Annotated in this window: 59 protein-coding genes and 2 pseudogenes (1 of these 61 cut by a window edge); 25 read left to right on the plus strand and 36 right to left on the minus strand. The window is 69.5% G+C overall.

The genetic code is table 11. The annotated features are described in order from the left end of the window. The 5 genes from D9T14_RS13880 to D9T14_RS06165 form a co-directional block, all read left to right on the plus strand. Positions 1–527: hypothetical protein (locus tag D9T14_RS13880; protein WP_220668339.1), on the plus strand; the 527-nt coding region annotated here is incomplete at its 5' end. Between the two features lie 16 nt (positions 528–543). Then, the gene (locus D9T14_RS13305) at positions 544–1,128 is read left to right on the plus strand and encodes a hypothetical protein (protein WP_126464175.1); all 585 of its coding nucleotides are present in this window, start codon (positions 544–546) and stop codon (positions 1,126–1,128) included. 192 nt (positions 1,129–1,320) lie between these two features. Next, positions 1,321–2,019: an Imm8 family immunity protein gene (locus D9T14_RS06160; RefSeq protein WP_126464174.1), complete on the plus strand. Its 699-nt coding sequence runs from the start codon at positions 1,321–1,323 to the stop codon at positions 2,017–2,019. Between the two features lie 249 nt (positions 2,020–2,268). Continuing rightward, positions 2,269–2,568: a DUF7919 family protein gene (locus tag D9T14_RS14555; protein WP_445648497.1), complete on the plus strand. Its 300-nt coding sequence runs from the start codon at positions 2,269–2,271 to the stop codon at positions 2,566–2,568. A 591-nt stretch (positions 2,569–3,159) separates the two neighbouring features. Continuing rightward, entirely contained in the window at positions 3,160–3,588 is a 429-nt protein-coding gene (locus tag D9T14_RS06165) for a hypothetical protein (RefSeq protein WP_119161548.1), read from the plus strand. Positions 3,589–3,740: 152 nt separating this feature from the next. Here the strand turns inward: D9T14_RS06165 and D9T14_RS06170 are convergent, their stop codons facing one another. Then, the gene (locus D9T14_RS06170) at positions 3,741–4,256 is read right to left on the minus strand and encodes a hypothetical protein (RefSeq protein ID WP_119161549.1); all 516 of its coding nucleotides are present in this window, start codon (positions 4,254–4,256) and stop codon (positions 3,741–3,743) included. 373 nt (positions 4,257–4,629) lie between these two features. Here D9T14_RS06170 and D9T14_RS06175 point away from each other — a divergent pair, with 373 nt between their 5' ends. Next, positions 4,630–5,550, plus strand: a complete 921-nt coding sequence (locus D9T14_RS06175; protein ID WP_119161550.1) for a fructosamine kinase family protein — start codon at positions 4,630–4,632, stop codon at positions 5,548–5,550. A gap of 315 nt (positions 5,551–5,865) precedes the next feature. Here D9T14_RS06175 and D9T14_RS06180 read toward each other — a convergent pair whose 3' ends face one another. From D9T14_RS06180 to D9T14_RS06195, 4 genes are read right to left on the minus strand one after another with little or no spacing between them, the layout of a single operon-like run. Then, positions 5,866–6,516 carry a nucleoside/nucleotide kinase family protein gene (locus D9T14_RS06180; protein ID WP_119161551.1) on the minus strand — a complete coding sequence of 217 codons (651 nt, stop codon included), beginning with the start codon at positions 6,514–6,516 and terminating at the stop codon, positions 5,866–5,868. Next, entirely contained in the window at positions 6,513–7,316 is an 804-nt protein-coding gene (locus tag D9T14_RS06185; RefSeq protein ID WP_119161552.1) for an ATP-binding cassette domain-containing protein, read from the minus strand. Before D9T14_RS06185 ends, D9T14_RS06180 begins: the two co-directional genes overlap by 4 nt. Continuing rightward, a complete protein-coding gene (locus tag D9T14_RS06190; RefSeq protein ID WP_220451974.1) occupies positions 7,313–8,320 on the minus strand; it encodes an ABC transporter permease in 1,008 nt (335 codons plus the stop codon). Before D9T14_RS06190 ends, D9T14_RS06185 begins: the two co-directional genes overlap by 4 nt. Then, positions 8,317–9,339, minus strand: a complete 1,023-nt coding sequence (locus D9T14_RS06195; RefSeq protein WP_119161553.1) for a substrate-binding domain-containing protein — start codon at positions 9,337–9,339, stop codon at positions 8,317–8,319. The genes D9T14_RS06190 and D9T14_RS06195 overlap by 4 nt, the downstream gene beginning before the upstream one ends. A 140-nt stretch (positions 9,340–9,479) precedes the next feature. On the opposite strand from D9T14_RS06195, the gene D9T14_RS06200 reads away from it, so the two are divergent. Beyond that, positions 9,480–10,664 carry an ROK family protein gene (locus tag D9T14_RS06200; protein WP_119161554.1) on the plus strand — a complete coding sequence of 395 codons (1,185 nt, stop codon included), beginning with the start codon at positions 9,480–9,482 and terminating at the stop codon, positions 10,662–10,664. A gap of 30 nt (positions 10,665–10,694) precedes the next feature. Next, the gene (locus D9T14_RS06205) at positions 10,695–11,465 is read left to right on the plus strand and encodes an SDR family NAD(P)-dependent oxidoreductase (RefSeq protein WP_119161555.1); all 771 of its coding nucleotides are present in this window, start codon (positions 10,695–10,697) and stop codon (positions 11,463–11,465) included. Positions 11,466–11,589: 124 nt separating this feature from the next. Here D9T14_RS06205 and D9T14_RS06210 read toward each other — a convergent pair whose 3' ends face one another. The 6 genes from D9T14_RS06210 to D9T14_RS06225 form a co-directional block, all read right to left on the minus strand. Beyond that, a complete protein-coding gene (locus D9T14_RS06210; protein WP_119161556.1) occupies positions 11,590–12,246 on the minus strand; it encodes a histidine phosphatase family protein in 657 nt (218 codons plus the stop codon). 75 nt (positions 12,247–12,321) lie between these two features. Next, a complete protein-coding gene (locus tag D9T14_RS06215) occupies positions 12,322–13,914 on the minus strand; it encodes a uroporphyrinogen-III synthase (RefSeq protein ID WP_119161557.1) in 1,593 nt (530 codons plus the stop codon). A 113-nt stretch (positions 13,915–14,027) separates the two neighbouring features. After that, complete coding sequence (locus tag D9T14_RS06220) at positions 14,028–14,129, minus strand: 30S ribosomal protein bS22 (protein ID WP_002550589.1); 102 nt, start codon at positions 14,127–14,129, stop codon at positions 14,028–14,030. A gap of 274 nt (positions 14,130–14,403) precedes the next feature. Next, positions 14,404–14,538 carry an ABC transporter permease gene (locus D9T14_RS13885; protein WP_197720639.1) on the minus strand — a complete coding sequence of 45 codons (135 nt, stop codon included), beginning with the start codon at positions 14,536–14,538 and terminating at the stop codon, positions 14,404–14,406. 148 nt (positions 14,539–14,686) lie between these two features. Beyond that, positions 14,687–14,932, minus strand: a complete 246-nt coding sequence (locus D9T14_RS13620; protein ID WP_170175653.1) for a helix-turn-helix transcriptional regulator — start codon at positions 14,930–14,932, stop codon at positions 14,687–14,689. Next, positions 14,929–15,645 carry a hypothetical protein gene (locus D9T14_RS06225; protein WP_170175652.1) on the minus strand — a complete coding sequence of 239 codons (717 nt, stop codon included), beginning with the start codon at positions 15,643–15,645 and terminating at the stop codon, positions 14,929–14,931. Before D9T14_RS06225 ends, D9T14_RS13620 begins: the two co-directional genes overlap by 4 nt. Before the next feature lie 162 nt (positions 15,646–15,807). Between D9T14_RS06225 and D9T14_RS06230 the strand changes: the two genes are divergently transcribed. Continuing rightward, on the plus strand, positions 15,808–16,434 hold the full coding sequence (locus tag D9T14_RS06230; protein WP_119161558.1) for an MptD family putative ECF transporter S component: 627 nt from the start codon (positions 15,808–15,810) through the stop codon (positions 16,432–16,434). A gap of 4 nt (positions 16,435–16,438) precedes the next feature. On the opposite strand, the gene D9T14_RS13890 is transcribed toward D9T14_RS06230, so the two are convergent. Then, entirely contained in the window at positions 16,439–16,618 is a 180-nt protein-coding gene (locus D9T14_RS13890) for a hypothetical protein (RefSeq protein WP_197720638.1), read from the minus strand. Between the two features lie 95 nt (positions 16,619–16,713). Between D9T14_RS13890 and D9T14_RS06235 the strand changes: the two genes are divergently transcribed. Together D9T14_RS06235 and D9T14_RS06240 are read left to right on the plus strand one after the other, a co-directional pair. Next, positions 16,714–17,157, plus strand: a complete 444-nt coding sequence (locus tag D9T14_RS06235) for an energy-coupling factor transporter transmembrane component T (protein ID WP_197720637.1) — start codon at positions 16,714–16,716, stop codon at positions 17,155–17,157. Continuing rightward, positions 17,154–18,707 carry an ABC transporter ATP-binding protein gene (locus tag D9T14_RS06240; protein ID WP_119161559.1) on the plus strand — a complete coding sequence of 518 codons (1,554 nt, stop codon included), beginning with the start codon at positions 17,154–17,156 and terminating at the stop codon, positions 18,705–18,707. The genes D9T14_RS06235 and D9T14_RS06240 overlap by 4 nt, the downstream gene beginning before the upstream one ends. A gap of 131 nt (positions 18,708–18,838) precedes the next feature. Here D9T14_RS06240 and proC read toward each other — a convergent pair whose 3' ends face one another. The 4 genes from proC to D9T14_RS06260 all read right to left on the minus strand — a co-directional run bounded on the left by proC (position 18,839) and on the right by D9T14_RS06260 (position 22,528). Then, positions 18,839–19,678, minus strand: coding sequence for a pyrroline-5-carboxylate reductase (proC, locus tag D9T14_RS06245; RefSeq protein WP_119161560.1), 840 nt, complete (start codon positions 19,676–19,678; stop codon positions 18,839–18,841). A gap of 2 nt (positions 19,679–19,680) precedes the next feature. Next, positions 19,681–20,718 carry an aspartate-semialdehyde dehydrogenase gene (locus D9T14_RS06250; RefSeq protein ID WP_119161561.1) on the minus strand — a complete coding sequence of 346 codons (1,038 nt, stop codon included), beginning with the start codon at positions 20,716–20,718 and terminating at the stop codon, positions 19,681–19,683. Positions 20,719–20,786: 68 nt separating this feature from the next. Next, entirely contained in the window at positions 20,787–21,614 is an 828-nt protein-coding gene (locus D9T14_RS06255; protein ID WP_119161562.1) for a CPBP family intramembrane glutamic endopeptidase, read from the minus strand. Continuing rightward, a complete protein-coding gene (locus D9T14_RS06260; RefSeq protein ID WP_119161563.1) occupies positions 21,611–22,528 on the minus strand; it encodes a proline dehydrogenase family protein in 918 nt (305 codons plus the stop codon). Before D9T14_RS06260 ends, D9T14_RS06255 begins: the two co-directional genes overlap by 4 nt. 147 nt (positions 22,529–22,675) lie before the next feature. Here D9T14_RS06260 and D9T14_RS06265 point away from each other — a divergent pair, with 147 nt between their 5' ends. Both D9T14_RS06265 and radA read left to right on the plus strand, forming a co-directional pair. Further along, positions 22,676–23,314, plus strand: a complete 639-nt coding sequence (locus D9T14_RS06265; protein WP_119161662.1) for a VOC family protein — start codon at positions 22,676–22,678, stop codon at positions 23,312–23,314. Positions 23,315–23,377: 63 nt separating this feature from the next. Next, positions 23,378–24,784 carry a DNA repair protein RadA gene (radA, locus tag D9T14_RS06270; protein ID WP_119161564.1) on the plus strand — a complete coding sequence of 469 codons (1,407 nt, stop codon included), beginning with the start codon at positions 23,378–23,380 and terminating at the stop codon, positions 24,782–24,784. Between the two features lie 39 nt (positions 24,785–24,823). On the opposite strand, the gene D9T14_RS06275 is transcribed toward radA, so the two are convergent. Next, the gene (locus tag D9T14_RS06275; RefSeq protein ID WP_119161565.1) at positions 24,824–25,414 is read right to left on the minus strand and encodes a hypothetical protein; all 591 of its coding nucleotides are present in this window, start codon (positions 25,412–25,414) and stop codon (positions 24,824–24,826) included. Between the two features lie 186 nt (positions 25,415–25,600). Between D9T14_RS06275 and D9T14_RS06280 the strand changes: the two genes are divergently transcribed. The 5 genes from D9T14_RS06280 (at position 25,601) to D9T14_RS06300 (ending at position 30,271) form a co-directional block, all read left to right on the plus strand. After that, positions 25,601–26,506, plus strand: a complete 906-nt coding sequence (locus tag D9T14_RS06280; protein ID WP_119161566.1) for an HhH-GPD family protein — start codon at positions 25,601–25,603, stop codon at positions 26,504–26,506. Between the two features lie 265 nt (positions 26,507–26,771). After that, positions 26,772–27,398, plus strand: coding sequence for an ECF transporter S component (locus D9T14_RS06285; RefSeq protein ID WP_119161567.1), 627 nt, complete (start codon positions 26,772–26,774; stop codon positions 27,396–27,398). Position 27,399: 1 nt separating this feature from the next. Further along, a complete protein-coding gene (locus D9T14_RS06290; RefSeq protein WP_119161568.1) occupies positions 27,400–28,914 on the plus strand; it encodes an ABC transporter ATP-binding protein in 1,515 nt (504 codons plus the stop codon). Continuing rightward, the gene (locus D9T14_RS06295) at positions 28,911–29,723 is read left to right on the plus strand and encodes an energy-coupling factor transporter transmembrane component T family protein (protein WP_119161569.1); all 813 of its coding nucleotides are present in this window, start codon (positions 28,911–28,913) and stop codon (positions 29,721–29,723) included. The genes D9T14_RS06290 and D9T14_RS06295 overlap by 4 nt, the downstream gene beginning before the upstream one ends. Further along, entirely contained in the window at positions 29,720–30,271 is a 552-nt protein-coding gene (locus tag D9T14_RS06300; RefSeq protein ID WP_119161570.1) for a nucleoside/nucleotide kinase family protein, read from the plus strand. The genes D9T14_RS06295 and D9T14_RS06300 overlap by 4 nt, the downstream gene beginning before the upstream one ends. A gap of 15 nt (positions 30,272–30,286) precedes the next feature. Here D9T14_RS06300 and D9T14_RS06305 read toward each other — a convergent pair whose 3' ends face one another. The 11 genes and pseudogenes from D9T14_RS06305 to dacB form a co-directional block, all read right to left on the minus strand. After that, positions 30,287–30,712 (minus strand): type I 3-dehydroquinate dehydratase, encoded by a 426-nt coding sequence (locus D9T14_RS06305; RefSeq protein WP_182482058.1) that lies wholly within the window; start codon positions 30,710–30,712, stop codon positions 30,287–30,289. A 23-nt stretch (positions 30,713–30,735) separates the two neighbouring features. After that, a pseudogene (locus D9T14_RS14450) lies at positions 30,736–31,032 on the minus strand (type I 3-dehydroquinate dehydratase); the annotation flags it as partial. A gap of 113 nt (positions 31,033–31,145) precedes the next feature. After that, positions 31,146–33,677: an ATP-dependent Clp protease ATP-binding subunit gene (locus D9T14_RS06310; RefSeq protein ID WP_119161572.1), complete on the minus strand. Its 2,532-nt coding sequence runs from the start codon at positions 33,675–33,677 to the stop codon at positions 31,146–31,148. A 311-nt stretch (positions 33,678–33,988) separates the two neighbouring features. After that, on the minus strand, positions 33,989–34,315 hold the full coding sequence (locus tag D9T14_RS06315; RefSeq protein ID WP_119161573.1) for a histone-like nucleoid-structuring protein Lsr2: 327 nt from the start codon (positions 34,313–34,315) through the stop codon (positions 33,989–33,991). 150 nt (positions 34,316–34,465) lie between these two features. Then, positions 34,466–35,044, minus strand: a complete 579-nt coding sequence (gene folK / locus D9T14_RS06320) for a 2-amino-4-hydroxy-6-hydroxymethyldihydropteridine diphosphokinase (protein WP_119161574.1) — start codon at positions 35,042–35,044, stop codon at positions 34,466–34,468. Continuing rightward, on the minus strand, positions 35,041–35,445 hold the full coding sequence (gene folB / locus D9T14_RS06325; RefSeq protein WP_232012459.1) for a dihydroneopterin aldolase: 405 nt from the start codon (positions 35,443–35,445) through the stop codon (positions 35,041–35,043). The genes folK and folB overlap by 4 nt, the downstream gene beginning before the upstream one ends. 151 nt (positions 35,446–35,596) lie before the next feature. Then, positions 35,597–36,409 (minus strand): dihydropteroate synthase, encoded by an 813-nt coding sequence (gene folP, locus D9T14_RS06330; protein WP_170175651.1) that lies wholly within the window; start codon positions 36,407–36,409, stop codon positions 35,597–35,599. A 121-nt stretch (positions 36,410–36,530) separates the two neighbouring features. Then, on the minus strand, positions 36,531–37,100 hold the full coding sequence (gene folE, locus D9T14_RS06335) for a GTP cyclohydrolase I FolE (RefSeq protein WP_197720684.1): 570 nt from the start codon (positions 37,098–37,100) through the stop codon (positions 36,531–36,533). A 114-nt stretch (positions 37,101–37,214) separates the two neighbouring features. Then, positions 37,215–37,769: a hypoxanthine phosphoribosyltransferase gene (gene hpt / locus D9T14_RS06340; RefSeq protein ID WP_119161576.1), complete on the minus strand. Its 555-nt coding sequence runs from the start codon at positions 37,767–37,769 to the stop codon at positions 37,215–37,217. A 71-nt stretch (positions 37,770–37,840) separates the two neighbouring features. Continuing rightward, a complete protein-coding gene (gene tilS / locus D9T14_RS06345; protein ID WP_119161577.1) occupies positions 37,841–38,827 on the minus strand; it encodes a tRNA lysidine(34) synthetase TilS in 987 nt (328 codons plus the stop codon). A gap of 4 nt (positions 38,828–38,831) precedes the next feature. Continuing rightward, on the minus strand, positions 38,832–40,205 hold the full coding sequence (gene dacB / locus D9T14_RS06350; RefSeq protein WP_119161578.1) for a D-alanyl-D-alanine carboxypeptidase/D-alanyl-D-alanine endopeptidase: 1,374 nt from the start codon (positions 40,203–40,205) through the stop codon (positions 38,832–38,834). Between the two features lie 64 nt (positions 40,206–40,269). Here dacB and D9T14_RS06355 point away from each other — a divergent pair, with 64 nt between their 5' ends. Next, entirely contained in the window at positions 40,270–40,827 is a 558-nt protein-coding gene (locus tag D9T14_RS06355; RefSeq protein ID WP_021798865.1) for an inorganic diphosphatase, read from the plus strand. Positions 40,828–40,872: 45 nt separating this feature from the next. Here D9T14_RS06355 and D9T14_RS14455 read toward each other — a convergent pair. Both D9T14_RS14455 and D9T14_RS06365 read right to left on the minus strand, forming a co-directional pair. Further along, positions 40,873–41,218, minus strand: a pseudogene (locus D9T14_RS14455) (fluoride efflux transporter FluC). Positions 41,219–41,238: 20 nt separating this feature from the next. Further along, on the minus strand, positions 41,239–41,715 hold the full coding sequence (locus tag D9T14_RS06365; protein ID WP_119161579.1) for a fluoride efflux transporter FluC: 477 nt from the start codon (positions 41,713–41,715) through the stop codon (positions 41,239–41,241). 63 nt (positions 41,716–41,778) lie between these two features. On the opposite strand from D9T14_RS06365, the gene D9T14_RS06370 reads away from it, so the two are divergent. The 5 genes from D9T14_RS06370 (at position 41,779) to D9T14_RS06390 (ending at position 46,495) form a co-directional block, all read left to right on the plus strand. Then, on the plus strand, positions 41,779–42,855 hold the full coding sequence (locus tag D9T14_RS06370) for a TRM11 family SAM-dependent methyltransferase (RefSeq protein ID WP_119161580.1): 1,077 nt from the start codon (positions 41,779–41,781) through the stop codon (positions 42,853–42,855). A gap of 75 nt (positions 42,856–42,930) precedes the next feature. Next, positions 42,931–43,467 (plus strand): SixA phosphatase family protein, encoded by a 537-nt coding sequence (locus D9T14_RS06375; RefSeq protein ID WP_119161581.1) that lies wholly within the window; start codon positions 42,931–42,933, stop codon positions 43,465–43,467. Between the two features lie 89 nt (positions 43,468–43,556). After that, the gene (locus D9T14_RS06380) at positions 43,557–44,594 is read left to right on the plus strand and encodes a hypothetical protein (protein WP_119161582.1); all 1,038 of its coding nucleotides are present in this window, start codon (positions 43,557–43,559) and stop codon (positions 44,592–44,594) included. Positions 44,595–44,775: 181 nt separating this feature from the next. Next, positions 44,776–46,140 carry an ammonium transporter gene (locus D9T14_RS06385; protein ID WP_119161583.1) on the plus strand — a complete coding sequence of 455 codons (1,365 nt, stop codon included), beginning with the start codon at positions 44,776–44,778 and terminating at the stop codon, positions 46,138–46,140. A gap of 16 nt (positions 46,141–46,156) precedes the next feature. Beyond that, entirely contained in the window at positions 46,157–46,495 is a 339-nt protein-coding gene (locus D9T14_RS06390) for a P-II family nitrogen regulator (RefSeq protein WP_119161584.1), read from the plus strand. Between the two features lie 325 nt (positions 46,496–46,820). Here D9T14_RS06390 and D9T14_RS06395 read toward each other — a convergent pair whose 3' ends face one another. From D9T14_RS06395 to D9T14_RS06415, 5 genes are all read right to left on the minus strand, one after another. Continuing rightward, positions 46,821–47,861 carry a Gfo/Idh/MocA family protein gene (locus tag D9T14_RS06395; RefSeq protein ID WP_119161585.1) on the minus strand — a complete coding sequence of 347 codons (1,041 nt, stop codon included), beginning with the start codon at positions 47,859–47,861 and terminating at the stop codon, positions 46,821–46,823. 154 nt (positions 47,862–48,015) lie between these two features. Next, complete coding sequence (locus tag D9T14_RS06400; RefSeq protein WP_170175649.1) at positions 48,016–49,377, minus strand: flavin monoamine oxidase family protein; 1,362 nt, start codon at positions 49,375–49,377, stop codon at positions 48,016–48,018. Between the two features lie 196 nt (positions 49,378–49,573). Then, positions 49,574–51,049, minus strand: a complete 1,476-nt coding sequence (locus D9T14_RS06405) for an amino acid permease (RefSeq protein ID WP_119161587.1) — start codon at positions 51,047–51,049, stop codon at positions 49,574–49,576. A 146-nt stretch (positions 51,050–51,195) separates the two neighbouring features. Then, positions 51,196–51,684, minus strand: a complete 489-nt coding sequence (locus D9T14_RS06410; protein WP_119161588.1) for an NUDIX hydrolase — start codon at positions 51,682–51,684, stop codon at positions 51,196–51,198. A gap of 93 nt (positions 51,685–51,777) precedes the next feature. Beyond that, positions 51,778–52,368, minus strand: coding sequence for a DapH/DapD/GlmU-related protein (locus D9T14_RS06415; RefSeq protein WP_119161589.1), 591 nt, complete (start codon positions 52,366–52,368; stop codon positions 51,778–51,780). 209 nt (positions 52,369–52,577) lie between these two features. On the opposite strand from D9T14_RS06415, the gene D9T14_RS06420 reads away from it, so the two are divergent. Further along, positions 52,578–53,483: a LysR family transcriptional regulator gene (locus D9T14_RS06420; RefSeq protein WP_119161590.1), complete on the plus strand. Its 906-nt coding sequence runs from the start codon at positions 52,578–52,580 to the stop codon at positions 53,481–53,483. A gap of 478 nt (positions 53,484–53,961) precedes the next feature. Here the strand turns inward: D9T14_RS06420 and D9T14_RS06430 are convergent, their stop codons facing one another. Next, positions 53,962–54,667, minus strand: partial view of an enoyl-CoA hydratase/isomerase family protein gene (locus D9T14_RS06430; RefSeq protein ID WP_119161591.1) — the 3' portion only. The gene runs 317 nt beyond the window's last position; 706 of the gene's 1,023 nt are visible here — the last part of the coding sequence; its start codon lies beyond the right edge, outside the window — the gene reads right to left on this strand; its stop codon occupies positions 53,962–53,964.

The raw sequence follows: 54,667 nt of genomic DNA on the forward strand, positions 1-54,667 counted from the left end.
GTCAGATCGGGACGGCCGAAACCGGCCGGCGGGGTAATGTCAGGCACGTCGAGGTCTTCCAGATGGGCAGTGTGAGAACTTCCATCCTTGGAAGACCTCGACTCCCACCACTCACCGACGCGCCGACGAACCCACAGCCCGGACTACACCCTCGATTGGGAAGAGCCACCATAGGCTCCTCCACGCCGGTCATCAAGAATGGATGCCTCAGTCTTGATCTCGTCGGCATACACAGCGTCAGCGCATCTGTCGAGTCGAGTTCAGCATCATTCTATGTCCTTGACATGCCAACCGTGGCGGACCCGCTCCCCATATACGACGAGGTGAGTGTCGAAGAAATCGAACGGAGCGTTCCCACCATGGATAAAACCTGCACTGTGATTGCAGCAACCCACTGGACAGGCGTACGCCGAGAGCAGCAGCCACCACCGGACGAGATCTCGGGGCATGGAACCAGACGCGCAGCCTTCAAGCATGCACTCAAACAGAGGTTCTCAGGCGGTCCTCGTCATACGAGTAATGAATGATGGAGGAAGGTGAGCCGTGAATCGCGATGAGCGAAGAATTCAAAACCGCCTCGAACGAAGTCGTCGTAAGCATGGGATAGTCCCTCTGGCCACAGGAGACGTGTTTCTTGTTGAGCTGGATGATCGTCAAGGCTACCTGGGATGGATCATAGCCTTCGATCACCAACTGCCCTACATCATCATTCTTGATCATGTCGTGCCGACTGAAGGGGCATCAGCACACATTGATGTGGCACTGGACTGCAGGCCGCTCCTTTCAGGTATGACAACAGACGCATTGTTCCGCACCGGTGGATGGACTGTGGCTGGTAATCTCCCGATCACACCGGAGACGGAGAGATGTTTTCTCCCTGCTTATCTTGTCAGACGCCCAGGACAATTGCTCGTTGAAGACTTTCACAGACGCCGGAACCGTTCCGCTGAACCAGGCGAGGAACTCCGGATACCACCAAGAAGAACCCGAGCTCCGATTGGATTCGAGCGTGCGTTGAAAGCGATCAACGGACTTGAGGAATGGCATGACAGCTATTCGAGGCTGTATGCCGACAGGATCATCCTTGCTCGGGACGTGTTCGACTCGCAGCAGTACCGGCCGGGATGATATCATGATCGCTCGATCTCGGAATGGAAGGCTGAGGCCTGTATTGCACACCTGGGTTGCAGTCCGTCCGCAAGGCCTGAGGGCGGGGTGAGTGAAGGACGTGCTGCTCGACCACCATGCCACCGAGCCAGACCTGTTGTGGGCGAAGGAGGCCCGGTTGATCATTCTGGTTGAGCCCGAGGGTTGCGCATCATGATGGCTGAACTCCGCGCCGCAGAGGTGATGCCGGGTGGCACCAATGGCTCTCACGATGACGGGTTTTCCTTGGTGCGGTTCACGGTAGGGCCAGCGGAACAACTCGCTGCGGCCTCGTTCGATGTTCTCGCGTGCACCCCGAGCTGGCTGGCGCGCCGTGTTGCTGACAGCGGCCCTGTAGCAGGCCGTCACCATCTCGTCGTCGACGACGTTGCCGTGAGGACCGTGAAAGAGTTCTGGTGCGAGAGGCTGAGGGGGCTGCAGGCCGATGACTGGCCGACACTGGTGTCCATGCTGTCCCGCCTCGGCCGGCCGGTGGGTTTTCGTGAGGTGACCGGAGAGCTGGCAGCAGCGGTGCACTCGGCCTTCCTCCTTGATGGCGAAAGACCCGATAGCGCTGCGGCCTGGCTGCGGTTGATGGTGGGGCCAGTCAGCGAACACGGCGTCGAGTCCTTCGACGTCTGCCTGTGCACCCCTGACTGGTTGAGCAAGCAGGTGTGTGCCCATGGCTCGTGGACCGGGAGGCACCACTTGGTGCTCAACCGGGTGGATGTTGATCTGGCCACCGATTACCTTCGGCACGTGGTCGAGGGGAAACGGGCTCGGACCTGGATGGAACTGGCCACCGAACTCGGTGAAATCGGTGCCTGGGAGTTCGAGGACTACCGGCCCAGGACCGCCCGAACCAGCAGCTGAGCAGGCTGTGTCCCGCAATGCCGAACCCCCACGTAACAGCCCAAGAAGAAGACGGGTCCATGATCATCCCAGACGGCACGGTACTCAACCCTCCCCCAGCACGGCGCGCACCGGGCCGGTTGCTGGAGCGGATGTTCAGAAAGCCAGGCCACAGAACAGCTCACCTGCCTGAGGTTCGCGCGTTCGGTTGGCTGAGCCGAGAAGGGGACGTGCCACGACACGGAGTCAGCGGGGAAGACATCGAAGCGGTTGAGACCTCTCTTTCACACGGCGGTCTCTGGACAATTCGCGGTTACCGCGCCTGCCCATTCTGCCCCCCACAAAGGTGTCGGTCCCACTCGTCATGTTTCTGACCGAGGTGAGTGGCGGCTAGGCGACCGCTCCGTCGCGGTGACTGACGATGAGGGACACCTCTGGGCCGCACCGGATCTGGTGCTGCACTACATGACCGAGCATGACTACGGCCCTGGATTCACCATGCACCCTGCACCGATCGCACTCGTAAGGGCACTGGACCGGCAGTGCCCCGAACTGATCCTTCGAGTATGAGGCTTATTCACAGGAGACTCAGCGGGAGATGAAATCCCCAGCCACAGCCCGATTCATCGAGGCTGCGAATAAGCCTCTATGAAACCAATTCATCGAACGCGATGCCGGCCCCAGTGTGGATCCCGTGCGCACTGGGTCTGACACAGCAATGCTCCTGCGATACTCGTGAGAAGACACGCAGGAACCGCAGGGTCAAGGCGCCGGTGACGGCAACAGCATCATGACCACATACCCGGGGCCAGAGACCGGGATCATGGTGCACAGAATCCTGGAGGAGGACAAATGGATGACCTGAAGGACACCCCTCCGGCCATTATGCCGTCAGTCGCATTGATCTTCCGTCGACGGGAGTCGATTACAAGATCGACCTGTGCAATGGGCACGTTGAGGTTCAGCGGGTTATCTGAAACCCTGGTCATTGAGGCTTATTCATAGCTTTGATGAATCAGGTTATGGCTAGGGATTTCATCTCCCGCTGAACCTCCTGTGAATAAGCCTCATAGTCTGGCGGCATTGCCGTCAATCCTTTCCAGGCGATAAACTGCTCCAAGAGCGGCACTGCCCCACCGGGTCAGGACCATAGGAGACGTCATGGAATTACGCTTCCCGATGCACCGGGGAACAGCACTGATCTCATTGCTGGAGGTGTTGAGTCATATCGACGGCAGAGGACTCTTTTGGAATGTCTCCGGGTTGTGGGCGCAAACAAGGCACGGCTCCTCGTTGCGCATCTTGGAAATGGAGGAACACACCAACCCCGAACCCAGCCCCCTGTGGATGACGTGGTTTCAGCTGTTGCGCTTTGCAGCCGATGCGGAACAGGTCATTGACGGCGATTTTGCGGGCCATACAACACTCGGCGCCACACACCGGGAACCCATTATCTCGATCACGGCATTCGACAGCACTGAATGGACTGTTTCAACAATCGAACCGCCGCGCTGTGACATGACGGGTTTTCCCGTTCCCGGTGAACTTGATGACGCTCCGTGGAGGATCATCCCAGAAGCCGACGAATGATGGGGCAAGCCGTGACAGAAACGCATCAAGTCTGCAGTTCCTGTGTGACCTCCATGGTGCAGTCATTGATCCAATGAGGCCTGAGAAATGAGGCGGTCTCACGGCTGCAGCACATCGGACAGCCTGCGTATCTGGTCATCACCTGTCAGCGCTCAGACGAGCGGGGCGGCGAACCGCCCGCAGTAGCCGGGATCGACGGGGCACGGGACGCCCTGCGCGTTGGCGAGGGTGGTGGCGACCACGGCACCGAGATTCGCGATCGCCTCGCTGGTGAGGCTGGTGGCCCACTGCCCGTCGTCGCCGCGGGTGAGTTCCTCGATGAGCTCGACGGCGACGCCGGCGACCTGGATGAACCGGCCCACTGCCAGCACCGTGCCGGGCAGCAGCGCAACCTCCTGGGCCTCCTGAACCGCGGACACCGGCGCCACGTCCCGTCCGGTGTGGCAGAAGACGACGGCGATGCCCGGGCTGGTCAGCCCGGCGGTGGCGACGACGAGATCGCGGCTGGTGGCGGTGATGCCCCGGGTCACCACGGCACCGGGCTCGGTGCCCTGGGGGCTCGTGATGCCGCGGAAGGTGACGGCGCCGGTCGGGGGCAGCTCGCTCAGGCCCTTGACGGCCCGCTCGAAACGTTCCTCGGGAGTCGGCTGCTGGGATGGTGTTGTCATCTGTCTCTCCTGCCGGGTGGGGTTACCGCCCCATGATCCCACACCGAACAGGGGCCGGCAGGCATCGCTGGAGTCACAGCCGACCTGGCGCGGCACGATCCCGCACCGGGCGCGAACTGGCAGGCCAGCCGGGGCGCGCCCGCAGCTGGCCGCCCGGGCCAGCCCGCGCTCACAGCAGTACCACTGGAAGGATGCAGCGGCTCCACCCTCACCCGTCTTCGCCGGCATGCAGCGCCCCGCGCACAGCAGGACGGAGATCGCCCGGCGCCGCGATGGTCCGGCAGTGGCCCTGCCCTCACAGCAGGATGGAAGCCACCATCGACTGTCCCCGTCACGAGTCGGGCCCTGACTGCACGCGTGGAAGGATGCTGTCATGAGCAGTCAGACGATCCGCAAGCGGGACGAGTACCCCGGCGCGACCGGGCTGGAGGCGCTGGGCCTGGTCTGGCTGGCGGAGGCGATGGCGGACGGCGGCGCCCATGTCGTCCCGGTGACGCGCGGCGACGGCTGGATCTGCGAGCCTCGCCTGGCCTCTGCCCGGGTGACCGCCGATGCCGCGGAGGCCTTCGGGCGTGCCCTCGCCGTCACCCACGCCGCGGGCGCCCCGGCCTTCGGCGTCGCCCCGCCCGGCTGGGACGGTCGCACCCGGATGGGCAACTCTGACGTACGGATCCGGCCCTGCGAGCCCGAGCCGGAGGGCACCGAGCCGCGCCGGTGGGGCGAGTTCTTCGCCGACGACCGCCTCGCCCCCTACCTGCGGCCCTGCCGCGACCGCGGGGCGCTGAGCGCCGCCGGCGTCGCCGTCATCGAGCGGGTGTGCGAGCGGCTGCGCGACGGCGACTTCGACGCCGCCCAGCCCGCGCTCGTGGCACAGTCGGCCAGTGAGCGCGGCGACCGGGTCGCGGTCGCCCGCACCCACGGGGACCTGTGGACCGGCAACGTCCTGTGGGTGCCGCGCGACGAGACCCTCGACTGGGCGCCGCAGCGGGCGGGCCTGGGGCCGGCCGGGATCAACGCCGGTGAACCGAGTCGGCGACTCGGTGACGTCGTCGGCGTCCTCATCGACCCGCTCGCCCAGGGGGCGCACGCCGAGACTGACCTGGCGGCACTCGGGGTCTTCGGGCAGCGGCACCTGGAACGGATCATCGCCGGCTACGACGAGGTCTCGCCGCTCGCCGACGGCTGGCGTGAGCGGGTGGGGCTGCACCAGCTCCACATGCTCATCATCCACGCCTTCCTGTTCGGCGGCCCCTACGGCGCCGAGACGGTGTCCGTGGCGAGACGCTATGCCTGAGCCCCACCGTCCTCACGAGCCCGTGCCAGATGCCACCGGAGACCGGCCAGCTCCGCCACCGACGGCCAGAAAGAATCAGCGACAGCCCGGGATCGACGGGAATGAGCACATCCGAGGCGCATGCGGTATTCGGAGCCCAGTCCCGCCAGTCACCTCATGAGGCTCATCCACACGGGTCCTCACCCGAAAGCACCAACCCTCGTCGCATCGGCACCCCACGGTGCTCTGCATGAGCCGCTATGAAGTCTCCTCCCCGAACCCTACCCAGAAGCGCCGCCCCGCCGCACCCGCATCAGTCGGCACCGTGAAAAGCCGCTACGAACCGGTAACGAGCACGGCGGCGAACTGTCGTGTCCCACAGATGCGTTCCGCGTTCCGCTGATCCGATCCCCATGCCCTGTCACGTGCTTCCTCGACGGATCGCCCATATCTTCGATGCCGTTCGATCAACCTTGTCATTCGATCTTGTTCGTCAGGCGCCAAGAACCAGGTGTCCGCGAAGAAATCACTCAGGCTTGCCCAATAGCCCTCCCGGGACAGCAGGTAATTCCCCTCGACGATGATCAGCGGAACTTCCCGAGCCACCGGAATGGCACTACCGATCGGCTCTTCGAGATCACGCCGGAAGACCGGGATGTGGACAACCTCGTCATCCCTGGCCATGAGCCTTTTCAGGATTGCCTTGAGTCCCAGCACATCAAAAGTCTCCGGCGCACCTTTGACGTCAGTCAGCCCTGTTCGCTCCAACTCCAGCTGCGCGAAATGAAAGGCATCCATCCCCAGCAAGGCAGCCGTGTCCTCCCCGAGTTCATCAACGAGCTGAGTCGCCAGAGTGGATTTCCCGGCCCCTGGAGCGCCGACGATGGCCAGCATTCTTCGAGAGCCCGGCGCCACCAGAGAACGAGCCCTGGCCACCAGGGCGTCAACATCATGTCGCGGAATCGTGAGCTGCCGCCTCCGGGTCATCGCCGTTCCCCTTCCACGATGTCGGCCGAAGCCCGTCCCTCGTTGCCCTCCATGGCGCCCGTCATGATGGCGACGACATCGGTCATGGGGGTCTTCTTGGGATCGACGATGGCCACCCGCCGACCCAATCTGTGGATGTGAATGCGGTCGGCTATCTCGAAGACGTGAGGCATGTTGTGGCTGATCAGGACGACAGCGATTCCCTGCTCACGGATCCGGGCCATGAGTTGCAGCACTTGACTCGATTCCCGCACGCCCAGTGCAGCAGTCGGCTCGTCCAGAACGACAACGCGTCTCCCCCATGCGGCCGCCCGCGCCACAGCAACGGCTTGGCGCTGCCCTCCGGACAGCGTCTCGACCTCCTGAGTCACGGATTTCGCGGTCGTGATGCCCAGCTCATCGAGCGTCTTCCTGGCCTGTTCCCGCATGCTTTTCTTGTCGAGCATCCGGAAGGCATGGCCGAGTATCCCCGGCTTGCGGATCTCTCGCCCCAAGAACATATTGGACGTGATGTCGAGCGCCGGCGCCACGGCCAGCGTCTGATAGACCGTCTCGATACCCTCCCGGCGCGCATCGATCGGAGAGCGGAACCCGACCACCTGACCATTCATGAATATCTGCCCGGCGTCCGGGATGAGCGCCCCCGTGAGCGCCTTGATGAGAGTGGATTTCCCAGCCCCATTGTCACCCACGACCGCCATGACCTCGCCTGCCCTGACCTCGAAATCTGCGTTGTCGAGGGCCACCACGCGCCCGAAGCGCTTCATCAGTCCGCGCGCGGACAAAACAGCATCACTCATCGACCCCTCCTGGTCATCTGATCCACGAGCACGGCGACGATCACGAGCACACCGGTGGCGATGTCCTGATACAGGGAATCGATTCCCGCTTGCGTCAGACCGTTCCGGAGCACGATCACGATCAATGTTCCAACGAAGGTGCCGGTCACCCCGCCGCGCCCCCCGAACAGAGATGTGCCACCGATGACGACGGCCGTGATGCTGTCGAGATTTCCGTTGGCATACGCGCTCGGGTCCGCATTCGGGATCCGCCCCAGCGCCTGCCACGCAGCGAGTGCGTAGCAGATCCCGCCGGTCAGGTAGACGCTCATGAGCACTCTTCGGGTTTTTATTCCCACGAGCCGAGCCGCCTCAGGATCGTCCCCTACGGCCATGACATGGCGCCCCCACCCGGTCTGGGTCAAGGCGAACCACATGACTGCATAGGACAACAGGAGCACGAAAACACCGTGGGTGAGCCGGAAATCGCCCAGCTGGACCGGTGATCCCAGCCAGGACATCACGTCATTCGATACGGCTATGCTCGTGGATCCGGTGTACAGACGGGCAGCAGCAGTGACGATCGTCAGCATGCCCAAGGTCACGATGAACGGTGGCAGCCTCGCCGCACTGACCAGCAGACCCGAGACCCCGGTCAGCCCGAGTGCCACCAGACAGGCGACCCCCAGCGCCATGACCGGGTGACCAGAACCGGCCATATCGGCCATGACAACGGTGACCAGAACCATGATGGCCGCGTTCGCCAGATCGATTCCGGCCGTGATGATCACGACAGTCTGTCCCAGCGCCAAAGTGCCTATCACGACCGACTGAGCGAGGATCAGCGAGACATTGCTCGCCGTCAAGAAGGTATCCGTGGCGACCGAAAAAAGAACAATCGCACACAGCAGCGCCGCAACCGGGCCAAGGATTCCGCCTCGCAGTCCCGCCAGCAGTACCGCTCGGACCCTGTCGCCGGCCCCGGTGTTTCCGGGGCCGGCGACAGAAGTGGGCAGACCATTCACTGCTCGCCCCAGCAGTTTTCAAGCCCCCATGCCGTGTCCTTGGATTCGATTCCCTCAACCGGGCTGTCCGTGATCAGCACGGTTCCCGAGTTGCTGATACCAGAGGGCTTAACTCCTTCCCGGTGGTATTTCAAGATCGCCTCCACGGCCAGCTGCCCCATCCGGGTCGGGAACTGGGCAACGGTGGCACCAATTTCTCCGTCGCGAACCGCCTGCACCCCGGAACAGGACCCATCGATCGCTGTGAACAGAATGTCTTCAGCCAGCCCCTGGGCTTTCGCGGCGGCAAAACCCCCCTGCGCCATCGGCTCATTGATCGCATAGACCACATTGATGTCCTTGTTCGCTTGGAGCATGTTCTCCAATGCATTCTGACCACCGTCGACACTCGCCGAGGTCTCACGCTGGGCGACGATCTCAGGAGAGTCATCAGTCAGCCCGAATCCTTCGAGGAAGCCATCATGACGCGATTTCGAGGTCTTGTCGGTGAGATCATAGTCGAGCATTGCCACGTTGGCCGCGCCATCCCCCAGCGAGGCTTTCGCCCACGCCCCGATGAGACGCCCCGCCTCCTTGTTGTCGGTCTCGAAACCGGCGTCCGCAGCCGAGGCGGGTTCCACCTGGGTGTTCACCGTGACGACGAGAATCCCCGCCTCGCGGGCCTGCTGCACGGCCGGGACGACCGCAGCCGCATTGGCCGGATCGAGAACGATCCCGGCAACCCCGCGGTTGATCATGTCATGAATGGCGTTGACCTGGGACTCCGAGTCACCTGCGACCTTGGAATTGGCCACGATCACCTCAGCGCCTTCGGACTCTGCGGCATCGGTTGCCGCCTGCTGGATCGCACCGAAGAATGGATTGCCCAACTGCTGCTCGACGATCCCGATAACGACCTTCTGGTCATCGGATGACTGTGCCGGCTCCCCCTGCTCGGCACTCCCGCATGCCGTCAGCGCGACGGCCAACGACAGCGCAACGCCTCCAGTGACGACCCGCCTGTGCATGTCTGTTCCCATTCCTTCCACCTCTCCATCGGAGGGGATCAGCGCAGACCCCCCACTACTTATGCGTCAGCCTTACATGACTTATGCATAATGTCAAGCAGAAGATTGGAAGTTCTGTTGATCTTGGGCGCTAAGTGGGTTAGGCTCTCGACATGGCATCCCGATCAGCCCACCCCCAGGGGAAACCTCAGATTGACCAGGACGCGTGGACCGTGGCCCACCGGATCTGGCAGACCCCGTCCACCCGGGCAGGTCTGCAGTCGTCCTTGGCCATGTCCCGGACGTCCCTGGGGGCCAAGCTGGGCTCCCTGCTCGGGGCGGGACTCGTCAGGGAGTCGGACGAGGTTGCGCGATCGGGGGGCCGGCCGGCGCACATCCTGGAGATCGCGCCCGACTACGGCATCATCGCTGCGGCCGACATCGGTGAGCAGCACAGTTTCATCGCCCTGTGTTCCATGGAGCCCACGATCATGGCGTCCCGGGAAATGGCCCTCGACGTCTCGGCCGGGCCGGATGAGCTCCTCGGCACGATCTGCCACGTCGTCGAGGAGCTGACAACCGAGCCAGCGATGAAAGACCGGCCGTTGCTGTGCTTGGGTCTCAGTCTCCCCGCACCGGTGGACTGGGGATCGCGAACGGTGAGCGGCTACTCGGTTCTTCGCGAGTGGGATGGGTACGACATCCAGGCAACGGTTCATGCCGAGCTCGGCGTGCCCGTGTTCGTCGAGAACGACGTCAACGCGATGGCCTTGACCGAGAAGCGGTCGTTCTGGCGCTCGACCAGATCGTTGTTCTACGTGAAGATCGGCAGGGGCATCGGTAGTGCGATCTTCATGAATGGGGAACTGTATCGGGGAGCGCAGGGCGCCGCCGGCGACATCGGGCACATCCAGCTGGCCTCAGGAGACGCCCCGACGTGCCGATGCGGGAATCGCGGATGCCTGGAGTCCTTGACCGCGGGGTGGGCCCTTGAGCGCGATCTTCGTCGTGCAGGGGTCGAGGTCTCAGGCGTGGACGACATCGTTGCCCTGGCCCAGGCCCAGGACATGCAGGTTCTCCGGGCGCTACGGCAGGGCGGGCGCCTGCTCGGGGAGACGGTGGCTCAGGCGACCAGCCTGCTGAACCCGGAGGTCATCGTCGTAGGGGGTTCTCTTGCCTCTTCCGACGGGCTCATGCTGGCCGGGGTGAGGCAAGTCGTGTACGAACGAGCACTGCCTCTGGCGACGAAGCGTCTTCACGTCGTGTCCGCCCGCTCCGGCCCCATGGCAGGGGTGCTGGGCGCCGCCCAATTGGCGGCGGATGCGTGGTTCACCAGGGTAGGCGGTGCAGTCACCTGACGGGGTGCACTGTGGATGGGAGGAGCAGGAATGTCCGTGCTGGACAAGTTCAGTCTGGATGGCAAGGTGGCCATCGTCACCGGGGGCAACCGCGGGATCGGGTTCGGCATCGCAAAAGCTTTCGTCGAGGCGGGCGGCCATGTTGTCGTGGCCGCCCGCAGCGATGAGCGCAACGCCTTGGCCGTGCAGGAACTCAATACCGTGGGTCCGGGAACTGCATCTGCAGTACGAACCGACGTGTCATCGACTGACTCTGTTGAGATCATGGTCCGTACGGTGCTTGCCGACCATGGCAGCATCGATGTCCTCGTCAACGACGCAGGTATTGGCTTTCATGCCGAGGCCCTCACCCTTCCCGAGCAGGACTGGGACCGGGTGTTCGACACCAATCTCAAGGGGGTCTGGAGGTGCTGTCGGGCTGCAGGCCGTCACATGACGGACCGAGGGAGCGGTTCGATCGTGAACATCGGTTCGATGTCGGGATTCATCATCAATCGACCGCAATGGCACTCGCCATACGGTATCAGCAAGGCGGCCGTGCATCACCTGACGAAGTCGCTGGCTGCGGAGTGGGCGCGGTTCCATGTCCGGGTCAACGCCATCGCGCCCGGGTACGTCAAGACGGAGATCGCCGACATCGACAGCCCGGAGTACAAGAGGTACTGGATCGACGAGGTCCCCATGCAAAGATACGCCACCCCGGATGAGATATCCCCCATGGCCCTTTACCTGGCCAGTGACGCATCGACCTTCACCACGGGGTCGGTATTCGTCGTCGACGGCGGATACACCCTGTGGTGAGTCCTGCCGGATCATGATGACCTGACGAGATGACGTCCCCGGCCATGGGTTCGTCACCACGAGCCGACCGCCCTGCCAGACCGCAGCGGACGGTGCCATTCGCGCCGCGTTCAGCTCCGGGCTCTCAGTCCCCCGAGCTGAACGCGGCGTTCGCGTCCGTGCCGAACAGGTGGGCGGCCGGCTCGGAATAGGTGATGTCGACGCAGCGCTCGCCCTCGAAGCAGAAGCTCGTGATCGAGGCCAGCGCACAGCTGCGGGTGCCCGGCAGGTGCGCGGGTCGTTTGCCCTCCAGGGCGCGGCGGACGGTCCAGATCGGCGACTGGTGCGAGACGACGAGCGCCTGCCCGCCGGGGCCGGCCGCCCTGGCGGCGTCGACGAGAGCGGCCTGCATGCGGGCCGCGATGTCGACGAAGGGCTCGCCCCAGCTGGGTTTGAACGGGTTGAGCATCATCGGCCAGTTGCGGGGCTTCTTCAGGGCCGCGTGGTGCTTGCCGAAGACCTGCCCGACGAAGCGATTGCCGGCCTCGATGAGGCGCTCGTCGGTGACGACCTCGAGTTCGGGGCGGCTCGCGGCGAAAGGCGTGATGGTCTCCACGGCCCGCTGCAGCGGGCTGGTGCGCAGGTGCGTCAGCGGCACCTCGGCGAAGGACTCGGCGACCGCCTCGGCCATGGCCAGGCCGTTGGCCGACAGCCGGAAACCGGGCAGCCGCTCGTACAGGATGCCGTCGGGGTTGTGCACCTCGCCGTGCCGCATGACGTGGACGACGGTCCGGTCGTTCATGGCTGCTCCTCCGGTCTTCTCGGCCCCCCGCGCGGGCGGGCATGTCTGGCTGCGGCCCGCCCCGGCCAGGACGGCTCAGCGGGCGCTGCGTCTGCGGCGGCGCTGCGAGGGCCGCATGACCGGTTTGCCGGCGGCCCGCAGGTCCTCGGCGCGCCTGGTGGCGAAGGCGGCCAGGGCGTCGGCGAGCTGCACCTGCCCCGGATAGGCGGCGACGGTGTCGACGCGGATGCCGTGCTCGCCGCAGGTGTCCGCGGTGGCCGGGCCGATGGCGCCGATGACGGAGAGATTGTGCGGCTTGCCGGCGATGCCGACCAGATTGCGCACCGTCGTGCTGGAGGTGAAGGCGACGGCGTCGAAATGACCGGTCTTGATGGCCTCGCGCACCGGAGCGGGGGGCGGGGCGGCGCGCACCGTGCGATAGGCGATGACGTCGTCGACGTCCCAGCCCAGCTCTGCGAGACCGGCCGACAGCGGTTCGGTGGCGATGTCGGCGCGTGGGATGAAGACCTTGTTGATGGGGTCGAGCACGTCGTCGAAGGCCGGGAAGGCCGCGGCGAGGCCGGCGACGGTGCGTACATCGGTGGGGTGCAGGTCGGGGACGACGCCGCGGCTGGTGAGCGCCTCGGTGGTGTCCTGGCCGACGGCCGCGATGCGCAGCCCGGACAGGGCCCGCGAGTCCAGGCCGTACTGGCTGATCTTCTCGAAGACGGCGTTGACGGCGTGGCGGCTGGTGAAGATGATCCACTCGTAGCGCCCATCGACCAGGCCGCGCAGGGCCTTGTCGAGCTGGGCCGGGTTGCGAGGCGGCTCGACGGCGATGGTCGCCACCTCCTCGGCGGTCGCGCCGTATGCCGCCAGCCGCTCAATGAGTTCGGTGCAGTCCTGGCGGGTCTTGGGCACCAGGACGCGCCAGCCGAACAACGGCTGGGTCTCGAACCAGTCCAGGCCGGGCGCCCGCTCGGCCAGGGCGTCGCCGATGAACAGGAAGACCGGCTGCCCGCCGCCCTCGTCGGGAGGGGCCAGTTTGAGGAAGTCGCCGAGGACACCGGCGCGGGTCTCCTGGCGGAAGGTGCCGCCCGCCAGGGTCAGCAGTGTCTTCTCGTGGATGTCCTTGCCGGCCTCGATCGCGGCGCGGGCGACGGCCGGGACCTGACGCAGCTGGCAGCGCACGGCGAGCGCACCGAGCGTGGGAAGCGTGATGTGCTCGTCGTCGGGGGCGACGAGCACGAGGCGGGCCGGGCAGTTGCCCAGCTGGACACCGGCGAAACCGGCCGCCGCGGTGAGCGTCGGGACACCGGGCAGGATCTCGATGGCATGGCCGGCCTGGGAGCAGGCGCTGGCCTCGTCTGCGATGCCCCCCTCGAGCAGGGGATCCCCCTCGACGAGACGTACCACCGTCCTGCCCTCGGCCGCGTAGGTCAGCTCGAGGTCGACCGGCTGGTCGGCATCGAGGACGACCCGGCAGCCGGGCCTGGTGCTGATGGCGGCGTCCTGGAGAGCCTCGTGAAGAATCGTGTTCGTGATGAGCACGTCTGCACGCTCGAGGGCGCGCAGACACGACAGGGTCAGCTGGTGGACTGCGTTCGGCAGCGCCCCGGCGAAGATGACACGCCCGGCGATACCTGTGCGTTCGGGCTCGTCACCGAAACCGCTGCTGTCCTGATTCATTGACTGGCTCATTGCGGGCCTCTCTCATGCGTACGGGCGCGCCGGACGCATCCTCGTAGGCATGTGATGAGCTGGTCACGGGGACCGGCCCGGTGCAGTGGGTCAGAAGAGCGTTACTTGCCGGCGCGGCGGCGCTGGATACGTGTCTTCTTGAGAAGCTTGCGATGCTTCTTCTTAGCCATGCGCTTGCGACGCTTCTTGATGACCGAACCCACTGTGGACCTTTCGTTGTCTTGGGCCTTGACCCGATGTCTTCCTCACCGGTGGCGGCAGCCTTGCGGCTACGGCCCCGCCGGCAACGGCACGAGTCTACCCGCACCGGAGCCGTCGGTGAAAATCCCCGGGCGCTGTGGGCACCTCGGTCGGCGGGCCTGGCGCGCCGTACCCGACGGGCGGATCGGCGCGGTTCACGCAGCCCCGAACCGCCACGACGACGCCCGGGACTTGGCCCGCCAGAAGGCCGCGTAGCGGCCGCCGGCGGCCAGCAGTTCATCGTGCCGGCCCCCGCTCGGCGAGCCGCCCGTCCTCGAGAAGGCAGAGCTGATCGGCGCAGGCGATGGTTTCGAGCCGGTGCGCGATGACGAGGACGGCGCGGACCCCGACCAGCGCCCGGAGGGCCTCCACCAGGGCCACCTCACATCCCGGTCGACGTCTACAAGATCATGGCCCGCAACAGCTGGACCGCCGATCAAGACCTGCTGCCAGTGGCGCCGAGGCGGGCCGCCTCGGCGCAGGCTCGCCGGGACCACCGCGAGCCGGACGACATTCCTTGTCAGAGGGGTTCTTGCTGGGTACGGGCGCGCCGGAACTCGCTGGGGAGCATGCCCTTCTCGCGTTTGAACAGCTGCGAGAAGCGGCTCGCGCAGTGATAGCCGACCTGGCGTCCGACCTGTCCGATCGTCATGTCCGAATGTCTGAGCAGCACCTCGGCGCGGCTCATCCGGCTCGCCCGGATGTACTGCCCGACCGTGCATCCATTGGCGGCGCGGAAGTCCGCCTTGAACTTGGTGGGGCTCATGCAGGCCATCCGGGCCAACTCTTCGATGCGCAGCTGCCGGTCGAGGTGCTCGTCGATGTAGGCGACGACGGCGTGCAGATGCTCGGCGTCGGCCCGCCGCGGCCGGGCCCCTGAGCGGCCCCTCGGGCGTGCTCGACGAGCATGCCCATCGCCTCGAGGACCTTCGCCTCGTAGTGCAGGCGGCCGCGCGGGGCGTCGTGCGGCTGGGGCCACAGCTCGACGAGCAGGTTCTTCAGGTCGGGGAAGTCCTCGTCCAGCCCCAGACGGCGGAAGGCGTCCGCCACGTCGGGGAACTGGCCGGGGTACTCGGCGTCCAGGAAGCGGGCCGAGAACGCAGGGCTCACCTCGATGGAGACCGCACGGATCGGTACGGCGCCGCGGATGATGCCCTCCCACAGGCCGTCCCCGGTCCAGTGTCCCCAGATGCTGTTGACGCGCAGCATCCGGCGCGGGGTGAGCTGGCGGCCCGCGATCGAGGCGAACCAGCACACCGTCAGATAGTGCGGCAGATCGAATCGCAGCCTGGCGTCGCGGGTGAGGGAGAAATCGTGGATGGTGATCGCCCATTCGGCGTCGTCGGGGGCGAAGGCGTGGAACAGGCCCTGCAGGCGCTCGTTGTCGGCGGTGAAGCTCTCCCATCCCGGGCCGAAACCGGACGCCACGGTGGGCTCGAAGTCGCTCTGGCCCACCAGGGAGCGCTGGAAGAACGCCATCGTTATCCTCCTGTCCCCGCGAGGGCGAGCACGGGTGTGGTGATGGGACACGGTCGTGATCGATTCGGACACCGATCGCCGTCCGAGCCAGCCCGGCGGGACGGCCGCCCCTAGGCTGATCCGACCAGAATTAGTTTAGCCCCACCTCACCAAGGAGCGGACATGGTCGGTCCCCGCAACGCGCCCGTCACGGGCCCCGCCGGACGGCTCACGGCCAGAGATCTCATCACCTGCGGCGTCTTCGCCGCCCTCATGCTGTTCTTCACGATGGTCGGCGGCGCCCTGCTGGCGCCGAACCCGGTGCTCACCTTCGCCATGCCCGCGGCCGTGGCCCTGCTGACGGGCCCGGTGTACCTGCTGCTCATCGCCAGGGTGCCCCGGCATGGCCCGGTCATCATTGTCGGCGCCGTCCTCGGCCTGATCATATTCGTCACCGGCATGTACTGGGGCTGGGCCGTCGCCTACCTCGTCGCAGGTGTCGTCGGCGATCTCGTCGCGGGGGCCGGGGGTTTCCGCAGCCAGGGGCTGAACCTGCTCAGCTTCGTGCTGTTCAGCCTCAACCCGCTGGGCTCGTACGCGATGTTGTGGATCAGCCCCGACGCGTACGCCTCCTATCTCATCGGCAGGGGCACCGAGCAGGCCTACATGGACACGATGCTCGCCACCGGGACCGGGTGGATGCTCCCGCTGATGATCGCGAGCATTCTCGGCTGCGCGCTCGTCAGCGGCCTGCTCGGACGCCGCCTGCTGCGCCGTCAGTTCGAGAAGGCGGGTGTGACGGCCCGGTGAACGGTCACTCCCGGGCCGATGGCGGGCGGGCCCGGCCGGCGGATCCGCGCAGCAAGCTGTTCGTCCTGCTGGCCGTGGCCGCGGCGATGGCCGCCGCGCAGGCGATGTGGGTCGAAGTCGTCGTCATGGCCGTGGCAGCGGTGTTCGCGCTGGTCCTGCGGCGGCCGGCGATGGGGCTGGGCATGCTGGCCGGCTACGCGGCACTGATGGCCGCCGCGCAGGCCGTGCCGGGCCTCGACCAGGTGGCGTTGCGGACGATGCTCGGCTCCTTGCACCCTGATGCGCAAGGTGCTGCCGTGCGCCCTCGTCGCCGCGGTCACCGTGTCGACGACACCGGTCAACGAGTTCATGAGCGCGATGTGCGCGCTGCGGCTGCCCCGCCAGATGGTGATCCCGCTGACCATCATGCTTCGCTATGTGCCGACGGTCCGGGCCGACTGGGCGTCGATCAGGGACGCGATGCGTCTGCGAGGCGTCGGCCCGGGCCCGATCGGGCTGCTGCACCATCCGGTGCGAACCATCGACTGCGTCTACGTCCCGCTGCTCATGAGCGCCTCGACGGCCGCCGACGAGCTGTCAATGGCGGCGGTGGCCCGCGGCATCGAGAACCCGGCCCGGCGGACCTGCTATGCGCCCATCGGCTTCACCCCGGCCGACGTCCTCGCCGCCGCACCGGGCGTCATCGCCCTCGTGCTCGCCGTCGTAGTGCGGGTGGCCCCATGATCGAGTTCCGAGCCGCCGGCTTCAGCTATGCGCGGCACGACGAGCAGCAGGCGGCCGGCACCGGGGTGCACGACATCACGCTGACGGTCCGCCCCGGCGAGGTGCTCGTCCTGTGCGGGCGGTCGGGCTGCGGCAAGACGACACTCACCCGCCTGGCGAACGGGCTGGCCCCGTCGTTCTTCCGAGGGACGCCGAGCGGGCGGGTGCTCCTCGACGGCCAGGACGCCGCGCAGCTGGCGTCCTGGCAGATCGCCGAACGGGTCGGCTCGGTCTTCCAGAACCCGGATGCCCAGTTCTTCACCACCGACTCGACGAGCGAGATCGCCTTCTGCATGGAGAGCGCCGGTTGGCCGGCCGAGCGGCTGCGGGCACGCACCGACGAGGTCATCGACGAGCTGGGACTGCGCGAGCTGGCGGGGCGCAGCCTGTTCGGGCTCTCGGGCAGCCAGGTGCAGCGGATCGTCTTCGCCTCCGCGTGGGCGATGCGCCCCGGCAACCTGGTGCTCGACGAGCCGACGGGCAATCTCGACCCCGGGGCGGTTCGTGAGCTGCGCGACTGCGTCGCGGTGGCCAAGGCGGCGGGCTGCGCCGTCATGGTGGCCGAGCACCGGCTCTCCTGGCTCGCCGGGCTGGCCGACCGCTACTGCGTCCTGTCCGATGGCCGGATCGGCCGGGTCCTGGACGCCGACGAGTTCACGGCCCTCAGCGATGCGGACGTCGCCGCCCTGGGCCTGCGGGCCCGTTCGGCGGACGGCATCCGGCCCGCTCCCCCACCCCCGGGCCGGGGCGACGGCCCGGATCCCCCGTGGCTGGAGGCCACCGGCCTGTCGGTGCGGCGCGGTGGGCAGCAGGTGCTGACCGGCGTGGACGTGCGGCTGCGTCCGGGCGAGGTGGTCGCCGTCACCGGCGCCAACGGCGCGGGCAAGACGACGCTCGGCCGGACGCTGTGCGGACTGGTCGGGGCCGGTGCCGGGCGGGTCCTCGTCGACGGCGGCCGGGTCTCGCGGCGGGGCCTGTCGCGCCGAGCGGCGATGGTCTTCCAGCACGTCGAGCACCAGCTGTTCGCCGAGACCGTCGACGCCGAGGTGACCTTCGGGCTGGCCAGGCCGCAGGACGTCGACGTGGCCGGGCTGCTGGGCGAACTCGACCTGGCCGGCCTGGGACCGCGTCACCCGGCGACGCTGTCCGGCGGTCAGAAGCAGCGGCTGGCGGTCGCCACGGCGGTGGCCGGCGACAAACGGCTCGTCGTCCTCGACGAGCCGACGAGCGGCCTGGACCGTGAGGCCATGCTGCGTGTCGCGGCCCTGCTGCGCCGGCTCGCCGCCGGCCGGGTGGTGCTCGTCATCACCCACGACCTGGAGTTGATCGCCGCGGCCTGCGACCGGCTCGTCCACCTGGCCGAGGGGCGGATCGGCGCCGAGCTGGACGTGCGCACCGACTTCGCCCGGGTGCGGGAGCTGTTCGAGGACATGGCGGCATCCGCGCACCGGCACCGACCCCACAACCGACAGAGGAATGAAGGAGTTTCTCCCGAATCCGGCGACGGGTGATTCCTACGAGGGCGGGAGAAGCACCCCACCCTGGAAGAATCGGACACTCGCTGTAGGAAAATCCCTACACTCGCTGTAGGAATTTTCCGATCCTGCGCTTCCTGCGTGTCGGATTTTTCCGGCGTGAGGGTTCAGCCGAGTTCGCCGGCGCGCCGTACACAGGCGTCGACCGCGTCGACGACGGCCGCGCGCACGGCCCGCTGGTCGAGCACGCGCAGCCCGGCCGCGGTGGTGCCGCCCGGCGAGGTGACCGCCTCGCGGGCCAGCGACGGGTGCTGACCGGTCTCGGCGAGCAGCTGCGCCGAGCCCCTGACGGTCTGGACGACCAGTTCGGTGGCGAGGCTCCTGGGCAGGCCCTGGGCGACGCCGGACTCGATGAGCGCCTCGACGCCGTAGAACACCCAGGCCGGCCCGGAGCCGCTGAGCGCGGCGAGGGCGTTCTGCTGGGACTCCGGCACCACGACGGCCCTGCCGACGGCGCTCATCAGGGCGACCGCGAGATCGAGGTCGCCCTGCGTGGCGCAGGAGCCGGCGCTGATGCCGGCCATGCCGGCGCCGACCGCCGACGGCGTGTTGGGCATGACGCGCACCACGCGCGCGCCGGGCTCCAGGTGGGACTCCAGGGCCGTGGTGGCCAGGCCGGCGCAGAGACTGATGACGAGCTTCTGGTCGCCGACCTGGGTGCGGACCTCGTCGAGGAGCCCGCCGGCCGCGTGCGGTTTGACGCCGATGACGACGACGTCGGCCCAGGCGGCGGCACCGGTGTTGGTCTCGAAGGGCCGCACCCCCAGCCGCTCGGCGAGCCGTTCGCGGGTGTCCGGGGTGCGGCTCGTCACGCCGATCAGCTCGCCCGGGTGCCCGGAGGCGACCAGCCCGGCTGCGACGGTGCCGCCCATGGTGCCGGCACCCAGGAAACCCAGGCGGGGCGGCCCGCCGGCCTCACCCGCCCGGGTCTCCTGTGCGGAGGTCATCGTCAGGACCTGCCGGCCACGACGAGTTCTGCGATCTGGATGGCGTTGAGCGCGGCGCCCTTGCGCAGGTTGTCGCCGGCGATGAACATCGCCAGGCCGTGCGGCCCGGACACCGACTGGTCCATGCGGATGCGCCCGACCAGGCTCGGGTCGATGCCTGCCGAGTCGCGCGGGGTCGGCACGTCCTTGAGCTGGACGCCGGGGGCGTCGGTGAGGAGCTCGATGGCGCCCTCGACGCTCACCTCGCCGGAGAACTCGGCGTTCACCGCCAGGCCGTGGCCGGTGAACGTGGGGATGCGCACGCAGGTGCCGGAGACGGCCAGCTCGGGGATGTGCAGGATCTTGCGGGACTCGTTGCGCAGCTTCTGCTCCTCGTCGGTCTCGAGCGAGCCGTCGTCGACGAGGCTGCCGGCCAGCGGCACCGCGTTGAAGGCGATCGGCGCGACGTACGGGCCGAGGTCGTCGGGGTAGGCGATGGCGTCGCCGTGGAAGGTGAGCTCGTGGATGTCGCCCTCGCAGGCCGCGCGGGTCTGTCCCTCGAGGGTGCGTACGCCGGCCAGCCCGGAGCCCGAGGTGGCCTGGTAGGTCGCCACGACCAGGCGGGTGAGGCCCCAGGCGTCGTGCAGGGGCTTGAGCACCGGCATGGCGGCCATCGTGGTGCAGTTCGGGTTGGCGATGATGCCCTTGGGCGGGTTCACGACGTCACCGGGGTTGACCTCGGAGACGACCAGCGGCACCTCGGGGTCCATGCGCCAGCAGGAGGAGTTGTCGACGACGGTCGCGCCGGCGGCGGCGACCTTGGGGGCGTACTGGCTGGAGGCGCCCTTGCCCGCGGAGAAGATCGCCACGTCGAGGCCGCTGAAGTCGGCCGTCGCCATGTCCTCGACGGTGATCTCCTGGTCCTTCCAGGGCAGGGTGCGCCCTGCGCTGCGCGACGACGCGAAGTAGCGCATCTGCGTGACCGGGAAGTCCCTCTCGTCGAGCAGCGTGCGCATCACGCCGCCCACCTGACCTGTTGCCCCAAAAACACCAACTCGCATGGGCCGAGTCTAAAACCTGCCCGCCGGGCACGCGGGGCCGGGCCGCCCAGTGGATGCCCCGGCGCCGCTCAGAGCCAGCTCACCGCGTCGTGCAGCAGGGCGTAGCCGACGAAGCTGGCGACGTCGAGCAGGGTGTGCGCGATGACGAGCGGCCACAGCCGGCCCGTCCTGCGCCAGTACAGGCAGCAGGCGGCGCCCATGACGGCGTTGCCGATGAAGCCGCCGAAGCCCTGGTACAGGTGATAGGAGCCGCGGATCAGGGCGCTGACGGCGATGGCGGCGCCCGGATGCCAGCCGCACTGGCGCCAGCGGGTGAGCAGATAGGCGACCATGACGGTCTCCTCCAGCAGCCCGTTCGCGAAGGCCGCCAGGACGTAGACCGGGACGGTCCAGGCGTGCTCGGCCAGATTGCCGGCCGCCACCGTCGTGTTGATGCCGATCCAGCGGGCGAGGACGTAGAAACCCAGGCCCGGGACGCCGATGGCCGCGGCCAGCCCGACGCCGACGGCGGTGTCCCGGCCCAGGCGCCCGGTGTCCAGGCCGATGGCCCGCCACGGCTCGCGGCCGGGCCGCCAGAGATTGGTCAGCAGGTACAGGACGATGACCACGGGCGCGGCCAGGAAGAGGTAGTCGGCCAGCTTGTAGGCCAGGTCGAGCCAGGGGCGGTCGGGCGTCGTCGAGTTGTTGATGGGGGTCGTCTGCTGGTTGAGGGCCGGGCCCAGCGTCAGCTTGTTGAGGATCGACAGCACCGAGTAGACGGCCGACTGGCCGAGACAGACGGCGAGCACGCCGATGGTCTCCAGCCCGAGGTGGGGGCGGCGCCGCGCAGCCGTCGCGCCGGCGGCCACCGCCTCACCGCCGCCGGCCGGGCCCGTGGCCGTTTCCCGCCCGCTCATCGCCGTCCCAGCAGACTGCGCGCGTACAGCGCCCCGTTGGCCGGGTGGTCGGCGACGCGCTGCAGGAAGTAGGCGTACCAGCCGGGGCCGAAGGGCACGCAGGTGCGCATCGTGCGGCCGATGTCGGCCAGGCGGCGCTGCTCGTAGGGACGGACCCCGTAGAGCATCTGGAACTCGTGGTCGCCGGGTTCGCGACGATGCTGCCCGGCCAGGTCGAGGGCGATCTCGACGAGCCGCGGGTCGTGCGTGGCGATGACCGGGTAGGCGTCCGAGGCCATGAGCACGCGCAGGCAGCGCACGTAGGACAGGTCGACGGCGTGCCTGCTCGGGAACGTGCCGCGGCCTGCGCCCCGGTCGCCCTTGCACAGCCTGATCCGGGCGCCGTCGGCGGCCAGCACGCGACAGTCCGACTCGGTGCGGCGCAGCCCGGCCAGCAGGACGACACCGGTGCGCGGGAAGTCCCGCCGCAGCCGAGCGGTCACCGCCAGGGCGGGCTCGACCGCGTCCTGCCCGTTCACGTGAACGGTGACGTCCGCGCCGGCGGTGCTCGCGGTGGCGCAGATGCGCTCCAGCCGGGCGTGCAGCAGGTCCTGCCCGCCGCCCGGGGCGAGGAGCGCGGACGGTTTGACGTTGATGTCGGCTCCGGCGCTCAGGCCGGCCTCGGCGAGCGCATCGAGGCAGCCCAGGTAGGAGCGTTCGTTGACGCCGGCGGCGGCGTCGTCGGCGGCCTCGGGGAGCAGGGCGTCGACGCTGACCGCCAGCCCCTTGTAGCGCTGGTCGGCGAGTACCTCGGTGAGCTCGTCGAGCGTCTCGCCTGCGACATAGCGCCCGATCAGCTCGCGGGTCGCGGGAGCCTCGACGAGCAGACGGTGGAAACCGTCGAGCCGGGACAGGTGCATGAGCATCCGTCTCATCGCTGCTCCGCTCGTGTCGGGGTGCCGCGGCACCGCTGGGCTCGGGCGACCACGCGGCGCCTGGGCCCTGCCGTGCGGTCTCGCTCAAGGTTAGTGGACCCTTGAACGGAACCGGCCGGCAGTGGTTGGGACAATGCAGGCATGCACATGCGTCTGGACCATCTGACGTTCGCAACGGGCCCCGGGGGCCTGGCCTCGACGGCACGCGAGCTCGGTGACTGGCTCGGTACCGAGGCGAAGGACGGCGGCTTCCATCCCCGGTTCGGCACACGCAACAACGTCATCCCGCTCACCGGCGGACGCTACCTCGAGATCGCCGAGGTGCTCGACCACCCGGCCGCCGCCAAGGCCGTCTACGGTCAGGCGGTGCGGAGGCGATCGGAGCAGGGCGGCGGCTGGATGAGCTGGGTGCTCGCGGTCGACGACCTCGCACCGTGGGAGCGGCGCCTCAAGCGCAAGGCGGTGCCCGGTTCCCGGCGCTTCCCGGACGGACGGCTGCTCACCTGGCACCAGATCGGCGCCAGGGGCATGCTGACCGACCCCCAGCTGCCGTACTTCCTGCACTGGGAGAGCGCGGACGAACTGCTGCCCAGCGCACTCGACAGCGACGTGTCGCTGCTGGCGATCGAGATGATCGGGTCCCGCTCGCGCGTCGAGGAATGGCTCGGCGAACCCCTCCCGGACGTCTTCGACGGGGTGACCATCGAGTTCAGCTCCCCGTTCGGCCACCCCGGGATCGCAGCGGCGGTGTTCTCCTCCCCCGGCAGGGGCACCCTCAGGATCTGAGGCGCCGGCGGCGGGGCCCGGGCCGGACCAGAAATGTCGGCGTCGGCGCCTAACGTGTGGCCCATGGCCAGGAAACAGCATGACAGCTACCGGTGCAGCGAGTGCGGGTGGACGAGTCCGGTGTGGGTCGGGCGCTGCGGGCAGTGCCAGACCTGGGGCAGCGTCGTCGAACGCGACGCACCCCCGATGGCCTCCGTCCCCTCGCACGAACCCGTCTCGCAGGCCGTGCCGATCGCTCAGGTCTGTGCCCAGGCGGCCGACCGCAGGCTGACAGGCATCGGCGAGCTCGACCGTGTCCTCGGCGGCGGCCTGGTGCCCGGGGTCGTCGTCCTGCTGGCCGGCGAGCCGGGGGTCGGCAAGTCGACGCTGCTGCTCGAGGTCGCAGCGCAGTGGGCGCGCAGCGGCAATCGCACGCTGTACATCACCGGCGAGGAGTCGGCCTCGCAGGTGCGGCTGCGGGCCGAACGCACCGGCGCGCTGGCCGACGAACTGTACCTGGCGGCGGAGAACGACCTCGGCACCGTGCTCGGCCACATCGAGCAGACCGAGCCCACCCTCATGGTGCTCGACTCGATCCAGACGGTCGGCGCGGCCCAGACGGACGGCATCATGGGCGGCTCCGCGCAGGTGCGCGAGGTGACCGCGGCCCTCGTGCGCGTCGCGAAGGCCCGTGGCATGGCGGTCGTCATCGTCGGTCACGTCACCAAGGACGGCGCGATCGCCGGCCCCCGCACCCTCGAGCACCTGGTCGACGTCGTCCTCAACTTCGAGGGCGACCGTCACTCCGGTTTCCGGATGGTGCGTGCCGTCAAGAACCGCTACGGGCCCTCCGACGAGGTGGGCTGCTTCGAGATGGCCGAGCGCGGCATCGTCGAGGTGCCCGACCCGTCGGGCCTGTTCACCACCCGCCACGAGGAGCCGGTTCCGGGCACCTGCGTCACCGTGACGATGGAGGGACGCCGCCCGCTGCTCGCCGAGGTGCAGGGCCTGGCCGCGAAGGTGCGCAAGGAGGCCCCGGTGCGCCGGATCACCAACGGCATCGAGTTCTCGCGCGTCTCGATGGTGCTCGCCGTACTGCAGTCGAAGGCGCGTCTGCGCCTGTTCGACCGGGACGTCTACGTGAGCACCGTCGGCGGGGCACGCATCACCGATCCGAGTGCCGACCTTGCGGTGGCGATCGCCGTCGCATCGGCACTGGTCGACCGCAACTTCCCGCACAAGGTGCTCGCCCTCGGCGAGGTCGGTCTGGCCGGTGACCTGCGCCGCGTGCCGGGGCTGGAACGCCGCCTCGCCGAGGCCGCCCGGCTCGGTTTCGAGCTGGCCGTCGTCCCGGCCGGCAGCCGTGACCGCACTGCCCCGCTCCCCGGCCGCCTCGAGGTCGTCGAGGTCTCCAGCGTCGCCCAGGCGCTCGGCGTGCTCGATCTGCGCAGGACGGACCGCAGGGGTCCGGCCGAGGGGAACGGCGGCTGAGCGACCAGGCGGGCTGGCCCGCCCCACCGGGCCGATGGTTCAGGCCAGTGCGAACTGGGAAGTGGCGTAGCCGCCGCCGTCGAGTTCGGCGGTGACCGCATAGTTGCCCGCCGTGACGGCCTTGCCGCTGTCGGAGCAGCCCTCGCCCACGCGCCTGCCCGGCCAGGTGACGGTCAGCGACACCGGGTCGGCGTCCATGAGCGCGAGCTGCCCGGCCGGTGCGGCATCGGTGCAGGTTGCGGTGCTCCAGTACTCGTCCGAGCCGGAGTTCACCGTGACGGACAGCTTGTGCTCGTCCAGGTCCAGTGAGCACGGGGTCCCGGCCCTGGCGGCGAATTGCACGGTCATCTCCACTGCCTGGCCGGCCTCGGTGCCGTCCGGCGCGACGACGTCCAGGATCACGTCGTCAAGAACGCAGTGACCGTCGTCGTCGGGCGTCTGGTCCGTGCCCGGGGTCTGCGCCGTCGTCCCGGTGCCGGCGGCCTCGGCGCTGCCCCCGCCGCCACGGACGCGTCCCACGACGAGGCTGACCGCCGCGATGATCGCGATGACGATGAACATGATGACGGCACGGCGACGCCAGTACACGGCCTCACCCTCGGGCCCCTGCGGGTGCAGGAGTGTGTTCATGCCCCTCATGCTAAGGGCGCCCTCGGCCCGAGCCGCACACGACGCGCCTTGTCGCCTCGCGTGAAGCAGTGCCCCTCACCGGACGGGGCCACCGGGTGCGCCAGTGCTCCCCGGCCGGGCCGCCCGCCCCCCGGTCCGCCCCCGGGGCACGTGCCGCGGCGAGTGGGCCCGCATAGGCTGGCCGACATGCCGACTGCCAAGACCCCCGCCGCGCCCGGCCCGGCCGAGCGCGCCAGGATCATCGAGGCCGTCACCAGGTGGTTCGCCACCGCGGCACGGCCGCTGCCCTGGCGCGAACCGTCGGTGAGCCCGTGGGCTGTCATGGTCAGCGAGTTCATGGCCCAGCAGACGCCGGTGGCCCGTGTCATCGGCCCGTGGCACGCCTGGCTGCGCCGCTGGCCGGAACCGGCGGCGCTCGCCGCCGATCCGGCGAGCGAGGCGGTCGCCGCGTGGGGACGCCTGGGTTACCCGCGCCGGGCCCTGCGCCTGCATGGCGCCGCGACGGCGATCGTGGCACGCCACGGCGGCCAGGTGCCCGCCGAACCCGATCAGTTGCGTGCGCTGCCCGGCGTCGGGGAGTACACGGCTGCCGCCATCGCCAGTTTCGCCTTCGGCGCCCGGGCCGTCGTCCTCGACACGAACGTGCGGCGCGTCCTGGCCCGCATCGACCTGGGCAGGCAGTACCCGGCGAATGCGACGACCGCCGCCGAGCGCCGGCTGGCGGCGCAGTGGCTGCCCGAGGACGCCGCGACCGCGGCCCGCTGGGCGGCCGCGTCGATGGAGCTCGGCGCGCTCGTCTGCACGGCGAGCGGCCCCGACTGCGCCCACTGCCCGGTTGCCGGCCACTGCCGCTGGCTGGCGGCGGGCCGCCCCGCCCACGAGGGCCCGGCCAGGCGCAGGCAGGCCTATGCCGGCACCGACCGTCAGGCCCGCGGCCGGCTGCTCGACCAGCTGCGCAGCAACCGGGCCGGTGTCCAGACCGAGGTGCTGCTCGGCTGCTGGGAGGCGGACCGGGCGCAGGCCCGCCGCGCCCTGGACGGCCTGCTCGCCGACGGCCTGGCCCACCGCCGGGGCGAGCTCATCGTGCTCTGACTCACCTGCCTGCCGGGGCAGGACCGGGCGGGCTCCGGGCCTGCGGGTCCGGGGCCGAGGACACGGACCGGCAGGGTCAGGCGGCGCCTATACTTGGCCCCGAACACGGGAGTCCGGTGCACCGGGCTGAGAGGAAGGCGACGAGCCTTCGACCGTCGAACCTGATCCGGGTCATGCCGGCGCAGGGAGGCCTCTTGCGGAGCATCTTCGCACCGTGCCCCACCAGCCAGGACCGTTTCGGCGGTCCGTCACCGAGAGGGCACACATGTCATCCGACTCGTCCACCACTGACCGCACCCGTCCGCCCGGGCCCGCCCGCCGTGGCTGGCGGGTCGTCGACATCGTCGTCGCCGCCGTCCTGGCCGTCGCCGTCGGCCTCATCTTCTGGCTCTGGAACGCCGCCGGTGGCGCCTGGTACGGGGCGATGAGCGCACTGACCCCGGGCCTCGGCGGCCTGGCCACCGGCATCTGGTACCTCGGCGGCCCGCTGGGCGGCCAGGTCATCCGCAAGCCGGGCGCCGCGGTCTTCGTCGAACTCGTCGCCGCCCTGGTCTCCACCGCCATCGGTAGTCAGTGGGGCATCACGACGCTCACCTCGGGCCTGTTCCAGGGGCTCGGCGCCGGCCTGGTCTTCGCCGCCTTCGGCTACCGGGTCTGGTCGCTGCCCGTCACGATGCTCGCCGGCGCCGGCGCCGGCATCGGAGCCTGGCTCAACGAGTTGTTCATCGGCACCACCCCGAACATCACGCTGGGCCTGACGTACAACGCGATCTACCTGGTCACCAACGTCATCAGCGGCGCCGTCCTGGCCGGCCTGCTCGCCTGGGTCCTCACCCGGGCGCTGGCCCGCACCGGTGCGCTGAGCCGTTTCGCCTCGGGACGCTCGGTCTGAGATGAGGCCCGCGGTCGAGGTCCGGGGCTGGGGCTGGCGCTACTCCGGCCGCAGCGCGTGGGCCGCCCGCGACATCTCGTTCACCCTCGCCGAGGGTGAACGAGTGCTCCTGCTCGGCCCCTCCGGCGCCGGCAAGTCGACGCTGCTGGCGGGGCTGGCCGGTGTGCTCGGCGACGAGGACGAGGGTGAGGAGGCCGGCGCCCTGCGGGTGGGCGGCAAGCACCCCACCCGCATGCGCGGGGCCATCGGGCTGGTCATGCAGGACCCCGACGCGCAGGTCATCAGCCAGCGTGTCGGCGACGACGTGGCCTTCGGCTGCGAGAACCTGGGCATGGCCCGCGAGGACATCTGGTCCGCCGTCGGTGCCGGCCTGGACGCGGTGAACCTGCGCCTGCCGCTGGAGCACCCGACGAGCGCCCTGTCCGGCGGGCAGAAGCAGCGCCTGGCGATCGCCGGGGCCCTCGCCATGCAGTCCGGCAGCGGCGAGGGCACGCGCCTGCTCTGCCTGGACGAGCCGACCGCCAATCTCGACCCCGCCGGCGTGGAGCGGGTGCGCGAGGCCGTGACGAACGTGGTCGCCGACCGCCGCACGACGCTCGTCATCGTCGAACACCGCATCGAGGTCTGGTCCGGGCTGGTCGACAGGGTCATCGTGCTCGCAGCCGGCGGGGGCGTCCTGGCCGACGGAAGCCCCGCCGAGGTCTTCGCCGCCCGCGGCCCGGAACTGGCGGCCGCCGGGGCGTGGGTGCCCGGGATCGCCCCCGACGTCCAGCCGCGCAGCAACCGGCCGGCATCCGGCCCCCCGATCCTGACCGGCCACCGGCTCACGATCGGGTACCGGGCCGGGCAGCCCGTCCAGGCGGGGCTGGAGGTGGCCATCCCGTCCGGCCTGTCGACGGTCGTCGTGGGGCCGAACGGCGCGGGCAAGACGACGCTGGCCCTCACCCTGGCCGGCCTGCTCGCCCCGCTCTCGGGACGGGTCGAGGCCACCGAGGCGCTGCGCCCCGGGCACACCGGTTTTCTCACTCGCGCCATGCGCCGCCGCTTCGACCCGGCCTCCCCGGCCACCTGGGCCAGCCGCGACCTGCTGACCCGGCTCGGCGTCGTCTTCCAGAACCCGGAGCACCAGTTCGTCGAGACGAGCGTGCGCGCCGAGCTCGGTGTCGGGCTGAGGGCGCTCGGCCGCCCGAGGAGCGAGATCACCGGCGAGGTCGATGCCCTGCTGGAGCGCCTGCACCTGACCGGCGTGGCCGACGCCAATCCCTTCACCCTCTCCGGTGGCGAGAAACGCCGACTGTCGGTGGGCACCGTGCTGGCCACCGGCCCCTCGCTCATCGTCCTGGACGAACCCACCTTCGGGCAGGACCGCACCACCTGGACCGACCTGGTCGAGCTGGTGCAGGCGATCCTCGACGAGGGCCGCACCATCGTCTCGGTCACCCACGACGACAGCTACCTGCAGGTGCTCGGCGAGAACCTGCTTCCCCTGGAGCCGGCCGACCGGGAGGCGGCATGAGCGCCGCGACCACCACACGACCCGAACACGCCGCGACGGCCCCCGACGCCACCGCACTCGACCGGCTCAACCCCGTCTCACGGCTGGGGCTGTCGGTCCTCGTCGCGCTGCCGGTGCTCATCAGCCTCGACTGGCTGAGCGCGAGCATCATGCTGGCCGGGCTGCTCGTCGTCTTCCGGGCGGCAGGGGTGCCGCTGGCCACGATGGCCCGCCGCATGATCCCGGTCGTCGTCGCCGCGCTGCTCGCCGCCGTGACGATGGCCCTCTACGGCAAGCCCGGCGGCACCGTCCACTGGCACTGGTGGCTCGTCGTCATCACGCAGCGCTCGCTGACGATGGCCGGCGCCGTCATCCTGCGGGTCCTCGTGCTCGGCCTGTCGGCGGTCGTCCTGCTCGGCGGGCTCGACCTGACGGCGATGGCCGACGGACTGGCGCAGGTCCTCAGGCTCCCGGCCCGTTTCGTGCTCGGCGCGCTGGCCGGCATGCGCATGCTGAGCCTGTTCCTCGAGGACTGGCGCACCCTGGGGCAGGCCCGCCGGGCGCGCGGCCTGGGCGACACGGGCCGGTTCAGGCGCTGGGCGACGATGGCCTTCGCGCTACTCGTCTTCGCGATCAGGCGCGGCACGAGGCTGGCCACGGCCATGGAGGCCCGCGGCTTCGACGCCGAACACGCCCGGAACCGCACCTGGGCGCGCCCGTCCCGGCTGGGCCGCGCCGACCTCGCCGCGGCCGTCATCGCCCTCGCGCTCGTCGTCTCGTCCCTCGCCGCAGCGATCGTGGCGGGCACCTTCGCGCCGGTGACCTCATGAGGATGCGCCTGCCCGCAGCGCTGGGCCGCCTGGCCGATCGGGCCGTCGCCGACGCGGCCGGGCGGCGCCTGGTCGTCCTGCTGGACGGCGGTTCCGGCAGCGGCAAGAGCCGGCTGGCGGACGGTCTGGTGGCGGCGCTCGCCGAACGCGGCGTCCACGACCTGCAGCTGGTCCGGCTGGACGACGTCTACCCCGGCTGGCAGGGGCTGGCCGACGCCGCGGCCCAGGTGCCGGGGCTGATCGGCGGCGCCGGCCCGGGCTACTGGCGCTGGGACTGGTCCGGGCAGCACCGCACCACCAGGGTCGACCTCGACCCCGCCGCTGCCCTGCTCGTGGAGGGCTGCGGGGCCCTCACCCGGGACTCCGCCCCGCTCGCGACGACGCGCCTGTGGCTCGCGATGAACCACGACGACCGCAAGGCGCGGGCGCTGGGCCGTGACGGCGAGCTGTTCGCCACGCACTGGGACGAGTGGGCAGCGCAGGAACGCGCCCACTGGCGGGCCAACCGGCCCGCGCGGCTGGCCGACGTGCGGCTGAGCTGGCGCTGAGCCGGGGCGCCGCGGTCAGCGGCGGCGCAGCCGGTCGATGGCGGCCACGACCTGCACCAGGTCATCCACCGGAAGCTGGCCCGGCGCGGAGACGTCCTGGCCGAGCGAGGCGAAACCGGCCGCCGAACCGAAGTCCCAGCCCAGGAGGCGGCTGGCGAGCCCCAGCGGGCCCATGGCCATCGCGATGACCGGCTGCGCCAGCTCGGCACCGGCCAGGGCACAGGCCTCGAGCAGGCGCGCCACGTCGGCCGGGACCCGGGGCATGACGGCGATCTTGCACACGTCCGCCCCGGCGGCGGCCTGGGCGCGCAGCCGGTCGAGCATCTCGTCGAGCCCGGGTGTCGCGGTGACGTCATGGTAGGAGCCGACGACGCGCCGGCCGGCGTCGTGCACCGCGGCGACGAGCCGCGCCGCGCCGGGGCGCGCGCACTCGACGTCCACCAGATCGACGCCCCGGAGACGGCCAGGGCGGCGACGAGTTCGGCGTAGCCGTCGGTCCCGCGGTCGAAGCGACCGCCCTCGGCCGCGGTCCGCACGGTCGTCAGCAGCGGACGAGCGGCGCGGGCGGCCAGCCGAGACGCCAGCAGCCCGGCACGGGCCGGCGTGGGATCGTCGAGCAGGTCGACGCGCCACTCGACGATGTCGGCCGGGCTCGCCGCGGCCCTGTCCGCCTGGGCGAGCAGCTGCGCCTCGCCGGGAGCGGTGAGGGGGACGATGATGGCGGGCCGTGTCCCGCCGAGCTCAACGGTGGCCAGTTCGATCGTCGACTTGGTCTCAGGCTACCGGCGAGCCCGGGGCGGAGGCCCAGGGCCGGAACAGCGAGGAGGCCGGCGCGCACCATGCGCACCGGCCTCCCGCCGTCTCGATCAGGGGGTCACTCCTGCGGGGCGTCCCCGCCGGTCAGCTGCACCAGATCGGCGTCGGCCACGGCGGCCTTGGGGGTACCGGCGAAGGTGAAGGGCTCGGAGCTCTTCTCGTCGGCCCCCTCGGCCACGTCGACGACGACGATCTCGCCTGGCTTCAACTCGCTGTAGAGGATCCGCTCGCTGATCGGGTCCTCGATGTCGCGCTGGATGGCCCTGCGCAGCGGCCTGGCGCCGAGCACCGGGTCGAAACCGCGGCGGCCGATGAGCTGCTTGGCGGCGTCGGTGAGCTCGATGCTCATGTCGCGCTCGGACAGGCGCTTCTCGATCTGGCCGACCATGAGGTCGACGATGCGCAGGATGTCGTCCTGGGTGAGCTGGTGGAAGACGACGACCTCGTCCACGCGGTTGAGGAACTCGGGGCGGAAGTGCGTCTTGAGCTCCTCGGACACCTTGGCCTTCATCGCGTCGTAGCCGCTCTCGGTGTCGCCGGCGCGGCTGAAACCGAGGTTGACGGTGCGGCTGATGTCGCGCGAACCGAGGTTCGTCGTCATGACGATCACTGTGTTCTTGAAGTCGACCACCCGGCCTTGGGCGTCGGTCAGACGGCCCTCGTCGAGGATCTGCAGCAACGAGTTGAAGATGTCCGGGTGGGCCTTCTCGATCTCGTCGAAGAGGATGACGCTGAACGGCTTGCGGCGCACCTTCTCGGTGAGCTGGCCGCCCTCCTCGTAGCCGACGTAGCCGGGCGGGGAGCCGAACATGCGGCTCGCCGTGTGCTTCTCGGAGTACTCGCTCATGTCGAGGGTGATGAGGGCGTCCTCGTCACCGAACAGGAACTCGGTCAGCGCCTTGGTCAGCTCGGTCTTGCCGACGCCGGAGGGGCCCGCGAAGATGAACGAGCCCGACGGGCGGTTGGGGTCCTTCAGGCCGGCGCGGGTGCGGCGGATCGACCGTGAGATGGCCTTCACGGCCTCGTCCTGGCCGATGTAGCGCTTGTGCAGCTCGTCCTCCATGTGGAGCAGCCGCTGCGACTCGGCCTCGGTCAGCCGTGACACAGGCACACCGGTGGAGCTGGACAGGACCTCCGCGATCTCCTCCTCGCCGATGATGGCGGGGACGTCGGAGGCCCCCTCCTTCCAGGCCGCCTCCTTCTCGGCGCGGGCCGCCAGGATCTTGCGTTCGTCGTCGCGCAGCTTCGCGGCGGCCTCGAAGTCCTGGTGGTCGATCGCCGACTCCTTCTCGGCGCGGACGCCGGCGAGCCGCTCGTCGAACTCGCGCAGGTCCGGCGGCGCGGTCATCCGCGCGATGCGCAGGCGGGCACCCGCCTCGTCGATCAGGTCGATGGCCTTGTCGGGCAAGAAACGGTCCTGCACATAGCGGTCGGCCAGATTGGCCGCGGCGGTGAGCGCCTCGTCGGTGATGGTCACCTTGTGGTGCGCCTCGTAGCGGTCGCGCAGCCCCTTGAGGATCTCGATGGTCAGCGGAATGGACGGCTCGTCCACCTGGATCGGCTGGAAGCGGCGTTCGAGGGCCGCGTCCTTCTCGATGTGCTTGCGGTACTCGTCGAGCGTCGTGGCGCCGATGGTCTGCAGCTCGCCCCTCGCCAGCATGGGCTTGAGGATCGAGGCCGCGTCGATCGCGCCCTCGGCGGCGCCGGCACCGACGAGGGTGTGGATCTCGTCGATGAACAGGACGATGTCACCGCGGGTCTTGATCTCCTTGAGCACCTTCTTGAGGCGTTCCTCGAAGTCGCCGCGGTACCGCGAGCCGGCGACGAGGGCGCCGAGGTCGAGCGAGTAGATCTGGTGGTTGCGCAGGGTCTCGGGCACGTCGCCGCGGACGATCGCCTGGGCCAGGCCCTCGACGACGGCGGTCTTGCCGACCCCGGGCTCGCCGATCAGCACGGGGTTGTTCTTGGTGCGACGGCTCAGCACCGTCATGACGCGCTCGATCTCCTTCTGGCGGCCGATGACCGGGTCGAGGCTGCCCTCGCGGGCGGCCTGGGTCAGATTGCGGCCGAACTGGTCGAGCGTGCTGTTGGACGGACTGGAACTCGGGGCCTCGGGGGCGCCGGCCGTGGCGGGCTGCGCGCCGCTCTCCTCCTGGTAGCCGCTCAGCAGCGCCAGGACGGTGGTGCGCACGCGATTGAGGTCGGCGCCGAGCTTGATGAGTACCTGGGCCGCGACGCCCTCGCCCTCGCGGATCAGGCCCAGCAGGATGTGCTCGGTGCCGATGTACGAGTGGTTCATCTGCAGCGCCTCGCGCAAGGAGAGCTCGAGAACCTTCTTGGCGCGGGGGGTGAACGGGATGTGGCCGGTGGGCGGGTTCTGACCGTGACCGATGATCTCCTCGACCTGCTCGCGCACGGCCTCCAGGGAGATGCCCAGCTGCTCCAGTGCCTTCGCCGCGACGCCCTCGCCCTCGTGGATCAGGCCCAGCAGGATGTGCTCGGTGCCGATGTAGTTGTGGTTCAGCATCTTCGCTTCGTCTTGAGCAAGCACGATGACACGGCGTGCCCGGTCGGTAAAGCGCTCAAACATTGGTCTCCTTCAGCGGACCCCGACGGATCCTCCAAGAACGCCCGAGCCCGACCTGGCTGGCCTGAGTCTGGTGCGCTCAAGTTTCATCATACAAACCCTGACCCAACGCCCAATGCTCCTCCTGTTCGCCTCAGGCACAAGGCGCGCGCACCCGGTCCAGTGCCCCGCGTCCCCTGCTGCCGGGGCCCGGCGGTGCGGCGGGCGGGACCGCCGCGGGCACGGCGAAGGGGGCGAGGAGACCAGCTCCTCGCCCCCTTCGCCGCCCTCGCACGCCGGCCGGGCGGACCGGCTCGACGCGGGCGATGTCACGTTCAGTGCTGCGCAGCCTCGTACGCCTGGCGCACCTCGTTGGGAATACGGCCGCGCGGGGGAACCTCGTGGCCATTCTCCTGCGCCCACTTGCGAATCTTGGCCGCATTGCTCGTGCTGCCGCCCCCGGAACGACGACCGGTGCTGCGTCGGCCGCTCACCCGGCGGGCATTCCCGACCCAGTGGGCGAGCTGGTCACGAAGCCGCGAGGCGTTCTCCTCGGAGAGGTCGATTTCGTAGGTGACGCCATCGAGACCGAAATTCACGGTCTCGGCAGCCTCGCTGCCATCGACGTCGTCAGTAAGGATCACCTGCACCTTGCGGGCCATTTTTCCTCCTCATCGAAGGGCACCGCACCGAGGCGATACCCGTTGGTTTTCCATCCGGACGTAGACAATATAACCAGCAAGCCCAACCGGAGGCAAAAACAATGCGAAAAAACTGTTCCGAATGCCGAGAAAGCCCCGAGTCACACCGGATCAGTCAATGCCGGGAGCAGCAGCATCGACCGTATCGGCCGCACCGTCCGGCCATGCCCAGCACTCGGCGAGTTCGACCCCGGAGGTGTCCAGGGCACTCAGCAGATCGGTAATTCTGCCATCCGGAAGGGCCGCCTCGGGTTCCAGTTCGGCCCATGGGACGAGGACGAATGCCCGCCCTCGCGCGCGCGGATGTGGCAGTTGCAGCCGTTGGCTGTCGTTGCTGCATTCACCGACCATGACCAGATCAATGTCGAGAGTGCGGGGACCATGCGGATTGTCCGGATCCCGCCACCGCCCGTGGGCGTCCTCGATGGCGTTGGCGCGGTCGAGCAGTTCAAGCGGATCCAGCGCCGAGTCCGCCGTGACGACGACATTGAGGAAGTCGTCCTGCGCAGTGTTGCCCACTGGCCTGGTGCGGTACACCGACGAGACGCGCACGCGCCGGATTCCCGGTGTACCGGCCAGATCACGAACACCGGCCCGCAGATTCGCCAGCGGATCACCCAGGTTCGAGCCCATGCTGAACACCACGTGCCGTTCAGGAGCGCCCGGTTCGGGACCACTGTGTGCGTTCATGCCGGCTGCTCGGTATTTCCCGAGTCCCTGACAACGGTCACCGAGACATCCTGGAAGGGGAAACCGATGGGCGCCTGCGGCTTGTGCACACACACCGCCACGGCATGTATTCCCGGCAGTTCCCGACACGAATCCGCGATACGAGCAGCAAGGGTCTCGATGAGATTGACGGGTGTGGTCTCGACCTGACGAACAGCACGCCGGGCGATGTCGGCATAGCTGACGGCCCGGGACAGTTCATCGGCGTCGGGTTCGTCGACGATCAATTCGACGTCGATGACGAAGGGCTGTTCCTCGACCCGTTCCCCGGGCAGGACTCCGTGCCTCGCCATGACGCGCAGACCGTTCACCACGATCCGGGTCCGGCCCGGCACGAGTTTCCCCGGCATCTGCTCCAGCATCGGCCCCCTCCGACGATCATCTCGCCCGTCATTGTTCCAGCCGTGCACAATCGGGGCAGTCATTCAATCCCGTGTGTCGCCCGCGGCCGCCTTCTCGCCGCGTGGAACGTCTGCCGGCAGCCCGTCACCGGCGAGCGAAGACGACCGATGATCAGGCCACCGCCAGCAGATGTTCGATGACGGTGATCGCGTCCACCTGGGAACGCACCTCGTGGGTGCGGACGGCCCAGATCCCGTGCGCGCAGCACCAGCCCGAGATGGCGGTGGTGGCGGCGTCCCGTTCGATGGCCGGACGGCCCCTGAGCAGATTGCCCAGGAAACGCTTCCGGCTGGCGCCGATGAGCACCCGGTGCCCCATGCCGGTGAACACGTCGAGGTGAGCGAGGATCTGCCAGTCGTGGTCGGCGGTCTTGGCGAAGCCCAGACCAGGATCGGTGATGATGCGTTCCGGCGCAATGCCGGCATCCATGGCGGCCTGGCAGCGCGCCTCGAGTTCGTCACGCACCTGGGCGACGACGTCGTCGTACTGCGCGACGGCGTCCATCTCGTTGCCGAACCCCCTCCAGTGCTGGCAGATGTAGTTCACGCCCAGGTCGGCGACGGCATCGAGCATCGCCTCGTCGGCGAGACCGCCCGAGACGTCATTGACGATCGTCGCGCCGGCGCTCACCGCGGCCCGGGCCACGGATGCCCGCATCGTGTCGACGCTCAGCTCGACGCCGGTCGCCGTGGCGGGGACCCGGAGCCCCTCGATCACCGGCACGACCCGCGTCAGCTCCTCGTCCTCGCTGACCCGCTCGGCCCCGGGGCGCGTGGACTCGCCGCCCACGTCGAGGATCCTGGCCCCCTGGGCGATCAGCTCGAGTCCGTGGGCGACGCCTGCATGGGGGTCCTGCCACATTCCTCCGTCGCTGAACGAGTCGGGAGTGACATTGATGATGCCCATGACCGAGGTGTGACTCATGAGGGGAAGTGTAGAGGCCCGGGAGGGTTGATTTTGCTGGATGGCCCCAAGTTCCCCCTGATCGCGGCGAATCGGGGGCATTGATCTGCCGGACGGCGGCTTCGGGCGGCGGGAGCGGAGGTCAGGCGTTGATGAGGCTCATGGCCTCGGCGCGGGTGGCGGGTTCGCGCAGCAGGCCGCGGACGGCCGAGGTGAGGGTGCGGGCGCCCGGCTTGTGCACGCCGCGCATCGTCATGCACAGGTGCTCGCAGTCGATGACGACGAGCGCTCCGCGGGCGTTGAGGGAACCCATGAGGGCATCGGCGACCTGGCCCGTCAGCCGCTCCTGCACCTGGGGGCGGCGGGCGTACAGCTCGACCAGGCGGGCGATCTTCGACAGACCGGTGACGCGGCCGTCCCGGGGAGGGATGTAGCAGACGTGGGCGACCCCGTGGAAGGGCATGAGATGGTGCTCGCAGGTGCTGTAGACCTCGATGTCGCGGACGAGGATCATCTCCTCGTGGCTGATGTCGAAGGTGCGGGCGAGCACCTCGCCCGGATCCTGGCCGATACCGCTGAAGACCTCCGCGTAGGCGCGGGCGACGCGGGCCGGGGTGTCCCGCAGGCCGTCGCGGTCGGGGTCCTCACCGATGCCGATGAGCAGCTCCCGGACGGCCGCCTCGACACGTGCGCCATCGAAGCCGGGGGCCAGCCGGGTGCCCGGTACTGCGTACGGGGTGTTGTCGATCTCGCGGGGCTGGTTCTCGGTCAATGGATCACCTGGCGTGGCTGGACGGTCGCCCCGGCGGGCGCCGGGGCCGGGGTGTCAGTGGTGGTAGACGTGGGGCGCGAGGGTGGCGACGTCGCGTAGATTGCGGTAGCGGCCGTCGTAGTCGAGGCCGTAGCCGACGACGAACTCGTCGGGCAGGTCGAAACCGACGTAGCTGACCTCTACCGGCGCGTGGACGGCCTCCGGTTTGCGGAACATGGTGGCCACCTTGACGCTGGCCGCGCCGCGGGTGAGGAGGTTGTGCACGAGATAGCTGAGCGTCAGGCCGGTGTCGATGATGTCCTCGACCACCAGGACGTCGCGTCCGGCGATGTCGCTGGTGAGATCCTTGAGGATCCGCACCACACCGGAGCTGTGCGTGCCGGAGCCGTAGGAGCTGATCGCCATCCAGTCGACCTCGACATGACCGTGCATGGCACGGCACAGGTCCGACATGATGATCATCGCGCCGTTGAGGACGCCCACGAGGAGGGGCTGTCTGCCTTCGTACTCGGCGTCGATCTGGGCGGCGAGTTCCTTCACGCGCGCCTCGATCTGGTCCGCCGTGTAGAGCACGTGCTCCAGGTCTGCGCTGATATCGGCTGCATCCACGCCGCCAAGGTTAGTGCACCCCGGCCCTGCCGCACCGCCGGATGGGGGGCGAAACCGCCGGCGCGGGCGGTTCAGCGGATGCGCAGCCGACCGCCGGCACGCACGACCCGTACGCGGCCGGGCAGGTCGACGCCCCGCTGCCCGTGCCAGTTCTCGACGAGGGCGAGCACCGCCGAGGTGTGGGCCTCGGTCGGCTCTGGGACTCCGGCGGCCAGGAGCCAGGCCCGCACGACACGTCCCCGCAGGGCGGGCGGCTGGGCGAGCAGCGCCCCGGCGTCGAGACCGCCGTCGCGGGCCACCTCGGCGCCGGTCCGGGCGGCGAGCGCGTCGAGCAGTTCGGCGTCGGCGGCGGCCAGGCGCGCGGTGCGGGCCAGGGCCTGGGCGACTCCGGGTCCGAGGCGCTCCTCGAGCAGGGGCATGATCTCGTGGCGCACCCGCACGCGGGTGAAGGACGCGTCGGTGTTCTGCGGGTCCTGCCAGGGCTCCAGCCCCCACTCGGCGCAGGCCTTCGCGGTGTCGGCCCGGCGTGTCCCGAGCAGGGGGCGCACGAAGACCGGGTCGGTGCCGGACCTGGCCGCCATGCCGGCCAGCGACCGGGTGCCCGAGCCCCGCACCAGGCCGAGCAGGACGGTCTCGGCCTGGTCGTCCAGGGTGTGGCCGAGCAGGACGAGGCCGGGCCGGACGCCCGATGGCCCCGGCCCACGCAGCGCCTCGTAGCGGCTCCTGCGAGCGGCCGCCTCAGGCCCCAGGCCGGTGGCCCGGCCGACCTCGACGGTGGCCACGGAGGCGGTCAGCCCGAGGAGCCGCATCTGCTCGGCGGCACGTGCCGCGACCCGAGCCGATCCGGCCTGGAGCTGGTGATCGACGACCAGGCCCTCGGCCATGAGCGCGGGCTCGCGGCGGGCGTGCCAGGCCAGGGCGGCGGCGAGCGCCAGGGAGTCGGGGCCGCCGGAGCAGGCGACCCGGACGCGCAGGCCGCCGTCCAGCGCCTCGGTGACGACTGGGCCGAGCGCCCGCGTCAGGGCCAGCGCCGACGGCCCGAGGGCACGGGTGCTCATGACCTCATGCCGCACACCGGCAGGCGGCCAGTGCCGCGGCGAGCGCGTCGAGATGGGGCCGGGCCTCGGTGCCGGCGCCGTTGATGACGATGGTGAACACGGCGATCGAACCGTCCGCCGTCGGCGTGTAACCGGTCAGGGTGCTGGCCACGTCGAGGGTCCCCGTCTTGGCCCGCACCAGGCCTGCGCCGGCCGAGGACGCGGAGTCGAGGTAGCGGGTCTGGAGGCTTCCGGTCGCGGCGGCGACGGGCATGCCCGCCAGCCCGATCCGCATGTCGTCCGAGCCGGCGGCCACCACGACGATCCTGCTGAGCGTGTCGGCGGTGAGGCGGTTGCGCTCGGACAGCCCGGAACCGTCGTGCAGGGCGTCGGCGTCGGACCAGACGCCGAGCGCGCGCATCCGCTGTTCGAGAGCGGCCACTCCCCCGTTGAAGGTGGCCGGCTGTCCCGCGGAGATGGCCAGGTGACGCAGCAGGGTCTCGGCCATCGAGTTGTCGGAGTGCCGCAGGCAGATCTGGGCGAGCCGACCCAGCGGCAGCGACTCGACCTCGGCGATGGTGTCCGCGTCCTGGCCGGCGGTGCGGGGGGCCGGGTCGCCGGCCAGGGAGATCCCGGCCGCGGTGAGCTGCTCGGCGAAGACCCTGGCGGCGGCCGCCGCCGAGTCCCCGGAGTCATCGCCCTGGTCGATCGTCAGGGCGGAGATGTCGTTGACGTACTCCATGTCCCCCTCGGCCCAGTCCGGGTGGCGGGTGGGGCCGCTGAACAGGGACTCGTCGTAGTTGAGGGTGATCGAGGTGACCGAGGACCCGGTGAGCGCCCGGGCCGTCTGCTCGGCCAGCTCGGCGGATGTGGCCGGCCCGGGGTCCTCGTACTGGTAGGCGGACTCGGTGCTGGCCAGCAGCGGGTCACCGCCGCCGACGAGCGTGTAGCTGCCGTCGGACTCGGCCACCACCCTGGTCCGGTAGGTGGTGCCGGCTCCTGCCGCGTCGAGCAGGCTCATCGTCGTCATGAGTTTCATGTTCGAGGCGGGGATGATGGCCTGCGAGCCATTCTGGTCGAAGACCTCGTCCCCGCTGCTCAGGTCACGGACCGAGACCGACCAGGACTGGTCGAGACCCGCAGCGGTCAGGGCCTGGGAGGTCCTGTCGGCGGACAGCGCCGGGTACTGGCCCGGGCCGGTGGCCGGGTCGATGGCACCGGTGCCGTCGTCGGTGGCGCCGTACAGGCCGGGTGAGACCGTGGCGGCCCCGCCCTCGACGAGGAGCCCCGCGGGACCGGCCGCGAACCGCAGCGCCAGTCCTGCGCCGGCGAGCACGACGGCCAGCACGCCGGCGAGGATCCTCCACCGCCTGCCGGATTGTTTTCGCCGTGAATTCACTCTGCCGCCCCCAAACAGGTAGTGTCAGCCTCAGATTCCTCTTTCATCATAAGGACGCAACGCCGTGACCGATGATTTCCGAATTGCCACCGGCCTGCCCCAGTACGGCCTGACCTTCGACATGACCGTCGAGATCCCTCGTGGCACGAAGAACAAGTACGAGATGGACCACAACACCGGTCGCATCCGCCTCGACCGCACCCTGTTCACCTCGACGCAGTATCCGTATGACTACGGCTTCATCGAGGGCACGCTCGGCGAGGACGGTGACCCGCTCGATGCGATGGTGATCGTGCCGGAGCCGACCTTCCCGGGCTGCCTCATCGAGTGCCGCGCCATCGCCATGTTCCAGATGCAGGACGAGATGGGCGGCGACGACAAGGTGCTGTGCATCGCGACGGCCGACCGCCGCCGTGACTACATGGACGACCTGGACGACGTCCCGCAGATGGTGATGCTCGAGATCGAGCACTTCTTCACCGTCTACAAGGACCTGGAGCCGGGCAAGTCCGTCGAGGGCGCCTCCTGGGCCGGCCGGGAGGAGGCGGAGGCCGAGATCCGCGCCTCGTACGCCCGCGCGAAGGGCACCCCCTACGAGCACCACAAGGTCGATCTGCAGTGACCCGCTGAGACCGCGGAGAGGGCCGGTCCTGGCCCGTCTGCCCGGCTACCTGGTCATCGCCCAGCCCGCCCAGGCGAGCGCCGCGCAGCCGAGTGCGTTCGCACCGACCGTCACCAGGGCGTACCCGCCCCTGCCGGCCCTGGCCAGGCGGACGGTCTCGACGCTGGCCGTGCTGAAGGTCGTGAAGCCGCCGCAGAAACCGGTGCCGGCGACGAGCCCCAGCAGATCGTCGCCCCCCGCCGGCCACCAGACCGGTGAGCGCACCGAGCAGCAGTGAGCCGCCCAGGTTGACCATGATCGTGCCGACCGGGAGCACGGTGCGCGCCCGCCCCCTGACGAGGCCGTCGACGACGAACCGGGCGACAGCGCCCAGCCCGCCGGCGAGCGCCATGAGCAGGGTGCACGGCAGGCTCAGCACGAGCCGCCCTCCCCGTTCCGGGCGCGCCCGCCGAGCCCGGTGCCGGCCCGGGCACAGCCCAGGCCGCCGATGACGCTGACGCCCAGGTAGCCGAGCGCCAGGGCGTGGCTGGCCCGGTCGGCGAGCAGGGCGAGCTCGGTGGCGAAGGTCGAGTAGGTGGTGAGGGCGCCGCAGAAGCCGGTGCCCAGGCCGAGGCGCAGGAGACGACGACGGCCCCTGTCCGGGTGGTGTGCCAGCGCCTCGAGCAGCCAGCCGAGCGCGAAGGCGCCGGCCAGGTTCACGGTGAGCGTGCCGACCGGCCAGCCGCCCCGGGCGCCGAGCAGCTGGGTGACGCCCCAGCGGCACAGGGTCCCGAGCAGCCCTCCGGCGAAGACGACGACCAGCATGCGGGGCTGGACGTGCAGCGGCCTGCCCGGAGCTGCACCGCCCGTGTCGCGGGGGCGGCCTCCGGCGTCCGAATGCGCAACCATGTCTGGCTCCCGTCCTGCCCGGCCGGGACCGGCGGGCGCCCTCGTCGTGGGAGGATTGGGCCCGTGAGCGATTACGTCATGCTCGTCGCCCCGTCCGCGAATCGAGTCTACGCCGGGCAGGCCCCGTCGATGGCAGCGGCGGAACTGGCCGTCACCACCACCGTCGAGTCGCCCGCCCGCACCACCGTGGCGGGCGTCGAGTACGTGGGCTTCGGAACCGACGCCCTCGACGCTGCGGCGATCGCCCGGCAGTCCAGCGCACTCGCCCTGTTCGAGCTCACCGGCGGGCTGCTGCGCCCCGTGCCGCTGCCGAACGTGCAGGTGATGGACGACGACCTGGTCACCATCACCAAGTACGCGGGCAAGACCAACGAGATGTTCACCCGGCTCCTGCTGCACGTCACCTGCTCGCAGGTGCGCACCGCGACACCCGGACGCCCGGCGCTGCCGGGCGGGGGCCGGCAGCTGGACGTACTCGACCCGATGGCCGGCCGCGGCACGACGCTGCAGGCCGCCTGGCAGCTGGGCCACAACGGCTTCGGGGTCGAGACCGACGAGAAGGCCATCGAGCAGCTGGCCGCCTTCATGAAGACCTATCTGCGTCGCAAGCGCCTCAGGCACAAGGCGGACAGCGCCCACGTGCGACGCGAGGGGCGCGTCATCGGCCAGCGCTTCGACGTGACGGCCAGCCCGGGCGTCACGACGAACGGCCACGAGGGGCTCGAGGGCGCCCCCGAGCTGGCGATGAGCGTCCTCACCGGCGACACCCGCGACTCGGCGAGGCTGTTCGGCAGGCGCCGGTTCGACGCGATCGTCACCGATGCGCCGTACGGCATCGTCCACGCGGCCCGATCATCGAAGGGCGGGCGCTCGGCGCGGGGCCGGGGCGGGGCCAGGGGCGACCGCTCCCCTGCCACGTTGCTGGCCCAGGCCGTCCCGGTGTGGGCCGGGCAGCTGCGGGCCGGTGGCGCGCTGGGGATCGCCTGGAACGCCCTCGGGATCACGCGCGACGAGCTGGCCGGCATCTGCACCGACGCCGGCCTGGTGGTCTGCGCCGGCCCCGGCTGGGGGCAGTTCAGCCACCGCGTCGACTCCTCGATCCGGCGCGATCTCCTCGTCGCCAGGCGACCGGCAGGCTGAGACCCGGGTTGAATCGGGGTTCGGCTGAGGGATTCCCCCGCCACATGTCCGGGGTCAGGCAATAGGCTCGACAGCATGACCCGACGTTTGTATCTCATGCGCCACGCCCAGGCACGATCCTTCGGCACAGGCGGTGACAAGGGCCGCAGGCTCAGTGAGCACGGGCACGCCCAGGCCCGCGAGGTGGGCGAGCGGCTGGCACACGCCGGCATTCAGATGGCCCTGGTCTCGGATGCCGAGCGCACCAGGGAGACCTTCGCCGATCTGCAGCTTCCCGACATCGGCGGTGTCCCGGTGCACGTGGAGTTCCAGGCCGCGCTGTACGAGGCCGGCCCCCGGCTCGTGCTCGCGCGCATCGCAGAGGCCCCCGACGAGGTGCAGGGCCTCATCGTCATCGGCCATGCCCCCACCATCCCCACGCTGGCCAGCGAGTTCGCCTGGGCGTACGACCGCGACGGCAACGGCATGCAGATGAGTTCCTTCCCCACCGCTGCGGTCGCCGCCTTCGACGTCGACGTGCCCTGGAGAGAACTGGCCTCCTTCGACCCCTTCGACTACACCCAGGACAGCGAGCCGCAGTCGCTGAGTCCGGTACGGCCTGCCGAGCTCTAGGATGGTGCTCACCCGCGCTGCGGGGAGTCCGCGACGAGCCGCCCCTGATCGCGGGCAGGACACGCTACCGGTGCGGGAAGGAGTCTTCGATGGCAGGCAGCCACTCGTCCCGCTGGCGTCCTGACCGCACCCGGGCACGCGCCGCCGTCTCACGGACCGACGCGACACTGCGCAACGGCGCCCGGCGCGTGTGGCACGCACCGCTGCCCGCCACCGCCGTCGGCATGGCACTGGTCCTGTGCGCCGTCATCGCCCTCGGAGCCAGCCGCTCGTCGAACGGCCGGCCGCCGGCTGTCGAGGTGACCGCCAGCGAGACCCCGACCCCCACGCCCACCACCAGTCCGACTCCGACCCGAACACCCAGCACCCCCGAACCGGTCGACGACCCGAAGCTGGCCCTGCTGCAGACCCAGGTCGACTCGATCCAGTCACGCTACGGCGTCCGGATCGGCCTGGGCGTGGCCGGTGTCGCACCCGTCGGCCAGCGCTACACCGCCACCTGGACGGCAGGTTCCCTCACCAGCGGTCCGGCCTGGGGCACGCTCGACGTGCCGATCGCCGTGGCGATCCTCGACCTGGACTCGTTGCCGAGCAATCTGACGTACATGCTCACCAAGTCGATCAGCGAGTCGTCGCTGTCCTCCGACGAGGCCCTCTACACCTTCCTCGGCAACACCGAGACCGCCTCGAAGGCCGTCGACCGGGTCTTCCAGGAGTACGGCGACCCGGTGACGACCGTCGCCACGAGCACCAGCCGGCAGGGCATCCCGGCCTTCACGCAGACCGACTGGACCGTTGCCAGCCAGTCCGAGTTCGCCGGGCAACTGTGGTGCTCCAGTTCGGACTGGTACATCATCAGCCGGATGCAGCACGTCGACGACGAGCACTCCTACGGTTTCGGCAATGTCGTCAGCAGCTACATCAAGACGTCCGAGGGCACGACCGAGGACGGCTCGGTCGTCCTGCGCCAGATGGCGATCATTCCCACCTCGAACGGCAACCGGGTGGGCGTCAGCCTGGTCGTCACGGCCCGGGCCGGCCAGGCCGACACGGCGCGGGAGGCCGCGGATGCCGTGGCCGGGCAGGTGTACTTCACCGCGCACGGCTTCGGGGCCGGGCGCTGCTGACATCAGCGCCTCGCCCCGCGGCGCTCGTGCGAGGACGAGCGAATCACCAGATGGCGCCCCGGGGCGGCACCGGGCTCGCCCCGCCCTGTGAAACAGACCTGTAACGAGGCGTCGCGATTGTTCACACGCCGGTTACGCGGACGTCACCGGCGGTGGCGTCTGGTCCGGAAGAGTCCGGTGCATGACAGTTCTCGAGATCAATGCAGGTGACACCGCGTGGGTCCTGATCAGCGCGGCACTGGTCCTTCTCATGACACCGGCCCTGGCCTTCTTCTACGGCGGGATGGTCCGGGCCAAAGGCGTCCTCAACATGATGATGATGTCGATCGTCACGATGGGCATCGTCGGTGTCGCATGGGTGCTGTTCGGCTTCTCGGAGTCTTTCGGTGACTCCTGGCACGGGCTCATCGGCGATCCCGCTCAGTACGCCGGGATGCAGGGGCTGTTCGGCGCCGAGTTCGGTTCCGACCCAGGCCACATGATCCCCGGGCTGGTCTTCGCCGGCTTCCAGTCGGCCTTCGCCATCATCGCCGTGGCCCTCATCTCGGGTGCCGTCGCCGACCGCATGAGGTTCGGCGCCTGGTGCGCCTTCGCCACCGCATGGGCGATCCTGTGCTATTTCCCGGCCGCCCACTGGGTCTTCGCCTTCGACGGCTTCACGAGCGCCGACGCGAAGGGCGGCTGGATCGCCAACACGCTCGGCGCACTCGACTTCGCCGGCGGCACCGCCATCCACATCAATGCAGGCGCGGCCGCTCTGGCCCTCGTCCTCGTCCTCGGGCCCCGTATCGGTTTCGGCACGCGCCCGATGCGTCCCCACAACCTGACCCTCGTCATGCTCGGCGCCGTCGGCCTGTGGTTCGGCTGGTTCGGGTTCAACGCGGGCTCTGCCCTGTCGGCCAACAGCACCGCGGGCCTTGCCTGGGTGAACACGCTGGTCGCCAGCTGCGCCGCCATGGTGTCCTGGATCGTCGTCGAGCGCATCCGCGACGGCCACGCCACGAGTCTCGGGGCGGCGTCGGGCATCGTCGCCGGCCTGGTCGCCATCACCCCGGCCTGTGCCGCCGTCACCCCGCTCGGCTCCGCGTGCATCGGTGTCCTCGCGGGCATCGGCTGTGTCGTCGCCATTGGCCTGAAATATCGTCTCGGTTTCGATGATGCCCTGGATGTCGTCGGCGTCCACTTCGTCGGCGGTCTCATCGGCACCCTCGCCACCGGCCTGTTCTGCACCGAGGAACTCGCCGGCGTCAACGGCCTGTTCCATGGTGGTGGTCTCGCCCAATTCGGCCGTCAGGCCGTCGGGGCACTGGCGGTGATGGCCTACTCGTTCGCGATGAGCCTGGTCATCGCCCTCGTCATCAAACGGGTGATCGGCCTGCGCGTCCCCAGCCAGGTCGAGCTGGCCGGCCTGGACATCGACCAGCACGCCGAGGCCGGCTACGACCTCTCGCACGTCGGGTATTCCACACGCAGCATTTCCCGCACGGTCATGGTGCCGCCTGTCAGCGGCGGGGCCGAGACGGCCGACGTCCCCGCACACGACTGATCGAGAGGAACCAGCGATGAAACTCATCACGGCAATCGTCCAGCCCTCGGCCCTCGAGGACATCGAGGTGGCCCTGGCCCGGGCGGGCGTGCACGGCATGACGGTCTCGGAGGTCTCCGGCTACGGCGCTCAGCGCGGCCACATTGAGGTCTACCGAGGCGCGGAATACATGATCGACTTCATAGCCAAGGTGCGTGTCGAGGTCCTCTCCGACGACCACGACGCCGAATCGGTCATCGCGACCATCTGCGAGGCGGCCCACACCGGAAACGTCGGCGACGGCAAGGTCTGGAGCTGCCCCGTCGAGGAGGTCGTGCGGATCCGCACCGGTGAACGCGGGGTGGGCGCCATCTGAGCACGATCGCACCCCGGACCCGGTCATGGCGCCCGTGACCTCGCGGACGCCGTGGCCGGGCGGCCAACCGCCCGTCCTGTGGCTCGTGCGTCGACGACGACACGAACAGCCGGCCCACCTGAGGCCGCCCGGGCGAGCAGCTGCAGCGGGATGTGGCCGGCTCAGGCAGCACCCCGGCGGCCCCGGCGCCACGCCCCGCGAGGTCCCGCCCATGATCCCGGCCCGGGGCGGCGGGACCCCCGACGGTCGTGATGCCGGGGCCGGCGAGCACCTTCCCCGAAGGACCCGGCGCGCAGGGCGCCGGTGACGATTCCGCGTTGCAGGCTCAGGCATCCTCGCCGAGGACGGATTCGACGCTGGGCACCTGCACCACGGCACCGCCCTCGTTCATGGAGCGCACGAGGGCGTCGGCGACGATCGTCGCGCGCAGGGCGTCACGTCCGGTGGCGGCCTCGGCGGGGAGACGGCCGGCCAGGGATGCCTCGGCCCAGGCGGCGAGCTCGGCGCGGTAGGCGGCGGCGAAGCGGGGCCGCCAGTCGGCCGGGTAGGCGGCCTGCCGGGCGAGCTTCGCGGAGACGATGTACTCGTCGGCCCCGACGAGGCTGGGCACCGAGGGCATCTCGATGCTGCCGCGCTCGCAGACGAGCTCGCAGCGCACGTCATAGCCGTACTGGGCGTGCACCTGCACCTCGACGGTGTGCAGGACGCCGTCGGCGGCGCGCATGAGGAGCATCTGCGGGTCGATGCGCTCGCCGATGAGGGAGGAGGGCCGTCCCGAGAGCCACTGCACCTGAGTGATGGGGCTGCCGGCGAGCCAGGGCAGGACGTCGATCTCGTGAACGGCCGAGTTGGTGATGGTGGCCGAGGAGTCCTGGCCCGGGTAGGCCTCGACGTTGCGGTGGCAGGAGTGGGTCATGAGCAGGGCGCCCTCGCTGCCGGCGGCGAGCCTGGCCCGCATGGCCTGGTAGCTGGGGTCGAAGCGGCGCATGAAACCGACGGTGAGCAACCGGTGGCCGAGGGTGTCCTCCTTCTTGATGATCCGCACGGTCTCGGCGACGGTCGGGGCGAGGGGCTTCTCGCACAGGACGGGCAGGCCGGCGTCGAGGCAGGCCTCGACGCCGGCGGCGTGGAAGGGGTCCGGGACGGCGATGATGACGGCGTCAACCTGCCCGGAGCCGATCATCTCGGTGCCGTCGGAGAAGACCTGCTCGACGCCGAGCTCGGCCGCGAGCGCCCGGGCGCGGTCGACTGCCGCGTCCGCGATGGCCACGAGGGCGGCACCCCGTACGCCGCGGGCGAGGTTGCGGGCATGGTCGGATCCCATGACGCCGGTGCCGATGATGCCGACGCGAAGAGTGCCGGTCATTGTTCCTCCTTGACTGACGCCCCTGGCGGCACGACCCACGACGACCACTGACGCCGGCCGACGACGAGCGAGCCGACGGCATCGACGTCGCGCCGCGACACGTGCGCGCAGCCGAGGGCCCCGCATCGGCGCGGGCCTGGACTGCCCGGACGGTTCAGGCTGTTTTCTCGTTGATCCTCACGATGACCGACTGGGCGGTCTCGTGGGCGGAGCGGACGGCGCCCTCCATGTAGCCGTTGAACTTGCTCGCGTACTCGGCCCCGGCGAAGTAGATGCGCCCGCAGGGCACACCGAGTTCGGCGCCGGTGACGTTCCACACGCCCGGCGCGAAGTGCGCGCCGTGGCTGCCCCGGGTGAACTCCTCGGCGGCCCAGTCGATGTCGATGTACTCCAGCGGGTGGGCCGCCTGCGGGCCGAAGACGTCGACGAGCATGTCCTTGAAGACGCGCTCGCGCATCGACCGGGAGAACTTGGCGAGCATCGAGGCCTCGGCCCCCTCGAAGAAGCCCATGAGCACGCCGCGGCCGTCGGGATCGTCGGTGCAGTCGAAGGTGACCCGCACCGCGCCCTCGTCGGCGCTCATCTGGCCGGACAGGCCCTTGTCACGCCACCACGGCCGTTCGTAGACGAGATAGCACTTGATGACGTTCCCGGCGCCGACCTTGCGCACCGCGCCCTCTCGCCAGTCCGCCAGCGGCGGGGTGACGCGGATCCTGATGGCCAGCCACGGCGGCAGCGCCAGGATGACGGTACGGGCCTCGAGGGGCTCGCCGAACATCGGGTGGACGACCACGTGATCCTCGTCCTGCTCGATGTGCTCGACGACGAAGCGGTACCTGAGCCGGTCACCGATCTCGGCGGCCATCCGCTCGGGCAGCTGGGCCAGCCCGCCCCTGACCCTGGCCTGGCCGATGTCGCCGTTGGCCGCGATGAGGTTCTCCATGTCGATGCCCTCGCGCACCTTGCCGAGCGCCTGGCGCAGTGAGATCTTGTCCAGCGGGCTCTCGAAGACGGCCTTCATGGCCGCCCTGATGTCGCGGCGGCCGGTGGGGGTACGGAGATTCGAGACGATCCAGCGGTCGATGGACTGGTCGAGCCAGACCGCGTTCGCCTCGGCCCACACGTCGTCCTGGCCGGCTCGCTCGGCGAGCCGGCGCAACCGCATGAGGCCCTGGCCGAGGTCGGCCACGGCGAACGGTGTACGGGCGTCGTCGTCGCTGTCGGACTGGGCGACGTTGCGGATCTCACCGTGCTGGACGAGGGTGAGCATTCCCGGGTTGGCCGGGATGAGTTCGAGGCCGGCGTCCTTGACGAGTTCGAGCATCCGGTCATGGCTGGGGGCGACCCACTGCCCGCCGAGGTCGATGACCTCCCCGCCGGAGAGGGTGGCGGAGACGACCCGGCCGCCGACACGGTCACGCGCCTCGACGAGGGCGACATCGTAGCCCCGCTCGATGAGTTCCTTCGTCGCGGTCAGGCCAGCGAAACCGGCGCCGACCACTACACAATCAAGCACTTTGCCCTCCTGGGCTCCACTGATGAATTTAAGGCACTTTGAACTCAAGGCGCTTTGTCAACCGTGATTTTACCGAGCACTCTTCCCGCTGGAATCGCCGGGGTGAGAAAGCCCACCCGACAGGCCAGGCAAGTTCGACCAGATGACACCGGGTTCGGGGCTGTTTCACCCGCTCCGCCCGGCAACCAGAGCAGTTTCAACCACTCAGCCCAGCATTCTCGGTCTCTTGGACGGATTCGCCGAGCTGCCGGGCAGTGTCGGCTTCAGCAGCACTGATCGTGTCATCGCGTCGGGCATGCCTGCGCACGAAGAACCAGGCGATGCCCAGGCCGATGAACCAGGCCGGAGTGACGGCCAGCGCCACCAGGGTGTCGCGCTGGCGGGTCAGTACGTAGATCGTGAAGGCGAAGAAGGCCAGCACGAGCCAGCAGGTGAGGCCGCCGAGCGGCATCTTGTACACGGACGTGGCGTGGGCGTCCGGGGCCTTGCGGCGGTAGACGAGATAGCTCACCAGGATCAGGGCCCAGATGAAGATGAAGAGCACCGCGGAGACGGTCGTGACGAGGGTGAAGGCCTCCATGACCGACTGCGACAGGGTGAGCAGCAGCGAGGAGCCGACGAGGACGACGGTGACGAACAGGCCCCAGGCGGGCACGCCGTTGCGCGTGAGACGGCCGAAGCTCCGCACGGCCATGCCCTTGTGGGCCAGGCCGTAGAGCATGCGCGAGGTCGAGTACAGGCCGGAGTTCGCGCCGGAGGCCGCCGCGGTGATGACGACGAAGTTCATCACGACGGCGGCGGCCCCGAAACCCACCAGGTGGAACATCGTCACGAACGGGGACTGGCCAGGGTCGAGGCTGTCCCACGGGGTGACGCACATGATGGCGGTCAGGGCGGCCACGTAGAAGACGAGGACGCGCACCGGCACGGCGTTGATGGCCTTCGGCAGGGTCCTGACCGGGTCGTGCGTCTCCGCCGCGGTCGTGCCGACCAGCTCGATGCCGACGTAGGCGAAGACGGCGATCTGGAAGCCGGCGAGGAAGCCCTCGGGGCCGGTCGGGAAGAAACCGCCGTGCGTCCACAGGTTCGAGAGGCTGGCCTGGGCGCCGCTGGGCTCGGTGAACCGCACGACGAGCAGCACGAGGCCCAGCACGATGAGCACGATGATGGCGATCACCTTGATGATCGCGAACCAGAACTCCAGCTCGCCGAAGAGCCTCACGGTGAGCAGGTTCAGCCCGAACAGGCCGACGAGGGTCCCGACGGCCAGGACGAGGGACCAGTTCTTTGACGGTACCCAGAACTGCCAGTAGTTCGACACGGCCACGATATCGGCCATGCCCGTCACCACCCAGCACAGCCAGTAGGTCCATCCCGAGAAGAAACCCGCCCATGGGCCGAGCAGGTCCGCCGCGAAGTCCTGGAACGACTTGTACCGCAGATCGTGCAGCAGCAGCTCGCCCATGGCGCGCATGACGAAGAACAGCATGACGCCGATGAGCGCGTACACGAGGATGATGCTGGGACCGGCGACGCTGATCGTCTTGCCCGAGCCCATGAACAGGCCGGTACCGATGGCACCGCCGATCGCGATGAGCTGGATGTGGCGGTTGGACAGGCTGCGCTGCAGCTGCTCACCGCTGTTCTCGACCGAGGTGTTCTCGGCAGCCATTCGGGCCCCTTTCACGTGACTGCGGCGCCCCAACGGGCCCGGCCGTGGGCCGCGCGCGCAACGGGCCGCAAATCTACCCGCGGCCGCGGGCCGCCGTCACGCAGTCCCAGTGCACAGACGGTCGCGGGATGTCGAGGGGCCGACGATCAGCGCCCGTCCGCGCCGATCAGCACGCGCGGGTCACCGGACAGGGCGTGGGCCACTTTGCGTTCGAACCGGGCCTTCATCGGCGGCAGCGCGGAGACCGGGAACCAGCGCACCTCGGTGGACTCCTCGTCGCCGACGCGGGCCTCACCGCCGACCGGGTGGGCGAGCAGGCAGGTGTCGAAGAACTGGCACCGGTCGCCGTTGGCGTAGGTCTGGGGTTCGAGGGTCTCGATCCAGGTGACCCGGTCGACCTCGATCCGCACCCCGGTCTCCTCCAGCGTCTCGCGGACGGCCGCGGTGTCGGCGTCCTCGCCGGGATCGGCGATGCCGGTCACCGGCGTCCACTGCCCGTTGTCGGCGCGGCGCACCAGCAGCACCTCGCGTTCTCCTGCGTTCTCGCGGACGATGACGGCGCAGACGCCGGGCAGCAGGAGCAGATCGTGCCCGATCTTCTCGCGCAATCGCAGGACGTACTCGGGTGTGGCCATGGGCGTCTCCTTCCTGGCCGCTTCGCCCTGCGGTTCTCGTGTGTCATTCCACAACAACCGCAGGGGCAGGTAGAACCGCAGGGTCAGGAGTGTTCAGAGCCGGTCCGGGCCATCCCCCGCGCGGACCTCGCGCAGCACCCTGGCGGGCGACCCGACGGCGATCGTGCGGGCCGGGACGTCCCTGGTGACGACCGAGCCGGCGCCGATGATCGCACCGTCGCCGATCGTGACGCCCGGCACGACCGTGACACGGGCGCCCAGCCAGACGCGCTCACCGATGCGGACCGGGGCGGGGAGCATGTCGCCGCGGCGGGCGGGGTCCTCGCCGTGGTTGAGCGTGGTGAGGGTGCAGCCGTGGCCGATGAGCGAGCCGGCGCCGATCCAGACTCCTCCGGTGTCCTGGACGAGGCAGCCCGAGTTGATGAAGACGCCGGCGCCGAGGTGGATGTTCTGGCCGAACTCGCTGTGGAAGGGCGGGAACAGGCCGAACGAGTCGGGCACCTCTCGGCCGATGAGCTGCGACATGAGTGCCCTGACCCGGTCGGCGGGGTGGTAGCCGCCGTTGAGCTCGGCGGTGATCCGCAGGGCCCGCTGGGCCTGTTCGTGCATGAACAGGTGCGCCGGCGAGCCCGCACTGATCGGCTCGCGCCGATCCATGAGGTCGAGAAAGCTCGTCAGGTCCATGCGCCCATTCTTCACGAATCGGGGCCCTGCCGTCAGCCGGCGGCACCCGTGTCACCGGCTGGTCGCGGCATCCAGGGACCGGCCTCCCCGGGACGCCCTGTCTCTCCGCCGCCTACCTGGGGTATCACCAGGGGAACGAGGCCCTCCCCATCCGAGCGCCGATGTCCTAAACTCGTGAAAGACCCTGTCAGAGGCGACAAGGGGGAGCCATGGAATTTCGACAGCTCCGCTATTTCACGGCCCTGGCGAGAACCCTGAACTTCACGAGGGCGGCGGAGAGCCTCTACATCTCGCAGTCCACCCTCAGCCAGCAGATCGCGGCCCTTGAGAAGGAGCTCGGCGTCAGGCTGTTCGACCGTGCGCACCACCAGGTCTCGCTCACCGAGGCGGGGAACGGGCTGCTCGGCGAGGCCCACGCCATCATCACGCAGGTGGACGGTCTGACGCAGCTCGTCGAGGACCGGGCGGCGCACGCCGCGCCGAAGAGGCTGCGCATCGGTTTCGACCTGCGCGCGCTCGGGAGCACGTTCCTCACACAGGCGGTCACCAACGGCGTGTACTCCCTGCGTTCGAGTCACCCGAACCTGAGCGTCAACCTGCACAGCGGCGAGTACGACACGGCTCTCGACAACCTCCGGTCCGGAGTCACCGATCTCGCGTTCTTCCTGCACCAGGAGCGGTCGATCAAGGGGCGCGGCATGAAGACCGTCGTCCTGTACGAGGACGAGCTCGCCGTCGCCGTACGGACGGGCGACGAACTCGAGGACACGCCCGAGTGCGCGAAGGAGATCCTGCTCAGACGGGGCGTGGCCCTGTTGAGTGGCGAGGGCCGAGGGCTCATCCAGGCCATCCGGGTCTTCGACGAACTGGGCGTCGAGCCCCCGATCCACTTCGTCGCGGACCGCAACGCCATGCTCTTCGCCGTCAACAGCGGCACTCATGCGACCCTCCTTCCCCTCGGCATGATGCCGTACCTCGTCGATCGGGACACCCACGTGCTGAGGCTCCACGTCGGCTCGTCGGCGCTGTACGTCCTCGACGCCTGGCGCGCCGACACCGACACCTCGCTCATCGGCCCCGTGCTCGACTCGGTCCGGGAGGCCTTCGCGCCATAGGTCGAGAAGCGCGAGGCCGAGCTGGCCGGGAGCTGAGCCGCCGCCCGATTGCAGGACAGGCCCTGCGCGCGTACGAGCGCCTCGCCATCGCCGTCCCTGTGACGCGAGGAATTCGCCGTGCCGATCAGGTATCCATGGTGAATGGTCGGGTCGGCCTGTCAGCTTGCGGAGGCCATGTCGCTTCGGATTTCCCGGTCGCCGCACGTTCGGCCTCATGGACCGCTTGGGCGCGACGGGCTCGAAGGATCTCCGCACGTTCGTTCTGGCGCTGCTTGCGGAACGTCGTCAGCGTGACAGCGCGACGCTCGGGATCGAGCACGCACGTGACGCGCTGTGCCACACCCTCACACGTGAACCGTAGCCCGCAGGCCGCCGCTCCGCCGCGCAGCACGGGGGCGCCCCGTCCGCTGGGGCTCCCCCATGCAGGCGGCCGGTCGGGGTCGGCCCCGGCCCGTGGGCACGGGGCCGACCCTCGCCGTCACTCGGCCTTGGGCCGGTACGGCTCGGTGGGCCGCACCGCGAACGGGTTGACCTCCTCGCCCGTCTCGACCTTCTTGAACCACTCGAACGGTGCGGTGCGGAAGGTGTCCCAGACCTCACGGGAGGGCGGCTGCTGCATGTCGTCGTGGCAGTAGCGCCAGTCGTTGGTCAGGCTGATGTACTTCTCGTCCTGCTGGCCGGAGTGGGTGTCGCCCAGGTCGCCCGCCGCGATGCGCAGCAGGCTGGCGTACTGCTCGGAGACGGTGTGCACCTTGAGGTCCTCGACCAGGAGCTTCTTGAGCGGACGCTTGGCGAGGTTCGACATGATGGTGCGGTTCTCATACGGCATCGTCTTGAGCATGCGGGCGAGCTCCCAGGCGCGGTCCATGACCTCGCCCTTGGCGACGACCTCGCTCACCATGCCCCAGTCGAGCATCTGCTGGGCGGTGAACTGGCGCGTGGTCATCATGTAGTAGTTGCCGCGCTTGGTGCCGAAGAAGTGCTGGCACAGCAGGCCCATGCCGTCGCCGGGGACGAGCCCGCCGTGGGCGTGCGGGACCTCCATCCAGGTGTCCTCCGAGGCGATGGTGATGTCGGAGAGCATCGCCGAGTCCCAGTGGAAGCCGGGGCCGGGGATGGCGCCGATCGTCGGGACGTCGAGGTCGAAGATCATGTTCTTGATGAGGTTCGTGTCATCGAAGTAC

It is taken from the genome of Propionibacterium australiense, from assembly GCF_003666605.1.
Lineage (GTDB): Bacteria > Actinomycetota > Actinomycetes > Propionibacteriales > Propionibacteriaceae > Propionibacterium > Propionibacterium australiense.

Coding starts and splice junctions, on each gene's coding strand:
- D9T14_RS06415 (WP_119161589.1), bottom strand. CDS start 52,368: ATGGACCTGACGAGCTTTCTCGACCTCATGGATCGGCGCGAGCCGATC.
- D9T14_RS06195 (WP_119161553.1), bottom strand. CDS start 9,339: ATGGGAACAGACATGCACAGGCGGGTCGTCACTGGAGGCGTTGCGCTG.
- D9T14_RS06310 (WP_119161572.1), bottom strand. CDS start 33,677: ATGTTTGAGCGCTTTACCGACCGGGCACGCCGTGTCATCGTGCTTGCT.
- D9T14_RS06180 (WP_119161551.1), bottom strand. CDS start 6,516: ATGACCCGGAGGCGGCAGCTCACGATTCCGCGACATGATGTTGACGCC.
- D9T14_RS06200 (WP_119161554.1), top strand. CDS start 9,480: ATGGCATCCCGATCAGCCCACCCCCAGGGGAAACCTCAGATTGACCAG.
- D9T14_RS06205 (WP_119161555.1), top strand. CDS start 10,695: ATGTCCGTGCTGGACAAGTTCAGTCTGGATGGCAAGGTGGCCATCGTC.
- D9T14_RS06405 (WP_119161587.1), bottom strand. CDS start 51,049: ATGGCTGCCGAGAACACCTCGGTCGAGAACAGCGGTGAGCAGCTGCAG.
- D9T14_RS06240 (WP_119161559.1), top strand. CDS start 17,154: ATGATCGAGTTCCGAGCCGCCGGCTTCAGCTATGCGCGGCACGACGAG.
- D9T14_RS06290 (WP_119161568.1), top strand. CDS start 27,400: ATGAGGCCCGCGGTCGAGGTCCGGGGCTGGGGCTGGCGCTACTCCGGC.
- D9T14_RS06175 (WP_119161550.1), top strand. CDS start 4,630: ATGAGCAGTCAGACGATCCGCAAGCGGGACGAGTACCCCGGCGCGACC.
- D9T14_RS06285 (WP_119161567.1), top strand. CDS start 26,772: ATGTCATCCGACTCGTCCACCACTGACCGCACCCGTCCGCCCGGGCCC.
- folK (WP_119161574.1), bottom strand. CDS start 35,044: ATGAACGCACACAGTGGTCCCGAACCGGGCGCTCCTGAACGGCACGTG.
- D9T14_RS06295 (WP_119161569.1), top strand. CDS start 28,911: ATGAGCGCCGCGACCACCACACGACCCGAACACGCCGCGACGGCCCCC.
- D9T14_RS06215 (WP_119161557.1), bottom strand. CDS start 13,914: ATGAATCAGGACAGCAGCGGTTTCGGTGACGAGCCCGAACGCACAGGT.
- D9T14_RS06395 (WP_119161585.1), bottom strand. CDS start 47,861: ATGACCGGCACTCTTCGCGTCGGCATCATCGGCACCGGCGTCATGGGA.
- folP (WP_170175651.1), bottom strand. CDS start 36,409: ATGAGTCACACCTCGGTCATGGGCATCATCAATGTCACTCCCGACTCG.
- proC (WP_119161560.1), bottom strand. CDS start 19,678: ATGACCTCCGCACAGGAGACCCGGGCGGGTGAGGCCGGCGGGCCGCCC.
- D9T14_RS06265 (WP_119161662.1), top strand. CDS start 22,676: ATGCGTCTGGACCATCTGACGTTCGCAACGGGCCCCGGGGGCCTGGCC.
- D9T14_RS06235 (WP_197720637.1), top strand. CDS start 16,714: ATGCGCAAGGTGCTGCCGTGCGCCCTCGTCGCCGCGGTCACCGTGTCG.
- D9T14_RS06410 (WP_119161588.1), bottom strand. CDS start 51,684: ATGGCCACACCCGAGTACGTCCTGCGATTGCGCGAGAAGATCGGGCAC.
- D9T14_RS06365 (WP_119161579.1), bottom strand. CDS start 41,715: ATGGTTGCGCATTCGGACGCCGGAGGCCGCCCCCGCGACACGGGCGGT.
- D9T14_RS06420 (WP_119161590.1), top strand. CDS start 52,578: ATGGAATTTCGACAGCTCCGCTATTTCACGGCCCTGGCGAGAACCCTG.
- D9T14_RS06170 (WP_119161549.1), bottom strand. CDS start 4,256: ATGACAACACCATCCCAGCAGCCGACTCCCGAGGAACGTTTCGAGCGG.
- D9T14_RS06315 (WP_119161573.1), bottom strand. CDS start 34,315: ATGGCCCGCAAGGTGCAGGTGATCCTTACTGACGACGTCGATGGCAGC.
- D9T14_RS06250 (WP_119161561.1), bottom strand. CDS start 20,718: ATGCGAGTTGGTGTTTTTGGGGCAACAGGTCAGGTGGGCGGCGTGATG.
- D9T14_RS06385 (WP_119161583.1), top strand. CDS start 44,776: ATGACAGTTCTCGAGATCAATGCAGGTGACACCGCGTGGGTCCTGATC.
- D9T14_RS06225 (WP_170175652.1), bottom strand. CDS start 15,645: ATGGCGTTCTTCCAGCGCTCCCTGGTGGGCCAGAGCGACTTCGAGCCC.
- folB (WP_232012459.1), bottom strand. CDS start 35,445: ATGCTGGAGCAGATGCCGGGGAAACTCGTGCCGGGCCGGACCCGGATC.
- D9T14_RS06375 (WP_119161581.1), top strand. CDS start 42,931: ATGACCCGACGTTTGTATCTCATGCGCCACGCCCAGGCACGATCCTTC.
- D9T14_RS06300 (WP_119161570.1), top strand. CDS start 29,720: ATGAGGATGCGCCTGCCCGCAGCGCTGGGCCGCCTGGCCGATCGGGCC.
- radA (WP_119161564.1), top strand. CDS start 23,378: ATGGCCAGGAAACAGCATGACAGCTACCGGTGCAGCGAGTGCGGGTGG.
- D9T14_RS06275 (WP_119161565.1), bottom strand. CDS start 25,414: ATGAACACACTCCTGCACCCGCAGGGGCCCGAGGGTGAGGCCGTGTAC.
- D9T14_RS06380 (WP_119161582.1), top strand. CDS start 43,557: ATGGCAGGCAGCCACTCGTCCCGCTGGCGTCCTGACCGCACCCGGGCA.
- tilS (WP_119161577.1), bottom strand. CDS start 38,827: ATGAGCACCCGTGCCCTCGGGCCGTCGGCGCTGGCCCTGACGCGGGCG.
- D9T14_RS06280 (WP_119161566.1), top strand. CDS start 25,601: ATGCCGACTGCCAAGACCCCCGCCGCGCCCGGCCCGGCCGAGCGCGCC.
- D9T14_RS06185 (WP_119161552.1), bottom strand. CDS start 7,316: ATGAGTGATGCTGTTTTGTCCGCGCGCGGACTGATGAAGCGCTTCGGG.
- D9T14_RS06260 (WP_119161563.1), bottom strand. CDS start 22,528: ATGAGACGGATGCTCATGCACCTGTCCCGGCTCGACGGTTTCCACCGT.
- D9T14_RS06160 (WP_126464174.1), top strand. CDS start 1,321: ATGATGGCTGAACTCCGCGCCGCAGAGGTGATGCCGGGTGGCACCAAT.
- D9T14_RS06390 (WP_119161584.1), top strand. CDS start 46,157: ATGAAACTCATCACGGCAATCGTCCAGCCCTCGGCCCTCGAGGACATC.
- D9T14_RS06255 (WP_119161562.1), bottom strand. CDS start 21,614: ATGAGCGGGCGGGAAACGGCCACGGGCCCGGCCGGCGGCGGTGAGGCG.
- D9T14_RS13890 (WP_197720638.1), bottom strand. CDS start 16,618: ATGCCCAGCCCCATCGCCGGCCGCCGCAGGACCAGCGCGAACACCGCT.
- D9T14_RS06230 (WP_119161558.1), top strand. CDS start 15,808: ATGGTCGGTCCCCGCAACGCGCCCGTCACGGGCCCCGCCGGACGGCTC.
- D9T14_RS13620 (WP_170175653.1), bottom strand. CDS start 14,932: ATGAGCCCCACCAAGTTCAAGGCGGACTTCCGCGCCGCCAATGGATGC.
- D9T14_RS06165 (WP_119161548.1), top strand. CDS start 3,160: ATGGAATTACGCTTCCCGATGCACCGGGGAACAGCACTGATCTCATTG.
- D9T14_RS06210 (WP_119161556.1), bottom strand. CDS start 12,246: ATGAACGACCGGACCGTCGTCCACGTCATGCGGCACGGCGAGGTGCAC.